Source organism: Bauldia sp. (assembly GCF_020442045.1).
In the GTDB taxonomy this organism is placed as follows: Bacteria; Pseudomonadota; Alphaproteobacteria; order Rhizobiales; family Kaistiaceae; genus Bauldia.
Map to the genome: position 1 here is coordinate 1 of NZ_JAGRLA010000034.1, position 56,128 is coordinate 56,128.

Sequence of the window (56,128 nt, forward strand, 5' to 3'; positions counted from 1 at the left end):
ACGACGACGTTCTCTACGGCTACAAGGGGCAGGACAAGATCAACGGCAATGACGGCGACGACGTCATCAACGGCGGCAAGGGCGCCGACAAGGTCAAGGGCGGCGTCGGCAACGACTCGATCCTCGGTTCCGGCGGCTCGGACGCCATCAAGGGTAACAACGGCGACGACACCATCGGCGGCGGCGGCGGCAGCGACACCATCAATGGTGGTGCCGGGAACGACACGCTGACCGGCAACAAGGGGTTCAATACCTTCGTCTTCGACTCCGCGCTCGACGAGGCGACCAACGTCGACACGATCACCGACTTCAAGCCGGGTGGCGATGCCATCGACCTGGCGCTCAAGGTCTTTTCCGGGCTTTCCAAGAAGGGCGTCCTGAAGGCGAAGGAATTCGCGATCGGCACCCACGCGACCGACGCCGACCAGCGGATCATCTACGACGACACGACCGGCGCCACCTACTACGACGCGGACGGAAACGGGGGCGACGCGCAGGTGCAGTTCGCGACGCTGAGCACCGGTCTCGCCATGTCGAATACCGACTTCTTCGTCGTCTGAACCGGGCTGGCATTCTCGCAGGCCGGGCCGAAGAGCCTCGCCGCCGGCGAGTCCGTCACGCGAGCGTCAGAGCCGGAAATCTGATTTTATGTCTGTCATGCCCTCGACTCGGGGACTGTCTCGGGGTTTTATCTCGGTAATCTTCGGTTAACGATTCAAAGGGAGTGAGTGATGGTCAAGTTTGTCGCCAAGGGCAAAATCAAGGCCGGTTCGTTCGACCAGCTCGACGCGATCCTGAACGGGGATATCTCAAATACCGGTCCGGGCGGCTTCAACGCCGAGAGCGGCAAATACGAAGTCAAGGTCGGTGGAACCGGCTTCACCTACCTGGCTGGTTTTCCGCTCACCGGCACCATCGAGCAGGTCAAGGTCTACTTCAAGAACGAACTGCTCTATAAAATCAATGGGATGAGCCTGACAATGACCCAGGCGCAGTCCTTCAAGTCGATCGACGATGCGCTCAAGGATATCTTCAAGGGCGACGACGTGCTCAAGGGATCGAAGGAAAACGACTACCTTCGGGGATTTGACGGCGACGACACCATCAAGGGACGCGCTGGCAAGGACAAGCTTCAGGGCGACAAGGGCGAGGACACCCTCAACGGCGGCAAGCACAAGGACACGTATCTCTTCAAGGACGGCCCCGGCAACGGCATGGACACGATCACCAACCTGCAGTCGGGCGAGAAGATGAAGTTCGACCATGACATGTATGCCGGGATCGGCTCCAAGGGGCACCTCGATGCGAGCCTCTACGTCGAGGACGGCAATTTCACCAACGGCCTGCAGCGGTTCAGCTACGATACGAGCACCAAGATCCTCTCCTACGATTCGGACGGCAACGGTGCCGGTGCCGCCCAGGCGGTCGCCTATATCGCCAAGGGCGATTTCGACGAAGGCCATCTCTTCGTGACCTGAAGCCGGGCCGTGCAGGAAAAAGCGTTACGTGCAGCAAGCGGCGCCATTCCGGCGCCGCTTTTTTGAGGGATCGCCAGTAGACGGACGGGTGACACCGTGGCTCCTGCCCGCCAGGGCGGCCGGCCGAGGGGATCGCTTTCATGTCAAGTCCGACCAGTCACAGTATCGGGGTCAAGTCTGTCGGCACCGCCGGCATCGACCAGTCGACCGCGGCGCTCATCGCCGGAACGAAATGGGACGACGGCGGTGGTCCGGCGGTAGCCCTGACCTACAGCTTCCCGTCCGGTACCGCCTATTTCAAGAACGGCTACGGCGACTATGCCTTTACCAGCAAGGACGGATTCAGCGGCGACGGCGAGTTCCATTCCTTCTATGCATTGACGACGACGGAGAAGGCCGGGATCGCAGCCGCGCTCGGCGCATGGGCCGCCGTGGCCAACGTGACATTCACGGAAGTCGCCGAGAGTTCCACCGTCGTCGGCGAGCTCCGCTTCGCCGTCACCGACGTTGCCAGCAAGAACGAAAGCGCGCACGCCTATTTCCCGTCATACGACCCGGTCGGCGGCGACGTGTGGTTCAAGAACGGCGAATGGCACACCTCACCGGGCAGTAATCTCAGGAAGGGAAGCTACGACTATCTGACGGCGATCCACGAGATCGGCCATGCACTCGGGCTGAAGCACCCGCACCAGGGGAGTCCGAAGCTGTCGGCTGCCAAGGACAATTATTCCTATACGGTGATGTCCTACAAGGCGCACAAGGGCGGCGACAACTACGCGGATTACTATCCGACGACGCCGATGTGGTTCGACATCCTTGCCATGCAGAAGCTCTATGGCAAGGCTTCGCACAATCCCGGGGACACCACCTATACCTACCACAGCAATCAGCAATACTGGGAAACGATCTGCGACACGGGTGGCAATGACACGATCGTCTCGGTCGGCAAGGCCGACGTTTCGATAAACCTTGCGATCGGCCATTGGAACAAGCTCGGCCGGAAGATCGATTTCGGCGACGGCTCAACCCGGGCCAAGGCGGTAATGATCGGTCCCGACACCGATATCGAGAACGCCACCGGCGGCAAGGGCGATGATCTGATCAAAGGCAACGGTCTGGGCAATACGCTGAAGGGAAGCGACGGTCGTGACGTCCTGAAAGGGAAGAACGGCAATGACAAGCTGTTCGGGGGAGACGACAGCGACAAGCTCAACGGCGGCAAGGGCCAGGACCAGTATGTCTTCAAGGAGAAGCCCGGCAACGGAGTCGACACGATCACGAAATTCCAGTCCGGCGAGACGATCGCCCTGGACAAGAACGCGTTCAGCGGGATTGGCGACGAGGGACCGCTGGCCTCCAAGTACTTCACCATGGGGGCCAAGGCGAAAGACGCCGATGACCACATCATCTACAAGAGAGGAAGCGGCGATATCTTTCACGACGCCGACGGCAGCGGGAAAGCGGGCAAGGAGCTCTTCGCGCATGTCAAGCCAGGCACCAGCCTCCATGCTGACGATTTCATGGTGATTTGAGCGCGTAACGGCGCGCCGCCGCGAACCGGCGGTGGTAAGGTTTCCTTTCCGGTTGGTTGCGAGAATCACTCGCGCCCGCCACACTCGCACGTCGCCGAACCCCGAGAAGCCATGATCGCCTCCGCGCTTGAATCCGGCCTCGATTGGGGAACGAAGCTCAACAACAATGACAGCTTCGTCTTCTACCATTTCTATGGATACGGCGAGACGACGCCGTTCGGCGAGGTGTCGTCCGGTTTTTCCGACTATGAGAAGACCCAGTTCGAAAAAGCCCTCGCCGTCTACAGCTCATACATAGACCTTCATTTTCACGAGGTCTCACAATCGGCACAGGCCGACTACAACCTGCTGACCTTCGCCGAATTCAGCTCGACGCTCGGCATGATGTACCCGCCCGGAGAGACCGAACGGGCGGGCTTCGGCTATTTCAACTATGCCGGGTCGGGGTGGGACTGGACGAATCCGGGCAACGGCGGCCTGGAGCAGGGCGGCTTCGGCTTCGTCACCATCATCCACGAGCTCGGCCATGGCTTCGGTCTCGCCCATCCGCACGACAAGGGCGGCGACTCGACCGTGTTTCCCGGAGTGTCGTCGGCATTCGACGATTACGGCGACTACGACCTTAACCAGGGCATCTACACGACGATGTCCTACAATGCCGGATGGCAGACCAACCCGGATGGGCTGCCACCCTCGCTGAGCTACGGCTACCAGGGCACGCCGATGGCTCTCGACATCGCCGTGCTGCAGGAGAAATACGGCGCGAACAACGCCTACAACACCGGCGACGATACCTATTATCTGCCGACTTCGAACGGGGTGGGGACGTTCTATTCCTGCATCTGGGATGCCGGCGGCACGGATGCGATCGTCTACGGCGGCGCCGCCCCGGCGCTGATCGACCTGCGGGCCGCGACGCTCAAGGTGGAGCCCGGCGGTGGCGGGTTCCTGTCCCATGCCGACGGTATCCACGGCGGGGTCACCATCGCCAATGGCGCCACGATCGAGAACGCGACCGGCGGCACCGGCGACGACTTCCTGCAGGGCAACGACGTCGGCAATGTCATCAAGGGGCATGGCGGCGATGACATCATCAATGGCGCCGATGGCCGGGACAAGCTGATCGGCCACGGCGGCGACGACGAGATCTCCGGCGGGCAGGGGCGTGACGGGCTGATCGGCGGACGGGGCGCGGACTCGCTGATCGGGGATTCGGGGCGCGATACGCTGAACGGCCGGAACGGCGCCGACGACCTGACCGGTGGCGGCGGACGCGACCGGTTCGAGTTCTCGTCGAAGCTGAGATCGGGCAACGTCGATACCGTCAACGACTTCGCGCCGGGCAAGGACACGTTCCTGCTCTCGAAACACGCCTTCAAGGGGATTGGTGGCAAGGGCAAGCTCGACAAGGATGCTTTCGTTACCGGCAGCAAGGCAAAGGACGGTGCCGACCGCATTATCTACGACAAGGACACCGGAGCGGTCGGCTTCGACAAGGATGGAGAGGGCGGCAACGGCATCAAGACATTCGCCGTCGTCGAAGCCGGTCTGGACCTGAAACACGACGATTTCGTCGTCGTCGCCTGAAGCAAAGCCGACACGCAAACACCGAACCAAATTCGCGGGCCTGCCAGCCGACGTGAGGCTTGACGGCTGCCATGTGAAAGGCCATACCCTCGCCCGGCGTTTTACTGGCCGTGGGGGACGGTCAGGCCGATTCCCATGTAAACCGAGAGTCGCTGCCCGTCTTCCGAGGGAAGGCGTCTTACCGACGAAGAGGAACACTCGTGCTCTACATCATCATTCTCTGCGGTCTCCTCGCTATTGCCTACGCGATATGGGCGATCCAGTCGGTGCTTGCTGCCGATGCCGGCTCCGCCCGGATGCAGGAGATCGCATCGGCGATCCAGGAGGGCGCGACCGCCTATCTCCGGCGCCAGTACACGACCATCGCCATCGTCGGCGTTGTGGTGTTCATCATCGTCGCCTGGCTGCTTTCGATTCCGGTGGCGATCGGCTTCCTGGTCGGCGCGGTGCTTTCCGGCACGGCCGGCTTCATCGGTATGATGGTGTCGGTACGCGCCAACGTCCGCACGGCGCAGGCGGCGAGCCAGAGCCTCGGCGCCGGCCTCGGCATCGCCTTCCGTTCCGGTGCGATCACCGGGCTTCTCGTCGCGGGCCTGGCTCTCCTCGGCGTCTCCGTCTACTACGTCGTGCTTACCGAATTCATCGGCCTCCAGCCCGGCGACCGGGTTGTGATTGATGCACTTGTGGCGCTTGGCTTCGGTGCGTCGCTGATCTCGATCTTCGCCCGTCTCGGCGGCGGCATCTTCACCAAGGGCGCCGATGTCGGCGGCGACCTGGTCGGCAAGGTCGAGGCTGGCATTCCCGAGGACGATCCGCGTAATCCCGCGACGATTGCCGACAATGTCGGCGACAATGTCGGCGACTGCGCCGGCATGGCGGCCGACCTGTTCGAGACCTATGCGGTCACCGTGGTCGCGACCATGGTGCTTGCATCGATCTTCTTCGTCGGAACGGACGCCGCAACCTCGGCGATGATGTATCCGCTGGCGATCGGCGCGGCCTGCGTGGTCACCTCGATCATCGGCACCTTCTTCGTCCGGCTCGGCGCCAACAACTCGATCATGGGGGCGCTCTACAAGGGCTTCATCGCCACGGCGATCCTCTCGCTGATCGTGCTTTATCCGGTGACGATGGTCGTCTTCGGCGACATGTCGGCTCCGATCGGAGGGCAGGCCTTCACGCCGCTCGACCTCTATCTCTGCGGCATCGCCGGCCTCGTGGTCACGGGCCTGATCATCTGGATCACCGAGTATTATACGGGCACCAACTTCCGCCCGGTGCAGTCGATCGCACGGGCTTCGGTGACCGGTCATGGCACCAACGTCATCCAGGGCCTGGCGGTGTCGCTCGAATCCACGGCGCTGCCGGCGATCGTGATCATCGCGGGCATCCTGGTGACCTATTCGCTGGCGGGCCTGTTCGGCATCGCCATCGCGGTCACCACCATGCTGGCGCTGGCCGGCGTGGTCGTCGCGCTCGACGCCTTCGGCCCGGTCACCGACAATGCCGGGGGCATCGCCGAAATGGCCGGCCTTCCGGACGAGGTGCGCAAGTCGACGGACGCGCTCGACGCGGTCGGCAACACGACCAAGGCCGTCACCAAGGGCTACGCGATCGGCTCGGCCGGCCTCGGCGCGCTGGTGCTGTTCGCCGCCTATACCTCCGACCTCCGGCATTTCGCCGAGGACCCGACGTCCTTCCCCTATTTCGCGGGTGTCGACGTCAACTTCTCCCTGGCCAATCCGTATGTCGTGGTCGGCCTCCTGTTCGGCGGTCTCCTGCCGTACCTGTTCGGTGGCATGGGGATGACCGCCGTCGGTCGCGCCGGTGGCGCGATCGTCGAGGAGGTCCGCCGTCAGTTCAAGGCCAAACCCGGCATCATGCAGGGGACCGAGAAGCCGGATTACGGGGCGGCGGTCGACCTGCTGACCAAGGCGGCGATCAAGGAGATGATCATCCCGTCGCTGCTGCCGGTGCTCTCGCCGATCGTGATCTTCTTCGTGATCAACTGGATCGGCGGGACCTCGGCGGCGTTCTCGGCGCTCGGCGCGATGCTGCTCGGCGTAATCGTCACCGGCCTCTTCGTCGCCATCTCGATGACGGCGGGCGGCGGCGCCTGGGACAACGCCAAGAAGTATATCGAGGACGGCAACTACGGCGGCAAGGGCTCGGAAGCCCACAAGGCCGCCGTCACTGGTGACACCGTCGGCGATCCCTACAAGGACACCGCCGGACCCGCGGTCAACCCGATGATCAAGATCACCAATATCGTGGCGCTCCTGCTCCTCGCTGTGCTCGCCCACTAGGGACCCGCGCGGGAACGACAACGGTGAATCAAGGAAGGGTCCGCCGGCATCGGCGGGCCCTTCCGCGCGTTCAGCGCAGGGAAACGCGCATCGGCATTCCGTCGCGCGGGACGAGAACGATCCGCGAAACGGGTACCGCATCCTCTTCGCCCACGTACTGGAAATCCGCCGCGCGGATCAGGGTGGCGAGAACCACCGTCGCCTCGATCGTGGCGAATGCGGCGCCGATGCAGACCCTCGGACCAGCTCCGAAGGGCATGAACTGGCAGCGCGGGTAGGCATGTCCCGGAGCGAAGCGGGACGGGTCGAACGTGTCGGGCTCGTCCCACAACAGCCGGTGACGATGGATCACATATACCGGAATGACGATCAGCGTTCGGGCGGCGACCGGCAAGCCGGCGAGTTCGGTATCCTCGGCGGCAATGCGGGTGATCGTCGGCACCGGCGGGAAGAGCCGCATGGCCTCGTCGACGAACTGGCGGGTGAGTGCGAGGCGCGCGACGTCCTCCGCCGCGATCGGGCGATCGCCGGCGACTTCCGCGACCTCGGCGCGGAGCCGCTCCGCCCAATCCGGGGCACGGGTCACCAGATAGAGCGCCCAGGTCAGGGCCCGCGACGTGGTGTCGTGGCCTGCGAGAAGGAAGGTCAGCAGGTTGTCGACGAGCTGTTCGTCGCTCAACCCGCGCCCGGTCTCCGGATCCGTCGCAGCGAGGAGGCGGCTGAACAGGTCGTCCTGCGGCGACGCCGATTGGCGTCGCGCGTCGATCATGCCCGCGACCAGGCTCCTGAGCTCGGCAGTCTGACGGCGCAGCGCCCGCTTGCCGGGATGAGGCATCCAGCGGGGCAGGTTCAATGCGCCGCTGGCGATCGCCCATGGCATTCCCGCGCCGAAGGCCGCGGCGCCCTGCTCGATGGTGGCGGTGACCTCGGCGTGGTCGCTCGGGAGGATCGTATGGGCGATGACGTGGTAGGTGGCGCTCACCATGTCCCGGTCGACGGCATGGATCTCATCCGGCGGTGCATCGCGCCAGCGGGCGAGGGCGGACTCGGCGCCGGCAACCATCGCCGGAACGAAGTGAAGGATGTCGGAATGGCGGAAGAGGCCGGCCACAGTCCGCCGCTGCCATCGCCAGTCCTCGCCGCCGGCGGTGAGGATGCCGTTGCCGGTGAGCGGCGACAGGATGCGCTTCTGGAGTGGGTCCTTGGGGAAACGGTGGTGCCGATCGAGCAGCACCTCGCCGGCAAGGTCCGGAGCGCAGACATAGACGACACCTCTGGGCCGGGTCGGGACGACGATGGGCTCCTCGTAGGCCGCGGCGGGGATCGAGAGCAGGGGATTCTTCGCGAGAAGGAAGAACTGGCGGACGCGGCCGACCGGCGCTCCGAGCGGCGGGACCCGGGTCAGGCGAAGCGTTACGGAAACGGATTCCTGGACTGCTGCCCGCATCTCGACATTGTCCCGGAGCGACCCTCCCGCGGAGGTGGAAAACGTCAGCTACAGGTCACGAACCGGAGCGACCGCCGATGACGCCGCCGAGCACCTGACTGACGAAGCTCTCGTCCTTGCTCGCCGTCGGCGTCGTGCGGGAGACGAAGTCGAAAACCTTGCCGTCCTTCAGGCCGTAGTCGGCAATCCGGGTCACTTCGTCCTTGTTGTTGAAATAGACGGCGAGGACCCGCTGATCGACCACCCTCTCGGGCATGAAGGCGACGCTCTGGCGACGCGTCTGACTGATGTAGTAGTAGGTCTCGCCACCGAAATTCGCCGTTGTCGATGGTGAACCGAGCGCGATCAGGACCTGGTCCTTGCTCGACCCCACCGGGACCTGTTCGAGCGCAATATCGGAGGCGACATAGCCATGCTGCGTCGTGCTGCTGATTCCGCCGACGCATCCCGTCACCCCGGCAGCCGCGCAAAGGCCGAGCACCAGGGTCACGCGCTGGCGCAGCTTCCGAGTCATGATATGCAAACCGTTGCTCATTCCGGCATTTTCCCTAGCCTACGCGCCCGCGGCTTGCAACAGAATCGCACCGCCCGTTGCCCGAGGAGACCATGACATGATCGGCCGATTTTTCAGGCGCGGAGGCGGTGACCCGGCCATACCAGCCGCGCTTTACGGCGCGATCGTGGCGCAGGCCCGCAATCCGGTGCTGTTCAGCGACATCGGGATCGCCGACACGGTCGACGGACGTTTCGAGTCGGTTGTCCTGCATTGCGTGCTGCTGCTGCGGCGGTTCGGCCGGGGCGACGAGGAGATGCGGTCGACGGGACAAGCGGTTTTCGACCTGTTCTGCACCGAAATGGACCGTTCCCTGCGTGAAATGGGGGTTGGCGATCTTGCTGTGCCGAAGCGGATGCGGAAGATCGGGGAGGTCTTCTACGGACGGTCGGCGGCATTCGATTCGGCCCTTGCGAACGAAGACGCGGACGCACTCGCGGCCTCCCTTGAACGGAACATCCCTGCCGCCGAGGGGCGGCAACTGGCGGTCGCGGCGCTTGCCTCCTATATGCTAGCGTCGGACGCGGCACTGGCGTCGGCATCCAAGCGGGAGCTGATGAAGGGCGAGGCGCCGTTTGCCGATCCCGCCGCCTTTCTTCAGGACGGAAAAGATGAAGGAAAACAAGCTGCCGGCGAAGGCGATTGACGTCGATTCGATCCCCGCTGCCGGGCATTTCGTCAGGATCGAGGCCGACGCCGGTGCGCGGGCGGCGATCGCGGCCGAATACGGGCTGGTCGGCGTGAATTCGTTCGTAGCCGACCTGGAGGTCCGTCGCCAGGCGAATGGCATCGTCGTGGTGGAGGGGCAGGTTCGCGCCGAAATCGTGCAGAATTGCGTGGTCAGCCTGGAGCCTGTCGCGCAAATGATCGACGAGCCGATCCTCATCCGCTACGTGTCCGCCGACGATGCCGCGGCGCCGAAGCCGGCGCGGCCGGGCGCGGAGATACAGGTCGATCCTGACGCCGATCCGCCGGATGTCCTGAGCGGCCGGATGATCGACCTCGCCTCGGTTGCACTGGAGCATATGGCGCTCGCCATCGACCCTTACCCGCGGGCGCCCGGGGCCGAACTCCCGCCCGGATCCGAAGAATCGCAGGAGGAAGGCCGGGAATCGCCGTTTTCGGTGCTGGCCAAGCTGGCGCGGACAAATTAGACGGACAACGGAAATTATCGTGAGAAGGCAAGGCCAAGCCTTTGTCTCGTAGCTGCAAGCAGGTATGTTTGCCGTCCCGCCGTGAGCTGCCCGTCCGGCGAGGCGCGCTTGGCGCGGGGGCATTTTCGGACGTTGGTTGAATGGCGGCAGAGGTAATCGTTTCGCTTGACGCCATGGGCGGAGACGCGGGCGCGAATCTGGTCATCCCCGGTGCGGCGGAGGCGTTGACCCGTCGCCCCGACATCCGGTTCCGCCTGTACGGAGACCAGGACGTCGTCCTGCCGATCCTCGACCGCTATCCCAAGGTTCGCGACGCCTCTGAATTCGAGCATTGCGACGTCGCGGTGCGCATGGACGACAAACCGAGCCAGGCGCTGCGACAGGGCCGGCGTCGATCGAGCATGTGGCGAGCGATCGAGGCGGTGAAGAAGGGCGAGGCGGATTTCGCGGTATCGGCCGGCAATACCGGTGCCCTGACCGCGATGGCCAAATTCTGCCTGAAGACGGCCGCGGATATCGACCGTCCCGCGATCGCCGCCCTATGGCCGACGCTGCGCGGTGAAAGCGTCGTCCTCGACGTCGGCGGGACGATCGGGGCGGATGCCCCGCAGCTTTTCGGCTTCGCGGTAATGGGCGGTGCGATGGCACGGGCGCTCTTCGACCTGCGGCGGCCGACGGTCGGTCTCCTCAACATCGGTGTCGAGGAAGTGAAGGGGCTCGAGCAGATTCGCGAGGCAGGGCAGTTGCTGCGCGAAGCCGACCTTCCGAATATCGCATATGCGGGCTTCGTCGAGGGCGATGATATCGGCAAGGGGACCGTCGACGTGGTGGTCACCGAGGGCTTTGCGGGCAATATCGCCCTGAAGACCGCCGAGGGAACGGCCAAGCAGATCGCCAATTACCTGCGCTCGGCCATGAGCCGCACGCTGGTCGCGCGGATCGGCTATGTCTTCGCGCGCCATGCCTTCGACCGGCTGAAGGACAAGATGGACCCGAGGCGCGGCAACGGCGGGGTGTTTCTCGGCCTGAACGGCATCGTCATCAAGAGCCACGGGGGAACGGACCCGCAAGGCTTTGCAACGGCCGTCGAACTTGGCTACAGCATGGTTCGCAATCGGCTCCTCGAAAAAATCAACAGCGATCTCAGCGTGTATCACCAGTCCCATGATCCAGCCCCTGCCGGCGAGGTCGCGGAAGCGGGTGCCGCGTGAGCGCGATCCGCTCGATCATACTGGGCTGCGGCGGTTATCTGCCCGAGCGGGTGATGACCAACGCGGAGTTGTCGCAAATGGTCGACACCTCCGACGAATGGATCACGCAGCGGACCGGGATCCGGCAGCGCCACATCGCAGCGGATGGCGAACTGACCTCGGATATGGGCACGCGCGCCGCAAGGGCGGCGCTTGAAGCGGCGCACCTGACGCCGGCCGATATCGACCTGATCGTCATGGCGACGGCAACGCCGGACAACACCTTTCCCGCGTCCGCGGTGACGGTCCAGAAAGCGCTCGGGATGCATCACGGGGCGGCTTTCGACGTTCAGGCGGTCTGCTCCGGTTTCCTGTATGCCCTGACGACGACCGATGCGCTGATCCGTTCCGGCCAGGCGCGACGGGCGCTGGTGATCGGGGCCGAGACCTTTTCCCGAATCCTCGACTGGACCGATCGCAGCACCTGCGTGCTGTTCGGAGACGGTGCCGGGGCGGTCGTGCTTGGCGGCGAGCCGCAGCCGGGCTGGCGTACCGATCGGGGCGTGCTCAGCGCGCATCTGCGGTCGGACGGGCGATTCAAGGAGAAGCTCTTCGTCGACGGCGGGCCGTCGTCGACGCAGACGGTCGGCCACCTGCGGATGGAGGGCCGCGACGTCTTCAAGCACGCGGTCACGATGATCTCGGACGTGATCTACGACGCGTTCGAGGCAACGGGATTCAGCGCCGCGGACATCGACTGGTTCGTGCCGCATCAGGCGAACATCCGGATCATCGATGCAACCGCGAAGAAACTCGGCCTTCCGATCGAAAAGGTGATCCGCACCGTCGATCGCCACGGCAACACCTCCGCGGCCTCGATCCCGCTGGCGCTTTGGGAGGCGAGCCTCGACGGGCGGATCAAGAGGGGCGATCTCCTTCTCCTGGAATCGATGGGCGGCGGCTTCACCTGGGGTGCGGTTCTGCTGAGATGGTGAAGCCGCGCCGGTCGATCTTGTTGCAAGATCAGTTGATTCCGGCGTGGCGAGGCAATACGGTGAATGGTGATTTCCAGCGACCGAGAAATTTCTTCTCGAAGCGGCACCTTCCAAACGGGGCGTGGAGGCCATGGGCGGCAAAACGGTGACGCGTGCCGACCTTTGCGAGGCGGTATATCGGAAAGTGGGCCTTTCGCGAACCGAGTCGGCGCAACTCGTTGAGGTTGTGCTTGACGAGATCAGCGATTGCATCATCCGTGGCGAACCGGTGAAGCTCTCCTCCTTTGGTTCTTTCATCGTCCGGAGCAAGAGCGAGCGCGTTGGCCGCAATCCGAAGACCGGTGAGGAAGTGCCGATCTCGCCGCGGCGGGTGATGGTGTTCAAGCCGAGCAATGTCCTGAAGGACAAGATCAACAGCGCCCTCATCGACGGAGGGCAGGGGACCAACCCGGGCGACGACTAGCAGGCCCCGAAAGCGCGAGGATGACGGGTGGCGAAGAGTCCCGACGCATTCCGCACGATCAGCGAAGTCGCTGACGATCTCGACCTGCCGCAGCATGTGCTTCGGTTCTGGGAGACGCGGTTTTCCCAGATCAAGCCGATGAAGCGCGGTGGCGGCCGGCGCTATTACCGTCCGGACGATATCGACCTGCTGCGCGGAATCCGCTTTCTCCTCTACGGCGAGGGCTACACGATCCGTGGCGTGCAGCGCATCCTCAAGGAGCAGGGCGCGCGCTTCGTGATTGCCGCCGGTCGCGGCGAATTCGAGGGCGAGGGCCTTGCGGATACGGCGGCTGCCGCCGTCGCGCAGCGCGAGGAGCAGCCCCGCCGCGGCGGGCGAAGCGAGCCGGAGCGGGTCGAGCCGACCTTTGCGGGATCGGCGCGACCCCCGGCGCAGCGTGAACATCCCCGCGCGGCCGAGCGGCCGGTCGAGCCGGAACCGGCGCCCCAGCCGCGACAGCGCGCCCCGGCGGAGACCGCGGCTACCGGACTCTCGCCGCAGGACGTAAAAATGCTCGAAGCGACGCTCGCCGAGCTCCTCGAATGCAAGCGGCTGCTCGATCAGGCCGGATAAACCGGTCCCGAAGCGGAAAAAGCGTCTTCAATCCTGCGAAAGATCATCTATAGTCCGGCCCGGCCGGAGCGTGGCGCAGTCTGGTAGCGCACTTGACTGGGGGTCAAGGGGTCGTAGGTTCAAATCCTATCGCTCCGACCATTTGCCGCTGCGGTATCCCGACAAAAAATTGCGTGCCTGAGCATCGCCCGAGTCCAGGTGGCGAGGAAGAGGTCGTCGATGAGGTCATTTCCGAGAGCAGTCGCAGTCCTCGTGGGACTAGCAGCCATGGCTTCTTTCACCGTCCCTGGCACGGCGAATCCACAGAGGGTTGTCGATGACTCCGGGGCCCGCAGGTTTCTGTTCACGATGACCGCGGGCTCGGGTTCATTCGCGGAAGGCAGGCTTTCGCTCGCCGGGGTCCCGCTTGTCGTTTACTTCACCGACAGACCCTACAGGCAAGCGGGGCACATGAGCCTCCAGGATTTCATGAGTCTGTGGCAAGGGGATGCCGAAGACCTCGGCAATGATCCGCCTAACGCCGAGCTTGCCATCTACGATGCCGGTAGTGACGCTCAGTCGGTGTTGATTATCGATGAGCCGGAGATGAGCGAGGGATCCATATCGTTCCGGGTCAAGCTCCTGGACGAGACGATTCCCGCAACCTTCGGTCAGGCGACCCTGTTCATTGATGCATTTCCCTGCGCGGTGAACGGTTGTTGACATCGCGAGGGCGCCCGCCTTTCGCGATACCGTCCGGGGTTCGGCCGAGGCGCGAGAGATAGCGGCGGCTTGCCGCCCGATTTCGGGTAGTTTCGCGCCGGGGCGCGAGACCTTTCCCGGACCTCAGACTTTCGTCGTGATCCAGATGGTCGGGGCGCCGACCACGCCGGCTGCCTCCGTCGCCTGTTTCAAATCAGGGCTGCTCGCAAGCGCCTTCGCTGCCTCGACGGTCGCGAAGTCGTGCGTCACGGTCACGTCGTTCGGATCATCGGCCGACTGGCAGACGGCCTCGGCGGTGACGCCACCGGCGGCTTGCGTCGGGCCGGTATTGTCGTAGCTCCCTTTCCATTTCGCGAAGTCGGAGACCGTGTGCCTAACCAACAGGGTGGCCCTTGCAGTTCCTGCCGGTCGTTGTTTTTCGGCTATCGTGCCGGAGGAAGCCGCCTAACGTTTCGATCCGGTCGACGTGCGCAGTTTGTTAATCCGGAACTGGAAGGATCGGCGTCCAGTGATCGAGACGGGCTTGGATGAAGGTTCACCGGGAGGTGATGGTACGATGGAGAAGGTGGTTCGAACCTGTGCCAGAATGGCCAAGGACGAGGCCGGCTCGACTGCCATCGAATATGCCCTGATCGGCACGCTGGTCAGCGTCGCGATCATCGTCGGCGCCATTGCGCTCGGCGACCAGTTGGGCGTGATGTACTCGGACCTTGCCAGCAAGTTCAAGTGATACGCTCGGAACGCTCCATCAGTTTCGCCTGCCGGCTTGCTCCGCCGGCCGGAGCGGATGCTTGTGGCCGGAGCGCCAGCGGCCATTGCCGACTTCCGTATCGCGGGAGGCACTGGATGACCATGCTCGCCGGCACTTCTAGCCCGCCGTCTTCAGCCGGCGCCTGAGCGCTTCGGCAATTTCGTCGAGGACGGCCGGATCGTCGATCGTCGCCGGCATGCGATAGGATTCGCCGTCGGCGATCTTGTTCATCGTCCCTCGCAGGATCTTTCCCGATCGGGTCTTCGGCAAACGGGCGACGACGACGACGGTCTTCAGCGCCGCGACCGGACCGATCTGCTCGCGGACAAGCCCGACGACCTCTCTCTCGATTGTCGCGGGGTCGCCGTCGGTACCGGCCTTGAGCACCAGGAAGCCGAGCGGCACCTGTCCCTTGAGGCTGTCGGCGACGCCGATCACCGCGCATTCGGCGACATCGGGGTGGCTGGCGACGACCTCCTCCATGCCGCCGGTCGACAGGCGATGGCCGGCGACGTTGATGATGTCGTCGGTGCGGCCCATGATGAAGAGATAGCGGTCAGAGTCGATGTAGCCGGCATCGGCGGTCTGGTAGTAGCCCGGGAATTCGGCGAGGTAATTCGACTGGAAGCGCTCGTCGTTGTTCCACAACGTCGGGAAGGCGCCGGGCGGCAACGGGAGCTTGACGACGATGTTGCCGAGCTGGCCGCCCTCGACCGGATGGCCGGCATCGTCGAGGACCCGGATGTCATAGCCGGGCATCGCCACCGTCGGCGAACCGCGCTTCACCGGCAGCGTCTCCAGGCCGACGGGATTCGCACCGATCGCCCAGCCGGTCTCGGTCTGCCACCAGTGATCGATGACCGGGATGCCGAACTGCTCCTCGGCCCAGCGGATGGTCTCGGGGTCGGCCCGCTCGCCGGCGAGGAAGAGGGTGCGCATGCCGGAGAGGTCGTATTTGCGGATGAACCCGCCGTCCGGGTCTTCCTTCTTGATGGCGCGCAGGGCGGTCGGCGCGGTGAAGAGGGCGGCGACGTCGTGCTCCTCGACGACCCGCCAGAAGGCGCCGGCGTCCGGCGTCCCGACCGGCTTGCCTTCATAGAGGACGGTGGTGCAGCCGTGGAGCAGGGGGCCGTAGACGATGTAGGAGTGGCCGACGACCCAGCCGATATCCGACGCCGCCCAGAAGACCTCGCCAGGCTCGATCCCGTAGACATTGGTCATCGACCAGTCGAGGGCGACCATGTGCCCGCCGTTGTCGCGGACGATACCCTTGGGTTGTCCGGTGGTGCCCGACGTGTAGAGGATGTAGAGCGGATCGGTGGCATCGACCGGCACGCAATCGTGCGAATGACCGGCGTCGCGCGCCGCCGACATCAGCTCCGCATAGTCGAGGTCGCGGCCGGGCTCGAGGTCGGCGAGATGTTGCTCGCGCTGGACCACGATGATGCGATCAGGCTTGTGCTCCGCCTGGTCGATGGCGGCGGAGGCGAGCGGCAGGTAGGCGACGGTACGGCTCGGCTCGATACCGCAGGAGGCGGTGACGATGAGCCTCGGCGTGGCATCGTCGATGCGGCTGGCGAGTTCGTGAGCCGCGAAGCCGCCGAAGACCACCGAATGGATCGCGCCGAGCCGCGCGGTGGCGAGCATCGCGACCAGCGCCTCCGGTATCATCGGCATATAGATGATGACGCGATCGCCCTTGCCGACGCCCTGGTCGGACAGCACCGCGGCGAAGGTCGAGACCTCGTCGAGAAGCTCGAGATAGCTGATCCGGCGCTTCGTCCCGGTGACGGGGCTGTCGTAAATGATCGCCGCCTGATCGCCGCGTCCGGCGGCGACGTGCCTGTCGACCGCGTTGTAGCAGGTGTTGCAGAGCGCTCCGGGAAACCAGCGGCCGTAAACTCCCTTGTCGGGATTGAAGGCGGCGCGCCATGGCACGTCCCACTCGATTGCCGTCGCGGCTTCGGCCCAGAAGCCAATCGGATCCTCCTGCCACCGGGCATAGGCTTCAGCATATTTGCCCATAGCCGGACCTCCCTCCTGTTTCCGTCGTCGCGTATCGCGTCATCGATCTAGTCAAGATTCCGCCGCCCGGTCATTGATCCTGCTCAGAGATCTCGTGCATCGGTCTACTCGGCCGCCGCCTCCTGAAGCCGCGGGGCCCTCCGCGGCGCGTGACCGATCGAATCGAGATGGACGGAGAAACGGGCGCCGCGGGACGGCGGCGTGTCCGTCCAGATGCGTCCGCCGTGGTGTTCGACGATGTGGCGGGAGATGGTGAGGCCGAGACCGCTGCCGGAGGGGCGCCCGGTGTTGCGGTCCCGTGCCTTGGCGAATTTCTCGAAGATCAGCTCGCGATCCTGCGGGCCGACGCCTTCGCCGTTGTCCATGACCTCGACGCGGTAGCCACCGTCGTCGGGGCGACCGACGACCTCGACCCGGCCGTCCTCGGGCTCGGCGAATTTCGCGGCATTGGACAGGAGATTGATGAAGACCTGCATGAGCCGGTCGCGGTCGGCCAGCACGGGCGCCGCGGAGGGCAGGACAGCGACCTTGAGGTCGCATTGCCTTTCGCGAAAGAGCCCGCCGGTCGCGGCGACCGCATCCTCGAGGACGGCCGAGGGGTCGACTTCGGCCATGCGCCATTCGGCCTGGCCCTGTTCGAGGCGGGTGAGATCGAGGATCGTGTCGAGCAACCGGGTGAGGCGCTGGGTCTCGCTGGAAATGATGTCGAGGAAGCGGTCGGCCTGTTCCTCCGAAACGTCGTGATCGCTGAGGATCTCCGAATAGGTGCGGATCGAGGTCAGCGGAGTGCGCAGCTCGTGGCTGACCGTGGACAGGAAATCGTCCTTCAGGCGGTCGAGCTCCTTGAGCTGGGCATTGGCGCGGGTGAGTTCGAGGGCGGTTGCCTCGAGCTCGCGGGATTTCTGCTCCAGTTCGCGGCTGTGGGCGAGGACCTGATGGGTTTCCTCGAGGATAGCCACGACCTCGTCGAAGCCGAGAAGCTCGCCCTTGGCGATGGAGGCGACCATGCCACGCGCCGAAGCCGCCCCGACGCTGCCGGCGAGCAGGCGCTCGACGAAGGCGATCAGATCGGCATCCGCCTCGGGCATGTCGCCGATCCTTTGGTTGTGGGCGGCGGCATAGTCACGAAAGGCGCGATCGGCCCGCTCCGTGCCGATGAAGCGCTGGAGAAGGGCGTGGAGCTCTTCGACGGCGGCCGACCGGCGCCACACCTGGGCCTCGGCCGGCGGCCGGCGGAAGACATCGACGAAGATCGCCGCCTGGATCCGCTCGAGGGTATCCTGCTTCGAGAAGAGCGACACCAGGACGTAGGCCGCGATATTGATCGTCAGGCTCCAGAAGAGCGCATGGGTGAGGGGTTCCCACCCGTCGAGCCCGAACAGGGCTTCCGGGCGAAGCGCGCCGATTCCCCACGGGCCGGCATCGAGGATCGCGTTGCTGAACAGGCCGCTTCGGGCAAGCAACGGCACCAGCATGGTGTAGGCCCAGGTCAGGAAGCCGAGGACCAGGCCGGCCTGCGCGCCGGCGCGGGTGCCGTTTTTCCAGAACAGGGCGCCGATGATGGCGGGAAAGAACTGCGCGGCAACGGCGAAGGAGACGAGGCCGATCTGGGCGAGGGGACCGGATTCGCCGGTCAGCCGGTAATAGGCATAGCCGAGCAGCAGAACGACGAAGATGGCGACGCGGCGAATATAGAGAAGCGGGGTCGCGAGGTTGCCGCGATCCTCCAGCCGCAGCCACTTGATCCTGAGGAGGACCGGCATGACGAGGTCGTTGCAGATCATGGTCGAGAGGGCAATCGCCGCGACCACGACCATTGCCGTCGCCGACGAAAGACCGCCGATGAAGGCAAGCAGCGCGAGACCATCATGGCCCTGTGCCATCGGGACGGTCAGCACGTAGAAATCCGGGTTGGCGCCGGTCGGCAGCAACGTGACCCCGGCCGCCGCGATCGGCAGCACGAAGAGGCTCATCAGGAAGAGGTAGGTCGGAAACAGCCATGAAGCCGTCGACAGGTGCCGCTCGTCCACATTCTCGACGATGGTGATGTGAAACTGGCGCGGCAGGCAGACGATCGCGGCCATCGACAGGAAGGTCATGGTCAGAAAACGCGATGCACCATTCTCGGGAAACCGGGTCAGGCTCTCCCAGCCGGCGGAAGCGGCTGCCTGTCCGGCGCCTGGGAGGACGCTGCTGCCGAAGGCGAAAACCGCGAAGAAGCCGACTGCGAGGAAAGCCAGAAGCTTGACACAGGACTCGAAGGCGATGGCCGCGACCATGCCTTCGTGATGTTCGTTGGCGTCGATGTGACGCGTGCCGAAGAGGATGGCGAAAATCGCCATGCCGACGGCGGTGAGGAATGCCGCGTCGGTCAGCGTCACCGCCGGCGAGTCGGTCAGGGCGATGGCAAGGTCGGGCGAGGATTCGTAGCTGACGAGCACGGCGAAGCTGGTCGACACCGCCTTAAGCTGGAGCGCGATATACGGCATCGTGCCGAGCATGGCGATGACGGTGACGATCATGCCGAGGCTGGCGCTCTTGCCGTATCGGGAGGCGATGAAGTCGGCGATCGAGGTGATCCGTTGCGACTTGCTGATCCGTGCGATCTTGCGGAGGAGGAACCACCAGCCGAGAAAGATGATGGTCGGGCCGGTATAGATCGTCAGGAACTCGATGCCGCGCCGGGCGGCCGTGCCGACCGCGCCGTAGAAGGTCCACGACGTGCAATAGACCGCGAGCGAGAAGGTGTAGACGACCGGTGAGCGGATCAGGCTGCGACCGGCATCAGCGCGGCGATCGCCGTACCAGGCGATCGCGAATAGCAGGCCCAGATAGGCGAGGGCGACCGCGACGATGGTGGCGGTGTTCAGCATCCTTCAGGCGCCATTGCCGGGGGCAGCTTCATCGGTGCGGTCCCTCCCGCGCCCGGCCATATGCCTCGACAACAACCCTCCGGCGATGATCGCCGCGAGCCAGAGGCCGAAGCAGTAGATATGCAGCAGCGGGATGCCGAAGACGAAGACCGGCACGTCGAAGATGGTAACGATCGGAGGCGTCAGCAGGATCAGTGTCAGCGCCGGCAGGACGAAGGCCCGGTCGGTCAGCCTGGCCTCGGGTGGTGAGGCGGGGGTCACTCGACCGCTCCCCTGGCGATGAGCGCCTGGACGCGTTCGACGACGTCGCGATTGGAGAACGGCTTGGTCACATAATCGTCGACCCCGAGCTCCAGCGCCTTGCGCTTGTCCTTCTCGTGGCCCCTGGCGGTGAGCATGATGATGCGGGGAAGCGGATCGGTCCCGAGATTCTTCAACGCGGCAACGACTTCGAAGCCGTCGAAGCCGGGGAGCATGATGTCGAGGACGATGACATCCGGCTTGATCCGCCGCGCCGTCTCGACGGTCGAGGGGCCGTCGCGGGCGACAGTGACGTCCAGCCCGGCGCGCTGCATCAGAAATGTCAGCGCCTCGGCCAGATTGCGCTCGTCCTCGGCCACGAGAACAGAACCAGCTGCCACGGCTTCCCCACTTTCGGCGGCGTTTCACGCCGCCTTGTCATTTTATGCAGGGCGGATGGTAGCCTTGAAAACGCATCATGTCATGGGAGCCGCGCCCGGCACGGGGAGATGCTCGAAGGCCCGCTGCTCGCAGTCGTCCCGCGGGCACTGGCGGCAGGTGACGCCGACCGGGACGGCGTGGTCGAGGTTTTCGCGGTCGAGGCCGTCGGCGTAGACGAAGCGATCCGCGTTCGCGGCCGCGGCGCCGATCATGACGGCGTGGTGGCTGCCGAACAGCCCCGATCCCGGCGGCGGCGTGCAGGTCGAGGCGATGAACAGATAGACTTCATCGTCGGGCAGCCGGACGAATTGACTGACGATGCGACCGGGCGCGACAAAGGCGTGATGGACGATCCAGCGGGGACAGGCGCCGCCATATCGCGGCAGGCGAAGCCCCGAGGCGCTGAACCGCTTGGAGATATTGCCGGCGATGTCGGCGCGGAGAAAGTGAAGCGGCACGCCTTCCGCGCCCTGCCGCCGAAGCGTTGCGAGGCGATGGCAGACCTGCTCGAAGCCGGCATTGTAGCGGGCTCCGAGGCGCTGGATATCGTGGCGTGTCTCGGATGCCGCGGCAGCGAAGGGCGCATAGGGCATGAGAAGAGCGGCGGCGAAATAGTTGGCGAGCGCCCGCTTGAGGCGCTTCTCCGTCTCCGCTGACGAAACGTTCGCGCTGCCTGTCACCGCGTCAAGCTCGTCGGCGAATTCGAGCTCGCCGATCAGACGGGCAAGCCTGAAGCGGGCGCTGCCTTGACCAAGCGTGTCGGCGAGGAAGAAGCGCTTCCCCACAGTCTCGAACCGTTCGCCGGACGTCCCCTGGGTCGGGCCGCGCAGGACCGACACCCCGTGCCGATCCTTCAGATAGGCGGACAGGGAGGCCGCGTCGTCCGCGGGCACCACACCGCGTAGCCGCTCGGCCGCGGCCTCCAGGCGGGGAAAGTGGTTGGCGCGGTCCGATACAAAGTCCTCGATCTCCTCGCGCGGCGAGGGGCGCGGACGGCGGGCGCCGCGACCGCCAAGGAAGTCAAACAGATCGCCGGCCTGTGCAGCGAGGCGCTCGCTTTCGTCAACCAGCGTGTGGACGAAACGCCGACGTTCGTCGTCGCTGAGATCACCGTGATCCTTCAGGATTTCGGAATAGGACCGGATCGTCGTGATCAGCGCCAGGATCTGCTGGCTCGCCTCGGCCAAGAAGGATTCCTCTCCGAGCCGTTCGCCGATCAGGTCGGAGCGCATGCGCGCCTCGGAATAGGCGCGGAACAGGGCAAGGATGGCGCGGGCCGACTTCGGGCTCGAGGCGACGATGTCGCTGACCTCGCGCTGATCGAGGTCGATACCGTCGAGCGCCGAATCGGCTGCCACCTCGCCGAGCTCCGCGATCAGCCGCGCTTCCTCCGTTCCCGCCAATGCGCGACTGTCGAGATCGAGCTCCGCTGCGATGCGGTTGAGCAGGGTTCCGCCGATCGCCCGCTTGTTGTGTTCGATCAGGTTCAGGTAGCTCGGCGAGATTTCGACGCGCGCGGCAAGCGCCACCTGGGACAGCGCAACTTCCTGGCGACGCTTGCGAATCCTCTGGCCGATCGGTGCGCGCATGGCTGGTCGCGATCCCTGAAAATGTCACAATTTTACAGAGTTAGCAGTCACAATGCAATATTTTTACAAAATTCCTTAGAATAATCAATAGGTTGTTGACTGTTTGACACCATCCGTCGAGCATTGGGGCAATTGGGGAAAGAACAACAAGACGACGGGACGCCCCCACGCCCCAAGCTCATTGGAAACGCCGGAGGACCATATGACCGACCGCAAGTCGCGGCTCCATACGCCGCTATCCCGCCGCTCGATCCTCAAGGGATCGCTCGCCTCGACCACCGCGCTTGGCGCATTCGCGCTGACCGGCGGTGGGCCGCTCCACTTCGTTCGCAATGCCTGGGCGGAAGAACAGCCCATCGGCAACTTCCCGGCCAAGACCTCCGGGTCCAGCATCACGCTGGGTTTCAACGTCCCGCAAACCGGCGCCTATGCCGACGAGGGCGCGGACGAGCTGCGCGCCTATCAGCTCGCCGTGAAGCACCTCAACGGCGAGGGCGATGGCGGCATGCTCAACACCATGGCGCCGAAAGCGCTCAAGGGTAACGGCATTCTCGGCAAGAAGGTCGAGTTCGTCACCGGCGACACCCAGACCAAGTCGGACGCCGCGCGCGCATCGGCCAAGCGGATGATCGAGAAGGACGGCGCCATCATGGTGACCGGCGGATCGTCGTCCGGCGTCGCGGTCGCCGTGCAGTCGCTCTGCCAGGAGATGGGCATCATCTTCATGTGCGGCCTGACCCACTCCAACGACACCACCGGCAAGGATCGCCGGCGCTACGGCTTCCGCCACTTCTTCGATGCCTATATGTCCGGCGAGGCACTCGCGCCGGTGCTCGCCGAGCAATATGGCAAGGACCGCGTCGCCTATCACCTGACCGCCGACTATACCTGGGGCTGGACCCAGGAGGAGTCGATCAAGAACGCGACCGAAGCCCTCGGCTGGAAGACGGCGGCTGCCGTCCGGACTCCGCTCGGCGCTGGCGACTTCTCGCAGTATATCACGCCGGTGCTCAATTCCGGCGCCGACGTGCTGATCCTGAACCACTACGGCAAGGACATGGTCAACTCGCTGACCCAGGCCGTGCAGTTCGGGCTTCGCGACAAGCAGGCCAACGGCAAGAATTTCGAGGTCGTCGTACCGCTGTTCTCACGCCTGATGGCGCAGGGCGCGGGCGACGCGATCAAGGGCATTCTCGGTACCACCAACTGGCACTGGTCGCTGACCGACGATGGCAGCAAGGCCTTCGTCAAGTCGTTCGGCCAGGAATATGGCAATCCGCCGTCGCAGGCCGCACAGACCTGCTACGTGCAGACGCTGCTCTATGCCAACGCCGTCGAGACCGCCGGCACCTTCTATCCGCCGGAAGTCATCAAGACGCTTGAGGGATTCGAGTTCGACGGCATGGGCAACGGCCCGACCCTCTACCGCGCCGAGGACCACCAGTGCTTCAAGGACGTGCTGGTGGTGCGCGGGAAGGAGAACCCGTCCAACCAGTTCGACCTTCTCGAAATCGTGAAGATCGTGCCGCGGGCGGATGTCACCTACGATCCCAATATCCCGGCGTTCAATCCGGACGGCAACGCCGAACTCGGCCCGTATATCCCGGGCTGATCGAAGGGAAACCGATGTCGGCCGCGCACCGACGCGGCCGGCATCGCACCTGGCAATGCCGATCCGGTGGCGCGGACTTCCGCGGATCGGCGATCGCGTGAGTGAAAGACTTGGACGCGCTTGTTCTTCAGCTCCTGAACGGTCTCGACAAGGGCGGCGCCTACGCGCTGATCGCCCTCGGGCTGACGCTGGTCTTCGGCACGCTGGGGGTCGTCAACTTCGCGCATGGCGCGCTCTTCATGCTGGGGGCCTTCTGCGCGGTGGCCGTCCAGCAACTGCTGACGCTCTCGGCCCAGGTGAAGGACCCGTCGGTCACTTTTTTCGAAGCCTTCAAGGAAGTGCCGTATCTGGAGATATGGTTCGGCGATGCGGGGACGGCGATCATCGCCTGGTCGCTGCCGTTGTCGATCCTGATCGCCATACCGGTGATGCTGCTCATCGGCTGGGCGATGGAACGAGGCCTGATCCGGTTCTTCTACAAGCGCTCCCATGCCGAACAGATCCTCGTGACCTTCGGTCTGGCCATCGTCCTTCAGGAGATCATCCGCATCTGGTTCGGCGCCAATCCGATCCCGGTCGCGGCGCCGCCGATCGTCTCGGGCAGCGCCGATATCGGCGACTGGCTCGGTCTCGGTCCGGGCGTCGTCTATCCCTGGTGGCGGCTGATCTACTTCCTCTTCTCGGCGATCATCCTGGCCGCCGTCTTCGGTTTCCTGCAGTTCACCACCTACGGCATGGTGGTGCGCGCCGGAATGCGTGACCGCGATACCGTCGGGCTCCTCGGCATCAACATCCAGCGCCGCTTCACGGCGGTGTTCGGCATCGCCGCGGTCGTCGCCGGCCTCGCCGGGCTGATGTATACGCCGATCGTGCCGCCCAACTATTCGATTGGGATGGACTTCCTCGTGCTGTCCTTCGTCGTCGTGGTGGTCGGCGGGATGGGATCGCTCGGCGGCGCGGTGGTTGCCGGCTTCCTGCTCGGTATCCTCCAGTCATTCGCCTCGATGAACGAGGTCAAGGCGATCTTCCCCGGCATCGACCAGATCATCATCTACCTGGTCGCGGTCATCATCCTTCTGGTCCGTCCGCGCGGCCTCATGGGACGTGCCGGCGTCATGGAGTCGTGACGATGGAACGGACATCCGCCAGCCGCGACCTCATACTCATGGTGGTGTTCACCGCGGCCGTCCTGTCGATGCCGATCTGGCTGGCGCCGATCGGCGCCGGCTATCCGGATCTTCTCCAGAAGTTCGCGATCTTCGGGATCTTCGCGATCGGCTTCAACATCCTGTTCGGACTGACCGGCTATCTGTCCTTCGGACATGCCGCGTTTCTCGGCGTCGGCTCCTACACGGCGGTGTGGACGTTCAAGCTGGTGTCCATGAACATCCTGCCGGCGATCATCTTCTCGATCATACTCGCCGGTCTGTTCGCGCTCGCCATCGGCTATGTGAGCCTGAGGCGCACCGGCATTTATTTCTCGATCCTGACGCTGGCTTTCGCCCAGATGGCCTACAATCTCGCCTATTCGGTGCTGACGCCGATCACCAACGGCGAGACCGGCTTGCGGGTGCTGCGCGACGATCCGCGCATCCTCGACCGGGTGCTCGGCATCGAGCCTGGCGACGTGCTGCCGACGCCGGAGCTCTTCGGTCTCCGGACCATCGGCTACGAGGGCTTCTACATTTGCGCGGTGTTCCTGATCATCGCCTTCTTCATCGCCCTGAAGATCACGCGATCGCCCTTCGGACTGGCGCTGCGGGGGATCAAGTCGAACCAGTCGCGAATGAACTATGCCGGCTTCAACACGCGCCCCTATACGCTTGCGGCTTTCGTCATCTCCGGCATGTTCGCCGGGCTGGCCGGGGCGCTGATGGCGGTAACCGATCCGCTGGCCGGCGCGGAGCGGATGCAATGGACGGCGTCCGGTGAGATCGTGCTGATGACGATCCTCGGCGGCGCCGGCACGCTGATCGGGCCGATCCTCGGCGCCGGCATCATCAAATATTCCGAGAACATATTCTCGGCCTTCAACGAGCAGAACCTTCACCAGGCTTTCAGCTTCCTTCCCGACCCCGTCCAGGACGCCGCCGTCTCGATCGCTTCCATGTTCGTCGGCGAGGGCTGGCACCTGACGCTCGGCATCATCTTCATGCTGATCGTCATCTTCCTGCCGGGCGGGGTGATGGAGGGCTTCGGACGAATCGTCAAATGGACGCGGAAGCCGCCCGCGCCGCGGGCGACGCAAGAAGTGCGGACGGCGGGGTAGGGGGATGGACAACGTAGTCCTCCACGTCGACGACGTGTTCAAGAGCTTCGGCGGCCTGCACGCGCTGAGCGACATCGACCTGCAGGTGACCGAAGGCAGGACGCATGCGATCATCGGCCCGAACGGCGCCGGCAAGTCGACCCTGCTCAACGTCTGCGTCGGCCGTCTGAGACCTGATTCGGGCGCGGTGGTCTTCGATGGACAGATCCTGACCGGGCGGCCGCCGCACGAGATCAACCAGCTCGGGGTGGTGCGCGTCTTCCAGACACCGGAGATCTTTCCGGACCTCAGTGTCCTCGACAACGTGGTGATCCCGGCGATCGCCAAGCGTGACGGCGCCTTCGCCATCGACCTGCGGCAATCGATGTATTCCGAGCGTTCGCTGACGGAAAAGGCGATGGTCGCCATCGAGGATGTCGGGTTGCAGGATCATGCCCATCAGGAGGCGGCCAGCCTTTCGCGCGGCGACAAGCGCCGGCTCGAGCTCGCCATGGGGCTCGTGCAGGACCCTCGGCTGCTGCTGCTCGACGAGCCGACCGCGGGGATGTCGCGGCTCGACACCAACCGGACGATCGACCTTCTGCAGAAGTTCAAGGAAAGGGGGATGACCAAGGTCATCATCGAACACGACATGCACGTGGTCTTCAGCCTTGCCGACAAGGTGACGGTGCTGGCGCAAGGGCGTATCATCGCGGAAGGGACGCCCGACGAGGTGCGCGGCGACCCGGCCGTGCAGGAAGCCTATCTGGGAGGGGTACACGAGTGACGATGACGGCCGATATCGCTGCGCCGCTCGGGATGGCCGAGCAGGCGGCTTCCGAAGCAGCCGCTCCCGCGGCCGTGGCGGGCGAGACCGTTGATGCGTTCTTCTCGTGCCGGAATATCGAGTCCTATTACGGTGAGAGCTACATCGTCCAGGGCGTCTCATTCGACATCAAGGAAGGCGAGATCCTCGCACTGCTCGGACGCAACGGCGCCGGCAAGTCCTCGACGCTGAGGACCATCGCCCGGATGGATAGTCCGTCGCTGAAGAGCGGGGAGATCCATCTCGGCGGCAAGGCGATCCACCCGCTGAAATCCTACGAGGCGGCCCAGGCCGGCATCCAGCTGGTGCCGGAGGACCGGCGGATCATCGGCGGGCTCTCGGTCGAGGAGAACCTCGTGCTGTCGCAGGTCGCGCCGCCGCTCGGCTGGTCGATCGAGCGCATCTACGAGCATTTTCCGCGTCTCGCGGAACGGCGGAAGCAGGAAGCGACGACGCTCTCCGGCGGGGAGCAGCAGATGCTCGCCGTCGCCCGGGCGCTGGCGCGCGACATCAAGCTCCTGCTGCTCGACGAGCCGTATGAGGGCCTTGCGCCGGTCATCGTCCAGGAGATCGAGCGGATCGTCGCCGGCATCAAGGAGGAGGGGATCACGACGGTGATCGTCGAACAGAACGCCATCGCGGCCCTGCAGCTCGCCGATCGCGCGGTGATCCTCGACATGGGCGAGGTGGTGTTCTCGGGTGACGCCGATCATGTGCTCGACAATGCCGAGCTGAGGGCGAATTACCTGGCGGTTTGAGTCTCGCTTCGATCGCTCGTCACCTGGCTTCTCATGGACATCGCGTCCTTCGAGGCTCCCCCGGCCTGAGGCCGGGGGAGCACCTCAGGATGGCGGGGGAGGGAGATCGGTGATTCTGTCCGGGGACGGGCGCCTTTCTCTGCCATCCTGAGGTGTGAGCGAAGCGAGCCTCGAAGGACGCAGGAATCCAAGACGTCTGCGCGGATTTGTTGGCGCTCGGGTCCTGAGTGGCGCGCCTTGCCGGGAAACGCTTTCTGTCATGCCGCGGAGGCGGGCATCCAGTAACCGATGTCCGGGCTCGTTCTGCGCTGGCGGTGTCGACTGGATCCCCTTCCCTCGGCCCTTCGGGCCTCGCCGGGGATGACAGGCGGGAGACGGGCCTCGCCGGGGATGACAGGGTGGGACGGGGCGGTTCGTGCGTCCTTCGAGGCCCGGCTTTGCCGGGCGCCTCAGGATGGCGGGGTGGGTGCAGCGGAGTCAGCCGGCCAGGCCTTCCAGGGAGGGGAGCACAAGGGCCGGGGCGAGGTCGGGGTATTCGTCCGGCTGGCCGCTGCGATTGATCCACGCGGCGCGAAAGCCGTAGGCGACGGCCCCCGCGATATCCCAGCGGTTGGACGACTGGAAGGAGACCTCCTCCGGGCCGACGCCAAGGCGCTCGCCGACCAGATCGTAGACGGCCGGCGCGGTCTTGAAGACGCCGATATCATCCACCGAGATCACGGCGTCGAGAAGGTCGCCGATGCCGGCCGACGCGACGGCGGCGTCAAGCATATCAGGCGAGCCGTTGGACAGGATCGCGAGGCTCGCGCCGTCTTTCAGTCGGGTCAGCACGCCGCGGACCTCCGGGTAAGCGTCGAGTTCCCGGTAGGCATCGAGAAGTTGCGCCCGCAGTGGCGCCGCGCCCGGCGCCGCGGCGGCGATCGCATGGTCGAGAGCTTCCTCGGTCAGCGACCAGAAATCCCGGTACCGTCCCATCAGCGAGCGGACCCAGGTATATTCGAGCTGCTTGGTGCGCCAGATGTCGGAAAGGCGCTGGCTCTCCGGGCCGATCGCGGCCGCGTGGCGACGCACCGCCGCGTGGACGTCGAAAAGCGTGCCGTAGGCGTCGAAGACATAGGCGCGGATCGCCATGCGCTTTCAGCCCTCTCCCCGCAGGCGGCCGATCAGTCCTCCGCCGGCTTGTATGCCGCCGGATTGTGCCGTGGTCCGCTGCGCAGGGCAACGTAGATTGCCGGAATGACGAGGATGGTCAGCGCCGTCGACGACGCGAGGCCGAAGAGCAGGGAGATCGCCAGGCCCTGGAAGATCGGGTCCGCCAGGATCACCGCCGCGCCGATCATCGCCGCGAGGGCGGTGAGCAGGATCGGCTTGAAGCGGATGGCACCGGCCTCGAGCAGGACGTCTTTCAGGAGGCGATCCGGAGAGCGCGAGTGACGGATGAAGTCGACAAGCAGGATCGAGTTGCGGACGATGATGCCGGCAAGCGCGATGAAGCCGATCATCGAGGTCGCGGTGAACGGAGCCGCGAACAGCCAGTGGCCGATCAGGATACCGATGAAGGTCAGCGGGATGGGCGTCAGGATGACCAGCGGCACCTTGAAGGAACCGAACTGGGCGACGACGAGGATGTAGATGCCGAGGATGGCGACCATGAAGGCGGCCCCCATGTCGCGGAAGGTAACCCAGGTGACCTCCCATTCGCCGTCCCACAACAGGGTCGGGGCGGCTTCGTCATCGGGCTGGCCATGCAGCGAGATCGCCGGCTTCGGCAGGTCGCCCCAATCGGCTTCGTCGATGGCGCGGGCGACCGCGATCATGCCGTAGACAGGCGCCTCGAAGGCACCCGCGAGCTCGCCGGTGACCATCTCCGCGGTCCGGCCGTTGTGGCGGAAGATCGGGTAGGAGGCCTTGCCGCGGGCGACGTGAACCACGTCGCCGAGCTCGACGATGCCGCGGTCTCCGGGCAGCGCGTTGGCCGGGACCGGCGTCGACAGCGCCTTCTCGTCGAGCACCCGGTTACCCTTCGACAGTCCGATCGTGATCGGAATCGGCTGACGCTCGCCGCCGCGATGGGAATAGCCGACCGTCTGGTCGCCGTAGAAGGACTGGATCGTCTGGTAAACGTCGCCCTGTTCGACCCGGTAGTATTCGAGATTGTCCTGGTCGATGACGATCCCCAGCCGCTCGGCCGGCGTGCCATAGGAATCGTCGACGTCGACGACGAAGGGGACGCTCTCGAAGGCTTCGCGGATCTTGGCGGCGACCGCCCGACGGGTCTCGGCGTCGGGCCCATAGACCTCGGCCAGCAGCGTCGACAGGACCGGCGGACCGGGAGGCGGTTCGACGACCTTCACCGACGTGCCCTCCGGCATGTCGAGCGCGGCGAGACGTTCGCGCATGTCGAGGGCGACCTCGTGGCTGGTGCGGTCGCGTTCTCCCTTCGGCAGGAGGTTGACCTGAACGTCGCCCTGCCACGGCATCGTGCGCACGTAATAGTGCCGGACGAGGCCGTTGAAATTGAAAGGAGCAGCGGTCCCCGCATAGGTCTGGAAAGAGACGACCTCGGGAACGCCGGCGAGCAATGTGGTGGCATCCCGAAGCACGCGGTCGGTGTCTTCGACGGAGGACCCTTCCGGGAGATCGACGACCACCTGGAGATCGGTCTTGTTGTCGAAGGGGAGCAGCTTGACCGTGACGTCCTGGGTGTAGAACAGCGCCAGGGAGCCCACCGTCAGAATCCCGACGATGCCGAGGAAGAGCCACGACCGGAAGCGGTTCTTGAGGATCGGCCTGGCGACCGCGGTGTAGAAGCGGCCGAGGAGACCGCCCTTTTCGTGATGACCGTGGGCACCGTGGCGGCCGAAACGAACCATCAGCCAGGGTGTCAGCATGACCGCGACGAAGAAGGAGAACAGCATCGCGGCGGAAGCGATCGCCGGAATCGGGCTCATGTAGGGACCCATGAGGCCGGATACGAACAGCATCGGCAGGAGAGCGGCGACCACGGTCAGGGTCGCGACGATTGTCGGATTGCCGACCTCGGCGACCGCGTCGATCGCGGCGTGCATGCGCGAGCGGTCGTCGTCCATGGCCCAGTGGCGCGCGATATTCTCGATGACGACGATCGCGTCGTCGACGAGGATGCCGATCGAGAAGATCAGGGCGAAGAGGCTGACGCGGTTCAGCGTATAGCCCATGATGCGAGCGGCGAAGAGGGTGAGGAGGATGGTCGTCGGGATGACCACCGCGACGACGATGGCCTCGCGCCAGCCGATCGCGAAAGCCACGAGGATGACGATCGAGACCGTGGCGAGGCCGAGGTGGAAGAGCAGCTCGTTCGCCTTCTCGTTGGCGGTCTCGCCATAGTTCCGGGTGACGGTCATCTCGACGTCTTCCGGGAAAATCTGGCCGCTGACCGCCTCCAGGCGATCGACGATCTCCTCGGCGATCACGACAGCGTTGGTTCCGGGCCGCTTGGCGATGGCGAGCGAGACAGCGGGAATCCGCTCCAAGCCGCTGTCGCCCCGGCGCACTTCGGAGACCCGGATTTCCCTGGTATCCGTGACGAGGGTGACGTCCGCGACATCCCGCACATAGACGGGCCGGCCGTCACGGGCGGTCAGCAGCAGGTTGCCGATCTCGGGCATGGTCTGGAGCGTCTCGCCGGCGACCAGGTCGAGCTGTTCGCCGCCATCGCGAATCCTGCCGGCGGGGAACGACCGGTTGGCGCCCTCAACCTTGGCCGTCAACTGCTGCAGCGTGATGCCGTAGAGAGAGAGTCGCTCCGGGTCCGGTTCGAGCCGGATTTCCTCGGGTTGCGAGCCGACGATGTAGGTCAGGCCGATGTCGGGGAGCTTGGCCACCTCGACCTGAAGCTCGCGAGCGAGGCGGGTGAGGCCGTTGGCGTCCCACCGTTCGGCGGCCTCGGGCCTGGGCGTCAGCGTGACGACAACGATCGCCACGTCGTCGATGCCGCGCCCGACGATCAGCGGCTCGGGAACGCCGACGGGAATCCTGTCGATATTCGCCCGAACCTTGTCATGGACACGCAGGATCGCTGCATCGGAGCTGGTGCCGACCAGGAACCGCGCCGTGACCATGACCTGGTCGTCGTTGGTCTGGGAATAGACGTGCTCGACGCCGTCGATGCTCTTGACGATCGTTTCCAGGGGCTCGGTGACCAGCTTGACCGCATCCTCCGCCCGCAACCCGTCGGCGCGGACGTGAATGTCCACCATCGGCACCGAAATCTGCGGCTCCTCCTCGCGCGGCAGCGTCACCAGCGCGACGAGGCCCAGGGCCAGGGAAGCGAGGAGGAGAAGCGGCGTCAGCGGCGAATTGATGAAGGACGCCGTCAGCCGGCCGGCGATTCCGAGATTCATGGAACGACGACCCGATCGCCTGATTTCAACCCGGTCAGGACCTCGATCCGATCTTCACCGTCGTCCCTGAACGATTCGCCGAGGATGACCGCGACCTCCATCTCACCGTCTTTGCCGATGATGCGGACATAGTCGACGCCGTGGCGTGTGACGATCGCCTCCGGCGGGACGGAAAGCACGGTGCGCTTGCCGACGGGGATCCAGACAAGCGTGCGTTCGCCGACGAAGAAATCGCCAAGTCCATCGACCTCGACATCGGCATCCACCCGGCCTTCCTCGATCTGGGGATAGACCTTGACGAGCTCGCCGGTTTCGGCGGTCTCGATGGTTCCGGGGCCATTGGCCGCGCTCGGACGGTCGCCGACCAGAACCGGTGACCCGACGACGATCTCGGCGGCATGGCGTTCGGGAAGCGCGAGGCGAAGGAAGTAGCCGCCGCCGGCGACCAGCGCGATTTCCTCACCCGGCAGGACGACGGAACCCTGGGTGACCGGGACGCGAAGCACGCGGCCGGACGCCGGGGCGGCGACACTGCCCTCGGCGGCCTGGGCGGCAATGACCGCGCGATCGGCTTCCGCGGCCGCCAGCTGGTTGGTCAGGACCTCGACCTGGGTCCGGGCCTGGTCGACCCGTGCCTGGGTCGTCGAGCCGCTGGTGAGCAGCTTTTCGGCGCGGTCAAGGTCGGTCCTGGCATTCTTGAGCTGCGACTCGAGGGCGAGGATCTTGGCGTCCGCTGCCTGTTCCTGGAGCGCGATCTTGTCGTCGACGATGACCGCGATGACATCGCCCTTGGCGACCTCGCTGCCTTCATCGACCCGGATTTCCCGGACGGTGCCACCGAGGCGCGCCCGGGCGGGCACCGAGTCGCGACTCTCCACCTTGCCGAACACCGCCTTGGTTTCGTTGACGACGGCCGGCGAGACAACGAACTCGGCCGATGACGCCGTTGCCGGCAGGCCGGTAGTGACCAACAGGGCGACGATCGCCGCTCTTGTCCCTGACATTCCAATTGCTCCCAGGTCGCTGTGGCGGGCTGCCTTGGTCAGTTGAATGCCGGGCCGGGATCCAGACCGGCCTTGCGGAAGACAATCGCCGCCGGACAAAAGCCGGTAAAGGCAGACTGGATCAGATTCGCGCCGACGAAAACGGTGAGCGCAAACCAATAGGCGGACGTGAAATAACCGAGGGCCACCGACACCAGGATCGTGAATCCGGCGAAAGCAAATACGGCGCGATCAATATTCATGCTGTGATTTCCTTCACATTCAATCTGCCCGCGGCCGGCTACCCGGCGGGCTCGATGTGGATTTCCTTGAGCTTCTTGATGCCGAGCACATCGAGGACGAGGTTCTCGTAGACGGTGTCGGCCTTGCCCTGGCGGACCTTGCGCAGGAAGTATTTCTCGAAGCCCACCTTGGCGGCATGGACCCACTTGCCCGACGACGACCAGTTGACGTTGCGGGGCGGGATTTGCGGCTGGGCGACGAAGGCTATGCCCTCGTCCCCGAAATCGGCGAGACAGACCGCGTTCCAGGTCGCCACCGCGCCCGGCTGTTCGCCACGAAGAAGCGCGGCGATGTTGGCAGCCGTCGCGGTGACCATCGACTCGATCATGAAGCCGGTCTTCGGGACACCGACGGGAAGCGGCGTCTGGCCGACCGGCGGGATGGCGACACCGACGCCGATGCCGAAGACGTTGGGGAACCTGGCGTTGCGCTGGTACTTGTCGATGGTAACGAAGCCACGGGGGTTGGTGAGACCCTCGATGCCCGCCACGGCGGGGACGCCGCGGAAAGCCGGCAGCATCATCGAATAGGCGAAGGGCAGCTCGTGCTCCGCCCTGGTCGCGCCGCTTTCGTCGACCTCCTCGACGAACATCTTGCCCGGCTCGACCCTGGTCACCCTGGCGTTGGTGATCCACTTGATGTGGCGCTCGCGCATGGCACTCTCGAGCAATCCCTTGGTGTCGCCGACGCCGTCGAGACCGAGGTGGCCGATATAGGGTTCGGGGGTGACGAAGGTCATCGGAACCTGGTCGCGCTTGCGGGCGCGGCGGAGCGCTGTCTCGACGATGAAGGCGAATTCGTAGGCCGGACCGAAGCAGGACGCTCCCTGGACTGCGCCGATGACGACCGGGCCGGGCGCCCTGACCAGTTGCTCGAAGGCGTCTTTCGCCTTCTCGGCGTGGTCGATATGGCAGACCGACTGCGTGTTGGCGTCGGGCCCGAGCCCCTCGATTTCGTCGAAGGCGAGCTCGGGACCGGTGGCGAGGATCAGATAGTCGTAGTCGATCGACGAGCCGTCATTCAGCTCGATGCGGTTTTCTTCCGGAACCACGCGCCGGGCGCCTTCGGGGCGCAATTCAATGCCGCGCTTGTCGAAGATCGCGGTAAGATCGACACTGATGTCCTTGCGGTCACGCCAGCCGACGGCGACCCATGGATTGGACGGGACGAAGGAATAGGTGTTGCCGAGATTGACGACGGTGACCTCGTCATTCGGGCCCGCCTTCTCCTTCATTTCGTAGGCCATAATGACGCCTCCAAGACCGGCGCCCAGAACAACGATGCGCGACATGGCGATCTCCCTTTCCGTTAATTCGAAGGCGCTCCCCGGGTCCGGGTGTTGCGCGACCTCGAAAAAGACCCGTTCCAAGTTCGAGTGTCTTGCACATAACATTCAAATATTATAATTTCAAGAATATGAATGTAGAAGACATGATCCCGGCGGCCGAAGATGCCGCCGACCTGATGCGGAGCCTGTCGCACCCGCAGCGGCTTCTTGCGCTCTGCGCCCTGGGCTCGGGCGAGAAGACGGTTGCGGAACTGCGTTGCGAGCTTGGTGGCATCGACCAGGTGCCGATGTCGCAGCAGCTCATGCGACTGAGGGCAGATGGTCTGGTCGAGTCGCGACGCGAAGGAACAAGCGTCTATTATCGGATCGCCAGACCTGAGGTGCTGCTGATGATCGATGCGCTGCAGACGGCCTTTTGCGGCCCCGGCAGCCTGCGGCAGCAGCGCCCGCAGAAAACGTCCGACCGGTCGACCTAGGCGGGACGCGACATTTCCGGCAACCGGCCGTGCGCTGCCGGGACGAGGGTGGTGGCCCGGAGTCGTTCGCTCCGCACCGCGAGCTTCTCGGCGGCGATGCCTCCCCACAACATGCCGTATATCAGAAAGACATGCCGCCAGTGGTCGTTGTCGATCACGTTGTGGATCAGGAGGTGACCGACGAAGACAACGTAGGTGCACTGGATGATCGCCTGCCACGGACGTGGCTTGAAGATCAGCGGGGTCGCCGCGACCAGTGTCCAGATCGCAAGGGCGATATAGGCAAAGCCGCCGATCCAGCCGTAAGTCGTGAAGCCCTTGATCCACATGTTGTGCTCGTCGCCGCCGAGCAGGTAGGCGAACGAGAAGGGCCCGAGCCCGAGGGGATGCTGCACGATCAGGTATAGGCCCTGGAGGTGGCGCCCGAAACGACCGTAGGGCCCGGCGTCGTAATCCTCGAGGAGCGTGGTGCCGCGATCGACGAAGAGCTGGTTGATGTCGGGTACGGTGAGCGCGACCATGACCATCAGCGCCACCACGAAGACGCCGGCCGCGAAGAGCGAGACGATGCGCAGCCGCGGCGTGCCCCGGCTGCTGGTGATGTAGCTCACCACCGTGATCATCAGGCCGGCAAAGACCGTCATTCCCCATGCCGCGCGGGAGAAGGCGAGAAAGATCCCAAGCAGCAGCAGGAGCAGGATGGCCGCCTTCCACCAGGAGCGGTGGAGCGGCTCGGTCAGTATGTCGCGGTAGAGCAGGACGATCGGCAGCACCAGATACGGCGCGAAAACGTTCGGATCCTGGAAGGGGCCTTTGGCGCGATCGTAGAGCAGGAAGGCGTCGCTGCCGGGAATCAGGTGGAAATAGCCGAGGACGGCAAGCAGCGCGGCGACAAAGGCCGAGGCGATATAGGCGCGGCGGATGATCCGGAGGCGGCGCTCCGGCGCTTCCGAGATGATTGCGGCGAAGAAGATCGCGGAGAGCGCCAGAAAGAAGGTGACGACGACATAGAGGAGCTGGGAGACCGGTTCAGCCTTCTGGGTCAGGGCGAGGAACCCGCCGGCAATATAGATGGCCAAGAGGACGATCAGCGGCAGCAGGTAGCGGTTGAGCCTGAATCCGAAGACAGCCCAGATGACAAGCACCGGCGACAGGAAGAGCTCATAGGGGGCGGGCTCGGCAATGACGAAGGCGCCGAGAAACACGACCAGGGCAAGCGTCCAGTCGCCGACCTTGCGTCCGAACGCCCAGTTCCAGTCGCCATGGGCAAGGCTGCCGTCCGCCGCGCCAATGCTCAATACGCATTCTCCGAGCTCAGCATGCGGAAGGGCGTCATCAGCACGATGTAAAAATCGAACAGGACCGACCAGTTTTCGATGTAGTAAAGGTCGTGCTCGACGCGATGCCGGAGCTTCTCCTCGGTATCGGTTTCGCCCCGCCAGCCGTTGATCTGCGCCCAGCCGGTAATGCCCGGCTTGACCCGATGGCGCGCGAAATAGCCGTCGACGACATCGCCGTAGAGGCGCTCGGACGCCTTGGCCTGGACCGCATGCGGGCGGGGGCCGACAAGCGACAGGTCGCCCTTGAAGACGACATTGAAGAGCTGGGGCAATTCGTCGAGGCTCGTGCGACGGATGAAGCGACCGACCCGGGTCACCCTCGGGTCGTCACGGGTCACCAGCTTGTTGGCGGTGGCGTCCGTCGCTTCCGTGTACATCGAACGGAATTTGTAGACCTCGATCAGTTCGTTGTTGAAACCGTAACGGCGCTGCTTGAAGAGGATGGGACCGCGGCTGTCGAGCCGAACCGCAAGGGCAACCAGCAGCATGAAAGGTGCGGCGAGGAGGAGGATCAGTCCGCCGACAAGGTGGTCGAACAGCCATTTGGCCACGACATCCCAGTCGGCGATCGGCTTGTCGGCGACATCGAGAAACGGAATCCTGCCGACGAAGGAATAGGTCCGGGGACGAAAGCGCAGCCCGTTGGTGTGCGCCGCCAGGCGGATGTCCACCGGAAGGACCCACAGCTTCTTGAGAAGCTGCAGAACCCGGCTTTCCGCGGTGATCGGCAGGGTGACGATCAGCAAGTCGATCTTGGCCTTCCGGCCGAAGGCGACGAGCTCGCTGATCGTTCCGAGCTTGCGGTAGCCGGCGACCGACTGGGGTGAACGGTCGTCACCACGATCGTCAAAGATACCGCAGATGTGAATGTCGTCATCGCCCTGGGCCTCGAGCGCGCGGATCAGCGCCTCCGCCCTTTCGCCACCGCCGACGATCACCGCGCGCCTTTCGAGGAGTCCCTCTCCGGCCCAGCGGTTGACGAAGGATGCAAGCGCCATCCTGAAGACGAGGAGCGCGATCAGGCCGACGACGAACCATGCCGCGAACCAGACGCGGGAGAATTCCTCGCCGAGCTTCGCGAGAAAGACCACCGAGGTCATCAGTCCGAAGACCAGCAGCCAGCAGGCGAGGAGCCGACCTGTCTGGAATCCGACCCGGCGCATCGCGGGAATGGAGTAGGCGCCGGCCAGCTGCATCGTCGTGATGAAGACGAGGGCGGTGCCGGGAATGGCGGCGACGTACCACCATGCAAGCGTCGCCGCGGATTCCACGTAAAGCAGGTGGATCGCCAGGCCGGTGACCAGGACCAGGGCGAGATCGATCAGGCGGACCGTCCCCGCGACGACGACGCGCGAGATGGAATGACCGGCGAGCGCTTCGGCCGCCATCTCCGCCTCAAGGCTGAGACTCGGTTCGGTGGATTGGGCCTGGAAGGCAGGCGGGGGCGAGGTGACGACCGTTTCGGCTGTAATCTTCTTTTCGGGAACTTGCTGGTTCATGATCGCTTCGTTGACGCAATTCCGGCGCGCGGGAATACGCACGCCCAGCGACACGAGCTTGCATTGAAGTTTGCCAATTTGGGGTAACCGCACCGCCGCGGCGTGGCTTATTCTTTTGGTATGGTTACCGCCTGATATACCTCGGCGACGGCGGCCGCCATGGCGCTGACCGAGAAGCGTGCGCGGACGGAATCGCGAAGCCGTTCGCTGTCCGCCTTGACGGTCGCGGGATCGTCGCGCAGCCGGGCCATCGCGGCGGCCAGCGCCGGGGCGTCGCCGGGCGGCACCAACCTTTCCGCCTCCGGCCCGAAAATCTCGGGGATTCCGCCGACGCGTGTCGCTACGAGCGGCATGCCCGCCGCGATCGTTTCGAGGACGATGTAGGGCATGGACTCGGCCCGCGACGGTACTATCACGCCCCGCGCATGGCGGAAGGCCCGGCGGGCGGGCATCGGTTCGCGAAAGGCGACTGCTTCGGAGAGGCCGAGGTCACCCACCATCTGACGGTACCGTGGCTCGTCGGGGCCGTCGCCGACGATCAAGGCGGTGGGCGTGGCCTTGCCGGTTCGTTCTATTTCGGCCAGCGCCTCGATGAAGACATCCGGCCCCTTCAGGTCGCGCAATGCCCCTATGAAGAGGAAGTCCGCGGCGTCCGGCGCGGGATCGACCGGATCGAATTCCTCCGCGCGCAGGCCGTTGGGGACGACGACTGCAAGCCTGCCCGGTGATCCGACCTTGCTCGTGTAGGTGTCGGCCTCGAACCGGCTGACGAAGACAAAGGCGTCCGTCATGCGCCGGAGAACGCTTTCGGCCGCGAGATAGGCGCGGCCTCCAAGCGAATTCCGGTCAAAGTGGAGGCTGCCTCCGTGGGGAGAGTAAATGCGGGCTACGCGAAAACCAGATGCCCGCAAGAGCGTGCCGATCGTCCGCGCATACACGCCGCCCTTGGCGCCGTGACCATGCAGGATATCGGGATTCAGTCTGCGTACCTCGCGCAATGCGCGCCAGGTCGCGGCAATGTCCGACGGCCTGATCTGCCGCGGCATCGGGATGCGCGTGAGGCCGAGCGACAGATGGGGAGCGATGGCGTCGAGCGCATGCTCCTCCATGGTGCTGCCAATCGTCGCATCGCAGATGACGCCGACGGCGTGACCCGCGTCCTGTTGCGCTTCGGCAAGATCCCGGACGTGGCGAAAAAGGCCGCCGACCGGCGCGCGAAAGAAATGGACAATCCGCCAGGGTCCGCCGCTCATCGAAATCGCTCTCGTCCTGACCCCGGGAATTGCGGCGCGGCCGTTTCAGGTCGATCAAAGAGAGCACTCGCGCGGGGGGAGGGCGGCAACGCACGGGACCGGGTGGCTGGTGAGCGCCGGATCAGCGGGCAAACGCGTCGAAAGCCATCCACGATGGTGAAAACCTGCGGGTTTCTGGCTGGAACTGCTTCTGGAATGCATCTGCGGGACGGCTCTCGGGGTCGATCAATGAAGCGATCATCCGGCCGGTATGGTTAATGTGGCGTAAAGACCTGCCGTTTTTCCAGGCAAGTATCTCACGGCCAACTTTAAATATTAACCGATCTTAACCTTAAGAGTAGTGGGAGTGGCTTTGTATCGTTAACGATGTCATTACGATGAGCAAGATAAATGAAGGACCAATGAGAAGCGTGAGTTCCCCGACATGACCGGCTCCAGCATGCCCGCTGCAACCGACGTCGAAATCGACGTCCGCGCATTGTTCATGTCGCTGGTCAGGGCGCTGCCTTTCATCCTGCTCTTCCTGCTGCTTGCCGGTGGCGGAACGTTTGTCCTGCTTTCGTCGATGACGCCGGTCTACAAGAGCGAGACGACCGTCCTGATCGAGGCCGGCGGATCCGACCTGACCCGTTCGGCGTCGACGCCGGAGACGACCACTGTGCTCGACCGGGAGGCGGTGGCGAGCCAGGTGCAGCTGATCCGGTCCGGCGATCTGGCGAAGATCGTCGCATCCAAGCTCGATCTCGAAGCGCTGCCGGAATACCAGAAGGCGATCAAGGACGAGTCCTTCGTCAACGCGATGCTCGTCGATCTCGGCCTTGCCAAGAGCCCATCGGATTCGTCGGTCGAGGAGCGGGTGCTGGGCGAGTATTACAAGAACCTGCAGGTCCAGGCGATCGCCGACTCCCGGGTCATCACCATCAGTTTCTCGTCGACCGATCCGCAAATCGCGGCGCGGGGCGCCAATATGATCGCTGCCGAGTATCTCGCGTTGCAGAAGGCGGCGAAGCGCGACACCAACGAGGATGCGACGCAGTGGCTGCAATCCCAAATCGGCGACCTTCGGCAGAAGGTCGCTGCGTCGGAAGCGGCGGTCAGCGATTTTCGGTCCCAGAATGACCTCTTCACGACAAGCGCCGGCGAGGCGCCGACCACGCTCAACCAGCAGACACTCGCTGACCTCAATTCCGAACGGGTGCGGATCAGCGCGGCGAAGGCGGACGCCGAGACGAAGGCGGCCCAGATCAGGGCTAGCCTGAAAAGCGGGACGGTGCCGAATATCACTGAAGTGCTCAACTCCCAGCTTATCCAGCGCCTGGTCGAGCAGCAGGTGAATCTGCGCGCCCAGATCGCCGAGCTTTCGGCGACGCTGCTTCCCGGTCATCCGCGGATGCGCGAGCTCAATGCGCAGCTCGCGGACCTCAATTCCCAGGTTGCCTCGGAAGCGAGCAAGATCGTCGACGCGCTCGAGGCGGAGGTCGCGATGTCGACCGCTCGATTGGCGGAGATCGACCAACGACTGACCGCGCTGAAGACGACGGTGGCAAATGCCGGCGATGCCGAGGTCGAACTCAGGGCGCTGGAGCGGGAAGCCACCGCCCAGCGCGCGTTGCTTGACACATACCTGTTGCGGTATCGCGAGGCGGTGGGGCGCCAGAACGGGGACTATCTGCCCGCGGATGCGCGGATTGTCTCGAGCGCGATTGTTGCGGGCGAGCCGGATTTCCCGAAGACCGTTCCGATGACGGCGGCGGTGACGGTCGCGGCGCTGCTGCTGGCGATCGCCTTCGTGTTGATCCGCGAATTGTCGAGCGGGCGGCCGATGCGCAGGGTGATGATCGCGGAACCCCTGCCGGCCATGCCGGATGCTACGCCTCTGGTCCCGGCGCGATACGTCGACGATCACGTCATTGGCAGGACGGCGCCGGCCGAGCCCGTCCTTGCCCCGCCGGAAACGGAACCCTCGCTGTCCCGGATTTCCGGGGAGATCACCATGGGCCGGCGGCATCGGATATTGGTGACGCTGGCAGAGGAATCGGACGCCAGCGGGCGTCCGCTCGCGGCGGCGGCTCTCGTCCGGGCATTGGCGCGGGCCGACCGCCGGGCAGTTTTGATCGATTTTCGCGGCGACGGCGCGAACGGTGCCGCGATGTGCGGGGGGGCGGACGCTCCCGGCTTCACCGATCTCTTCGCCGGCGACGTATCCTTTGGCCAGTCAGTCCTCCGGGATCGCCGCTCGCGCGCCCATTTCATCCCGCATGGCCATCGACCGCTGACACCGGAGGCGCTCGACAGCGAACGGCTGGCGACGGTGCTCGGCGCATTGGAGGAGACGTATGACCACATTGTCATGGACGCGACCGACGACCTGATCGATGTCCTCGGGCCGACCGCCGATGCGGCGGTTGTGGTCAGCGAATACGGACCGGGCGACTCGCGGACGACCCGCGCATTCGACCGGATCACGGCGGCCTCGTCGGCGGCGATCATGCTGTTGATCGTCGATCCGGTCGAGGAGCGGGAGGAGCCGGCTGCCGGCGCGGAAGACGAGAAGGCCGGCGACGAGGAAGATCGCGTGGAAGAGAAGCAGGGCGAGGCGGCCTAACGCGGGCTTTCGGGGCGCTCCATCCACCAGATGATGGCGCCCGCCGGGACCAGCCAGATCAGGCCGGCGATCACGAAGAAGACCGTCTGCCCGAGGACCGATGCGTCGGCGAGCCGCGCGCTCGCGACCGACATCGCCACCAAGGCATAAAACGGCACGAAGAGCATCAGCGTCACGGTTCCGATCAGTTTTCTGGTTCGCCGCCGCATTCCACTGGTCCGTATTGCCGCGACCCCGTGTCACCGGTTGCCGCATTCGCCCGAGGCCTATATCGAAGGCTCCGGGAGCACAAGCATGGCAAGCATATCGGCCGCGGCAAATATTCCGCCGACGCGCAGTCTGGCGCCGGTGCGGTGGTGGCTGTTCGCGATCGCGGGGCTGATCGTCCTGATGGTCCTCGTCGGCGGAGCGACCCGGCTGACGGATTCAGGCCTGTCGATCACCGAATGGCAGCCGATCCACGGCGTGATCCCGCCGCTGAACGAAGCTCAGTGGCAGGAGGAATTCGCCAAGTACCAGCAAATCCCCGAATACCAGTTGATCAACAAGGGGATGAGCCTCTCGGACTTCAAGTCGATCTTCTGGTGGGAATGGGCGCATCGTTTCCTCGGGCGGTTCATCGGCATCGTCTTCATCGTGCCGCTGGTGTGGTTCTGGGCGACCGGGCGGATCGGATGGAAGCTCGCGCCGCGCCTGGCGGGCATCTTCGTGCTGGGCGGACTGCAAGGCGCCGTCGGCTGGTGGATGGTGTCGAGCGGGCTGGTCGAGCGAACCGATGTCAGCCAGTACCGGCTTGCCGCCCATCTGACGCTTGCCTGCGCGATCTTCGCCTATGTGCTGTGGGTCGCGGTCGGTCTGCGTTTCCGGCGTGACACCGCACCGCCGGCGGTCAGGACGATGGGCGTCGTGTTGCTCGCTCTCGTCTTCCTGCAGATATTCCTTGGCGGGCTCGTTGCGGGGCTCGACGCCGGGCTCGCATCCGATACGTGGCCGCTGATGCGGGGTGCTTTCATTCCGGACGGTCTCCTGTTCCAGGAACCGTGGTGGCGAAACCTGTTCGAGAACGCGCTGACGGTGCAATTCGATCATCGCATCGTCGGCTACGTCGTCTTTGCTGCCGCGCTGGCGCATGCCTGGCAGACCCGGGGCACCGCCTATTCGCGGCGGGCGATGACATTGGCGATCCTGGTGACGATCCAGGCGGCCCTCGGGATCGCCAACCTCCTCGCCGCCGTTCCGATCTGGCTGGCGCTGGTCCACCAGTTCGGTGCGATCGTGGTCCTCGCCCATGCCGTCACCAACCTGCGGGCGATGCTGCCGGCAGGCGAGGGGACGGCGGCGCGAGTCCCGGTGGAGGCGTAGAGCGATGAATCGTATCGCGGCTGCCGCCGGGGTGATCTCCGCGGCGCGAACGGCGCGCCAGCCGCTCGCGCTGCTGGAGGAGGCGATCCGGCCGCAGGACGAGGCGGAAGCCTACGCGATCCAGGATGCGGTGCATGACAGGCTGAGGACGACGCCGATCGGTCGACGGGTCGGCCGGAAGATCGGATGTACGACGCCGGTGATGCAGAATTATCTCGGCATTCCCAATCCGTGCGCCGGCGGTGTCTTCGAGGGGGGTGTCCACCGCAGCGGCGTCGCGCTCGACGCCGGGGACTATCTCCGCGTCGGCATCGAATGCGAGATAGCGGTGTGGCTTGCGCGGGACCTGCTGCCCGCGGCGATGCCGTTTTCCGCAGAGAGCCTCAGCGATGCGGTCGAGGCGTTCATTCCGGCGATCGAGATCGTCGACGATCGCTATGCCGACTGGCGCAGGACCGACACGCCAACCCTCATCGCGGACGACTTCTTCGCGGCGGGCTGTGTGCTGGGAGAGCCGTCCGCCTCAATCGGCGAAGCGGCCGGCATCGTCGGCGTGACGACGATCAACGGAACCGAAGTCGGCCGGGGGCGCGGCAGCGACGTGATGGGTCACCCGCTGAATGCGCTGGCGTGGCTCGCGAACAGCTCGGCGGCGCGCGGCAAGCCGCTCAGTCGGGGCGAAATCGTGCTGACCGGCAGCCTCGTCGAAACCAGGTGGCTCGACCGCGGGGACCGGGTCACGGCATCGATCTCCGGTCTCGGCGCGGTCGAGATGTCGGTTTCCTGAAGCCTGACAAATCGATTCCGGAGGCGACTCCAACCGGCTGAAATCCAATCGGTTTCGCCTCGCCGGTAGCGTTGCGGCCGCTGCCTCGATCAGGGGAACAGCGCCTGCTGCATCAGGCCGGTGGTCTCCTCGATGCCGTACATCAGGTTGAAATTCTGGACAGCCTGGCCGGCCGATCCCTTCACCAGGTTGTCGATCACCGAGATGACGATGGCGCGGCCGGGTGCGCGATCGGCGACGACGCCGATCTGGCAGTGGTTCGAACCGCGGACGTTCTGGGTCTGCGGCAGGACCCCGGCCGGCGCGACATGCACGAAGGGCTCGTCGCGATAGGCATCGACGAAGGCGGCGCGAAGGTCGTCGGCGGTGGTCGAGCCGGTCATCCGGAGGTACGAAGTGCAAAGCTCGCCCCGGCTCATCGGGATGAGGTGCGGGGTGAAGGAGACGGTTACGTTCTCGCCCGCGACCCTGGAGACTTCCTGTTCGATCTCGGGGGCGTGCCGATGCTTGCCGACGGAATAGGGAGAGAGACCTTCGCCCGCCTCGCTGAACAGGATGTTCTGCTTCAGGCTGCGGCCGGCGCCGGTCACCCCGGACTTGGCGTCGACGACGATGTCGCTCGCATCGACAAGACCGGCCGCGACGAGGGGAATGAGCGACAGCAGCGTCGCGGTCGGATAGCAGCCGGGGCAGGCGACCAGCCGGGCATCCCGGATCGCCGTGCGATAGTGCTCAGTCAGGCCGTAGACGGCTTCGGCCTGCAGATCCATCGCCAGATGCTCATGGCCGTACCAGGTCCTGTAGACGTCCGGGTCGCGCAGCCGGAAGTCCGCGGACATGTCGATGAACTTGATGCCGGGATGCTCGGCCAGCACCGACTTGGCGATCTCCTGGGTGGTGCCGTGCGGAAGGCCGCAGAAGACGGCATCGACCATCGACCAGTCGGCCTCTTCGATGGTGGTGAGGCCGGGCAGATCGACGAAGCCGAATTGCGGGAAGACCTCGGCCATCGCCTTGCCGGCCTGGCTGTTGGCGGTCAAGGCCGCGATCTCCATCGCCGGATGCGCGAGAGCGAGCCGGACGAGGTCCGAGCCGGTGTAACCCGAGGCGCCGAGCACCCCAATCCTGATTCCCTTGGACATGAAAAATCTCCCTGGTTCCAAAGCTAGGCGAAAATCATCAGTGCCTAGCTTCGTCGCCGCTCCGCCAGCAGGCCGAGGTAGAACATGGCGACCGTCGCGCCGGCAATGGCTGTGATGTCGGCATGGTCATAGGGCGGCGCAACCTCGACGACGTCGGCCCCGACAAGATCAATGCCCGTCGTGCCCAGGCCCCGGAGGAGGGCAAGGGCCTCGCGGCTCGACAATCCTCCGGCGACCGGGGTGCCGGTTCCCGGCGCGAAGGCCGGATCGAGGCAGTCGATGTCGAAGGTGCAATAGACAGGGTGATCGCCGACGCGATTGCGGATACGATCGAGGACCCCGGCGACGCCGATGGCGTCAAGCGCTTCGGCGGAGACGAGTTCAATGCCGCAATCTTCCGGCGCGACCGTTCTGATGCCGACCTGGATCGAGTGCGACGGGTCGATCAGGCCCTCGCGCACCGCGCGGCCGACGAAGGTTCCATGGTCGATCCGGTCGCCGTCGTCGGGCCAGGTGTCCTGATGGGCATCGAACTGGATCAGCGCCATTTGGCCGTACCGCGCGGCGTGCGCCTTGAGCAGCGGATAGGTGGCGAAATGATCGCCGCCGAGCGACACGAGCTGAGCGCCGCTTGCGACGATCTCCGCCGCCTGGGCCTCGATCTGGCCGGGAATGTCGGCCGGCTTTCCATAGTCGAAAGCGCAATCGCCATAGTCGACGACCGCGAGCGTTTCGAAGGGATCGAAGCCGAAGGGGTGCTGCGGATCGCCGTCGAAGATCGCGGAAGCCCGCCGGATCGCCTGAGGCCCGAAGCGACACCCCGGCCGGTTGGATACGGCGGTGTCGAAGGGGATGCCCCAGACGACGGCGTCGATGCCGGCGAGATCGCGCGAATAGCGCCGCCGCATAAAGGACAGCGCGCCGCCGTAGGTCGGCTCGTGGCTGCCGCCCCTGAGATCGCCAAGGAAGGCATTGTCCGTTGGCCGCGGCCGGATCGGATCGTTCATATCCGCCTCGCCTTTTCGGGGTTCTCGCCTACTGCCGAAGCAGGCGGCTGCCGCCAGTCAGAACAATCCCAGCCGAGCTCACGCTCCACCGCGTCGATATCGGCGCTGAGATATTGGTAGGCCGCGTTCCAGTCCTCGAGGCCGATCGGGGGAACGACGCCGACGTTATCGTGGATCGGGGCGGGACGGGCAAATTCCGACAGCGGCGCGACGCCGAGGAAACGGCAAACCTGGTCCGTCACGCCGAGCTGGTCGGCGAAGAACTCCTCTGACTTGACGAAGAGGAGCTGCTCCGGGGGAAACAATGCCTTCACCCGGCGGATCTGCTCAGCATAGAGGCTGCGGCCGATATGCGAGCGCCGGACGTTCTGGTAGTCGGGATTGCGCCCCATCGCCTTCATTTCCCGCCGCAGCCGCTTCTGGAACGGCCCGATATGGAGGTTGCGGAACTTGGGCCGCCGGCTCTTGCGGACGTAGTGGCCCCATTGCGAATAAGCCCGCCGCACCGGGCTCCGCAAAAGCACGAAGATGCGGATGTCGGGATTGTAGGCCTGGATCCTTTCGACCGCGTGACGCCAGTAGATGTAGACCGGCGTGATCTCGCCGGTGATCTGCCGGTCGAAATAGAAATGGCGATGGAGGTCGTCATAGTCGCCGGACAGCGGCCGGTGGTCGGGACCGAACCGGTCGTCCTTCTCGAACCAGTGCAGCTCCTTCCGCCGATACATCTCGATCTGGGGATGGAGGGCAAGCAGCTGGTGGAGCGTGGTCGTCCCGGTCTTCTGCGCGCCGATGCCGATGAAGTCGAGCTTGCGCGCGGCGCGCCGGCTGGCCGCGCCGATACCGCGCAGACCGAGCAGTTCCCTGATTTTCGGCGTCATGTCCATGGCGGTCGAATGACCTGCGGCAATTCAAGACGACAATAGAAAAAGGGGCGCGCCGGTGGGCCCGCCCCTTGGTTCCGAAATCCGCGCCGGAAAGATCAGCGCTTGGAGAACTGGAACGAGCGGCGGGCCTTCGCCTTGCCGTATTTCTTTCGCTCGACGACGCGGGAGTCGCGGGTCAGGAAGCCGGCCTTCTTGAGCTGGCTGCGCAGCTCGGGCTCGTAGTAGGTCAGCGCCTTCGAGATGCCGTGACGAAGCGCGCCGGCCTGGCCGGACAATCCGCCGCCGGAGACGGTCGCCTTGATGTCGAACTGGCCGGCGCGGTCGGCATGGACGATCGGCTGCTGGACGATCATCTGAAGCACCGGGCGGGCGAAGAACTCGGTGAAGTCCTTGTTGTTGACGATGATGCGGCCGGCACCGGGGCTGAGCCAGACGCGGGCAACGGCGTCCTTGCGCTTGCCGGTGGCATAGGCGCGACCATAGCCGTCGAGCTTCTGGACATGGACCGGCGCGGCCGGCTCCTCCGCCGGGGCGAGGTCCTGGAGGGACTGCAGATCAGCTGCCATGGTCAGGCGGTCCTTACATTCTTGGCGCTCATCGCGCCGATATCGATCTTCTCCGGCTGCTGGGCCTCGTGCGGATGCTCGGAGCCCGCATAGACGCGGAGATTCTTGAGCTGGCGCCGGGCGAGGGGGCCTTCGGGCATCATCCGCTGGACCGCCTTCTCGACGACCCGCTCCGGGAACTTGCCCTCGAGGATCTGACGCGCGGTCCGCTGCTTGATGCCGCCGGGATGTCCGGTGTGCCAGTGGTAGAGCTTGTCCTCATGCTTGCGCCCGGTGAGAGCCACCCGGCCAGCATTGATGACGACGACATTGTCGCCGCAATCGACGTGAGGTGTGTAGGTCGGCAGATGCTTGCCGCGAAGCCGGCGGGCGACGAGCGCCGCGAGACGGCCGACAACGGCGTTCTCGGCGTCGATCAACACCCATTTCTTCTCGACTTCCGCGGGTTTGGCGGAATAAGTCTTCATGGATCATGTCCGTGCAAGATGGCAGCCGCGCCGGTGGCGCGATTTCGATGGAGCTTCTAGTCGTCGGACGAAGCTCCGTCAAGGCCTTTCAGTGGCGAAAAATGCAATTATTTCAGGCCGATATGGAAACGGTACAATGATACCGTAAGAAGTCGCGCCGCGCCGCCTATCAATGTGCCCGGTCCCTGCCTTCCCGAGGATCAGCCGTCCTCCCAACCTCCCCGGTCTCATGGAAACCGCGCCCGAACCGCTGACCTATTCCGACGATCTGATCCTGTCCATCCTGCGGTCGGTGAAGACGATTGCGATGGTTGGCGCGACACCGAATCCCGCCCGGCCCGCCTATCTGGTGCTGAAATACCTGCTGTTGCAGGGCTTCCACGTCATCCCGGTCAATCCCGGGCATGCCGGCAAGACGCTGCTGGGGCAGACGGTCTATGCCAAACTCGCTGATATTCCCGAACCGATCGACATGGTCGAGATCTTCCGGCGCTCGGAAGCGGCGGAGGGGATCGTCGACGAGGCGCTGAAGCTCTATCCCCTGCCGCGCGTGATCTGGATGCAGCTCAGTGTCCGCAATGACGCCGCTGCCGCCAAGGCCGAAGCGGCGGGGCTGACCGTTATCATGGATCGGTGCCCCAAGATCGAGTACGGCCGCTTGTGTGGCGAGATCGCATGGTTCGGCGTCAATTCGCGCCAGATCAGTTCGCGCCCCCGGCAAGCACCGGCCCAGTTCCAGCGGATGCGCATCCAGGCGAAGGATTGATTTCGCGCGCGCGGCTCGCTTGAGAACGAAATTTCGTCTCGCGTGGCGTCTGCGATCGTCTAAGAGTTTGGCTTCCCATCGGTTCCCCTTTACGGATATGCCCATTCGCAGGGGCCATCAGCGCCCGATCACGGAGAGAAACGACGATGAGTGAAGACCGCGAACCCGGCTTTGCCACCCTGGCCATCCACGCCGGCGCCCAGCCGGACCCGACCACGGGCGCCCGGGCGACCCCGATCTACCAGACGACGTCCTACGTCTTTAACGATGCGGATCACGCTGCTTCCCTGTTCGGGCTCCAGGCGTTCGGCAACATCTATACCCGCATCATGAGCCCGACCAGCGGCGTGATCGAGGAACGGATGGCGGCTCTCGAGGGCGGTACCGCGGGGCTCGCCGTCGCTTCCGGGCACGCGGCCCAACTCGTCACGCTGCATGCGCTGATGACGCCTGGCGACGAGTTCATCGCGGCGGGCCAGCTCTATGGCGGTTCGATCAACCAGTTCAATCATTCGTTCAAGAGCTTCGGCTGGAACGTGAAATGGGCCGACATCGACGATGTCGAGAGCTTCGAGCGGGCGGTATCGCCGAAGACCAAGGCAATCTTCGTCGAGTCGATCGCCAACCCGGGGGGCGCGGTCACGGACATCGAGGCGGTGGCGGCGGTTGCCAAGCGGGCAGGGGTGCCGCTGATCGTCGACAACACGCTCGCCACGCCGTATCTGTGCAAGCCATTCGACTTCGGCGCCGACATCGTCCTGCACTCGATGACGAAATTCATCGGCGGGCACGGCAATTCGATCGGTGGCATGATTGTCGACGGCGGCAAGTTCAACTGGATGGCGTCCGACCGCTATCCGATGCTCTCGCAGCCGCGCCCGGAATATAACGGCATGGTGCTCGGCGAGACCTTCGGCAACTTCGCCTTCGCGATCGCCTGCCGGGTGCTCGGCCTCCGCGATCTCGGACCGGCCATCTCACCGTTCAATTCCTTCCTGATCCTGACCGGTTCCGAAACGCTGCCGCTGCGGATGCAGAAGCACTCGGACAATGCCAAGGCGGTGGCCGAGCATCTGGCGGGCCATCCCAAGGTGACCTGGGTCAGCTATGCCGGCCTACCCGGCGATCGCTACCACACCCGGGCACAGAAATATTGCCCAAAGGGTGCCGGCGCCCTGCTGACCTTCGGGGTCGAAGGAGGCGCCGACGCGGGCGTGAAGCTGGTGTCGGCCGTCGACCTCTTCTCGCATCTCGCCAATATCGGCGACACGCGGAGCCTCATCATTCATCCCTGGTCGACGACGCATAGTCAGCTCACCGAGGATCAGCGCAAGGCGGCGGGAGCCGGCCCGGATGTCGTCCGCCTTTCGGTCGGCATCGAGGACGTCGCCGACATCATCGCCGATCTGGATCAGGCGCTGGCGAAGACGTAAGATAGCCGGCGCGCGGCGGCGGTTCCGTCGCGCGCCGCACCAGCCCTTACTCCCTAGACACTCCCTCATGGACGCTCTCGAACTTCTCAAGACCCGCCGGTCGATCACGGCGCCGTTTCTCGACCAGCCGGCCCCCGACGACGAACAGCTTCGGGAAATCCTGACGATCGCTTCCCGCGTGCCGGATCACGGCAAGCTCGCGCCGTGGCGGTTCATCGTCTTCCGGGGCGATGCGGGCGCGGAGGCCGGAAAGGCCCTGGCCACGCTTTTCGTGCAAAAGAAGCCGGATGCGGATGAGGAGCGGATCGCCGAGGAACGGAATCGCCTGGCGCGCGCGCCGCTCGTCGTCGGCGTCGTCAGTACCGCCGCTCCCCACGTGAAGATCCCGGAATTCGAGCAGCTCCTCTCGGCCGGGAATGCCGCCATGCTGACGGTGATGGCGGCGCATGCGCTGGGCTTCGCCGCCCATTGGGTGACCGAATGGATTTCCTACGACGAGGACGCCGGCCGGATTCTCGGCTTGCGTCCCGGCGAGCGCTTCGTCGGTTTCGTTCACATCGGCACACCGACGGTTCCGCCGGTGGACCGGCCGCGGCCGGCGCTCGATGACGTCGTAGAATTCTGGAAGCCCGCCGACTCGAACGCCTGACGGGCCCTCGACCGGACACATGTCCGGCCAGCGACTTTCAGTCGGCAAGGTTGGTTGATCCGTCGGTCCGTCATCGGGCGAGATGGCGGAAACCGGCGCAATTCATGGTGAACCGATCGTTAATCACTTTCGGGTCAGCATGGGTCCGATCGTTCCGAGAGGGTCCATGATCGTCCAGCAATTCCTCCATTTCATGGAGACCGCTCCTTCCGACCGGCGAGCCCTGGCGGTCCGCTCGCTGGCGCGGGCCTATCTCTATTCCGACATCGACGACACGACGCGGGCCGAGATGGAAGCGGCGATGACGGTCGTCATGGACGATTCCGCCGCCGAGGTTCGTCGCGCCCTTGCCGACACCCTGTCTCCGGCCCTCGAGGCACCGCGCCACATCATGCTGGCATTCATCGCGGACGTGACCGAGACCGCGGTGCTGGTGCTGTCGCGCTCGCCCGTCTTCCTGGATTCCGAACTCGTCGATATCGCCGCCGGCGCCGAAGACGCGCTTCAGATGGCGATCGCCTCGCGGCCGCGGCTGTCGAACGCCGTTTCCGCGGCGATCGCCGAGGTGGGGGAGCGGGACACATGCCTGCGCCTCCTGCAGAACAGGGGCGCCGCCGTGGCGCGTATCAGCCAGCGACGCATGGCGGAGCGGTTCGGCGACGATCCGGAAATCCGGGAGGCGCTGCTGCAGAAGCCGGATCTGGCATCCGATGTCCGGCAGATGCTCGTCCTGCGCCTCAGCGATGCGCTCGGCGAACTGGTCGTGCATAAATCCTGGGTGAGCGAGGATCGTGCGAGGAATCTCACCCGCGAGGCGCGCGAGCGCGCCACCGTTGCCATTGCCGCCGAGACCGAGACGGAAGAGCTGACCGCGTTGGTGGAGCATCTGCGGGTGACCGGGCAGTTGACCACGGCGCTCCTGCTGCGGGCAATCTGCGCCGGCAATGTCGCCATGTTCGAGACCGCGTTGTCGGTTCTCGCCCATGTCCCTGAGGAACGCGTCACGAGCCTGATCCGCTCAGGCCGCAAGCAGGCTTTCCGGGCGATTTACGACAAGGCCGATCTGCCCGCCATGGCCTTCGACGCGTTTGACGTGGCGCTCGACACCTGCCGCGAAATTGCCGAACGGGGCGGTCCCCGGGACCGTTACCGCTTCACCCTGCATCTGGTCGAGTCCGTCATCGCGCGCTACCGCGAGATCACCGACGGCGAAGTGAACGAGCTGACCGGCATGCTGAGACGCTTCGCCGCCGACCAGGCCCGCGAAGCCGCTCGTGACTATGCGCGGACGGCGATGGTCGCGTAGCCCGGCGCTACAAGGGAGGCGGACGGCCTCCGGGGACGCGACCCCGCGCTAGTAGCGGAACTGCTCCGAGAGGATCCGCTCGTCCCAGGAGTGGTCGGGGTCGAACATGATCAGGCTTTCGGCCTTGAGCTCCTGCTTGACGACGACCTGAATGACCGACTTGAACTCGACGTTGTCGGCGACCGCGTTGACCGGGCGCTTCTTCGATTCGAGCATCTCGATCGTGATCTCGACGCGATCCGGAACCAGGGCTCCACGCCAGGTGCGTGGCCGGAAGGCGCTGATCGGCGTGATCGCAAGGAGCGGCGCGTAGATCGGCAGGATAGGGCCGTGGGCGGAGAGGTTATAGGCGGTGCTGCCGGCGGGTGTCGCGACGAGGATGCCGTCGCAGATGAGCTCGGCCATCCGGATCTTGCCGTCGATCGCAATGCGCAGCTTGGCGGCCTGGTAGGACTGGCGCAGCAGCGAGACCTCGTTGATCGCATAGGCGGTGTGCTTCCTGCCGTTGCGATCTGTGGCGATCATCGCCAGCGGGTGAACCACGGTGGTGAGCGCGGCGTCGATACGGCCGCGCAGCCCGGTCGCCCTGAACTCGTTCATCAGGAAACCGACCGAACCACAATTCATGCCGTAGATCGGCTTGCCGCTGTCCATGAACTTGTGGAGGGTCTGGAGCATGAAGCCGTCGCCGCCGAGGGCGACGATGACATCGGCCTTGCCCGGCGTGACCCGCCCGTAGCGGGCGGCGAGCCGGTCGCGGGCGGCCCTTGCCTCCGCCGTTTCGGCGGCGATGAAGGCGATGGCCTTGCGCTTTCTTGCCTTCGACCTGGTCGCCATGATCTCCCCCAGAGCAGGCGGAGGAGGTAGCATGGCAATCGGCTATTTCCAATGTCATGTCGCAGGGTTGCGGCGGATCGACGCCAGCCGGAAGGTTTCTACTTTGCCGGTTGCGACCGGGGATCGCGGGGGCTAGTTGTCGGCTCCGCCCGAGACCAATCACCCAGAGGCGCGTGATACATGCCCGCAGAAGCCGCGCGGTTCGTGCTTACCCTGTCCTGTCAGGATCGGCGCGGCATCGTTGCCGCGGTCGCCAATTCCATCGCCTCGCAGGGCTGCAATATCGTCGAGAGCGCGCAATATGGCGATCCCGAGGCGGAACGCTTTTTCATGCGCGTCTCCTTCTCGGCGCCGGAGGCGGTTACGGTCGAGAGTTTCTCAAGTGGTTTCGAGCCGGTGGCCGCCGGCTATGGCTTCGACTGGCAGGTCCACGACCTCGCGGTGAAACCCCGAGTGCTCATCCTGGTCTCCAAGTTCGGCCACTGCCTCAACGATCTGCTCTATCGCAATTCGATCGGTCATCTGCCGATGGAGCTGGTCGCCGTGGCGTCGAACCACGAGACGATGCGCCGGCGGGTCGAGGCGGAAGGCGTTCCCTATCTCCATCTCCCGGTCACGGCTGCGACCAGGGCGAGCCAGGAGGCCGATCTGTCGGCGCTGATAGCCCGGGAAAATATCGAGCTCGTCGTGCTCGCCCGCTACATGCAAATCCTCTCCGAAGGTTTCGCCACAGAGCTCGCGGGCAGGGCGATCAACATCCACCACTCCTTCCTGCCGAGCTTCGTCGGGGCGAAGCCCTATCACCAGGCGCATGCGCGGGGCGTCAAGCTGATCGGCGCGACCGCCCATTACGTCACGCCGGTGCTCGACGCGGGACCGATCATCGAGCAGGACGTCGGCCGGGTCGACCATTCGATGTCGCCGGAAGAACTCCTGGCGATCGGCGGCGACATCGAGGCGACCGTGCTGGCGCGGGCGATCAAATTCCATCTCGAGCACAGGGTGCTGATCAATGGCGAAAGGACAGTCGTCTTCCGCTAGCGGCAATGCAGCGATCATCGACGGACGGGCGGTGGCCGCGCGGGTGACCGAACGGGTCGCCGAGGAGACAAGGCGGTTAAGGGCGGAAGCTGGCGTCGTGCCGGGACTTGCGGTGGTGCTGGTGGGCGATGACCCGGCGAGCCATGTCTATGTCGGCGCCAAGGGGCGAAAGGCCGATGAGCTCGGCTTTCACTCGGTCCAGCACACGATGGCGGCGACGACCAGCGAGGAAGAATTGCTGGCGCTGGTCGAGGCCCTCAACGGCAATCCCGAAATCCACGGAATCCTGATCCAGCTGCCGCTTCCCTCTCATATCGATACGGACCGCGTGATCGAGGCGATCCGGCCCGAGAAGGATGTCGACGGGCTGCATCCGGTCAATATCGGGCGGCTCGCGAGCGGCGCGGGAGAGGCCATGGTCCCGTGCACGCCGGCAGGCTGCATGATCCTGCTGCGCGGCGTTCTGGGAGATGGCCTCGACGGACTGGAGGCGGTCGTCGTCGGGCGATCGAACCTTGTGGGCAAGCCGATCGCCCAACTCCTGCTCGCCGCGAACTGCACGGTCACCGTCGCGCATTCCAGGACACGTGACCTCGCAGATGTGGTTCGCCGGGCGGATGTCGTGGTGGCGGCGGTGGGCCGGCAGGAAATGATCCGCGGCGACTGGATCAAGCCCGGCGCGACGGTGATCGACGTTGGTACGAGCCGCATTCCGGCGCCCGAAAGAGGCGAGGGGAAGATGCGGCTCGTCGGCGACGTCGCCTTCGATGAAGCCGTGGCGGTGGCCGGCGCCATCACACCGGTTCCCGGAGGCGTCGGGCCGATGACGATTGCCATGCTGATGGCCAATACCCTGATCGCCGCCTGCCGGAGTCTTGGGCAGCCGGTACCGAACCTTGGCTGAGGCCGTGAAAGGCCGACTTCAATCCGCCTCGGCCTGCCTCGCCAGGACAAAGTCGTGCCCGGCCACGTAGAACGGATTGGCGAGCCCGAGTTCCGATGCCCGTGCGCTGTCGTCCGTTTCGACGAACGGCTCGACGAGGCTGCTCTTCACTCCGAAGACCGCGTCTGAATCGAGATAGGGATCGCCGGCGACGAAGACGTGGGTGGTGACCGGTTCGAAGCCCGGCGCGCCGACGATGAAATGGATATGGGCCGGTCGCATCGGGTGACGCCCGAGCGCGGTCAGCATTCCACCGACCGGTCCATCGGTCGGAACGGGATAGGATGATGGCCTGACGGTCCTGAAGTAGTAGCGGCCGTCCTTGCCGGTGGTGAAAAGCCCGCGAAGGTTCATATCCGGCTGGTCGGGATCCTGGACGTCGTAGGCGCCTTCCGACGAGCTCTGCCAGACATCGAGGCAAGCGCCTTCGATCGGATTGCCGTCGAGATCGAGGACGCGCCCGGAGACCCAGGCCGGGTCACCCTTGCCGTCGAGCGAGATCGTATCGCCCATCGTCCTTGGCGGCGCGCCGGCAACATGGAACGGGCCGAGCACCGTCGATTCGGTTGCGCCGGACGGCTTCCGGTTGTTGATCGCATCCGCAAGCATCGAGACGCCGAGGGTGTCCGAAAGAAGGATGAATTCCTGGCGCTTGTCGTCGCATATCTTGCCGGTGTCGGTCAGGAATGCGATCGCCGCCAGCCATTCCTCCTGCGTCGGTTCGACCTCGCGGATGACGGCATGAAGATGAGTGACGACGGAGGTCATGATCTCCCTCAGGCGCGGGCTTTCGCAGCCGGCCATGCGGTCGATGACCGCCGCGGTCGCGGACATTTCGTTGAAGTCACGCATTCCTCTGTTCCTCCCGGGCTGTCAGGCGGTCGGCCGCCTCCCTTGCCAGGCATTCTCAAGCAGCAGCCTTATCGCATGGGGCTCAATCGGTGCAGGGTTCGGATATGGCGTCGTGACGGCCAGTTCGGCCGCACGGTCGAGGCCCGTCCCGGACATGCCGATCTCGCGAAGCGAGGTGGGTGCGCCGGCGTCTTTCGCCAGATCGAAGAGCGCGCCAGGCGCGTCGTCAGAGGCCAGGGCGCGGGCGACCCTGGCCATGGCGTCGCCGGCATGGGGCGCGTTGAAGGCCGCGACATGGGGCAGGATGACCGTGTGGGTCTCGGCATGGGCCAGGCCGAAGCTGCCGCCCAGTATGTGGCAGAGCTTGTGGTGCAGGCCCATCGACGTGTTGCCGAGGACCAGCCCGCACAGCCATGCGCCGTAAAGGGCGCTGGCGCGGGCTTCGGACTCGTCGCCCGCGGCGGCAATGCCGGGGATGGCGGCGCCGAGGGCGCGTATCCCTTCCTCGGCCATCATCGATACCACCGGATTCCCGTCCGGCGCGTAGAGCGCCTCGACCGCATGGGCGATCG

53 protein-coding genes and 1 tRNA gene (1 of these 54 cut by a window edge) are annotated in these 56,128 nt (G+C 65.0%); 29 read left to right on the forward strand and 25 right to left on the reverse strand.

Going from position 1 to position 56,128, the window contains the following annotated elements; genetic code table 11:
* From KDJ86_RS03900 to KDJ86_RS03920, 5 genes are all read left to right on the forward strand, one after another.
* The coding region (locus KDJ86_RS03900; protein WP_521085252.1) for a calcium-binding protein at positions 1-560 on the forward strand (560 nt) is incomplete at its 5' end.
* Positions 561-731: 171 nt separating this feature from the next.
* Complete coding sequence (locus KDJ86_RS03905; protein WP_291743189.1) at positions 732-1,478, forward strand: calcium-binding protein; 747 nt, start codon at positions 732-734, stop codon at positions 1,476-1,478.
* Between the two features lie 140 nt (positions 1,479-1,618).
* Positions 1,619-3,010, forward strand: coding sequence for a M10 family metallopeptidase (locus tag KDJ86_RS03910; protein WP_291743191.1), 1,392 nt, complete (start codon positions 1,619-1,621; stop codon positions 3,008-3,010).
* Positions 3,011-3,121: 111 nt separating this feature from the next.
* Positions 3,122-4,597: a M10 family metallopeptidase gene (locus KDJ86_RS03915; RefSeq protein ID WP_291743193.1), complete on the forward strand. Its 1,476-nt coding sequence runs from the start codon at positions 3,122-3,124 to the stop codon at positions 4,595-4,597.
* Positions 4,598-4,797: 200 nt separating this feature from the next.
* Positions 4,798-6,903, forward strand: a complete 2,106-nt coding sequence (locus tag KDJ86_RS03920; protein WP_291743195.1) for a sodium-translocating pyrophosphatase — start codon at positions 4,798-4,800, stop codon at positions 6,901-6,903.
* A 70-nt stretch (positions 6,904-6,973) separates the two neighbouring features.
* Here KDJ86_RS03920 and KDJ86_RS03925 read toward each other — a convergent pair whose 3' ends face one another.
* Positions 6,974-8,350: a cytochrome P450 gene (locus KDJ86_RS03925; RefSeq protein ID WP_291743197.1), complete on the reverse strand. Its 1,377-nt coding sequence runs from the start codon at positions 8,348-8,350 to the stop codon at positions 6,974-6,976.
* 55 nt (positions 8,351-8,405) lie between these two features.
* Positions 8,406-8,885 (reverse strand): outer membrane protein assembly factor BamE, encoded by a 480-nt coding sequence (locus tag KDJ86_RS03930; protein WP_291743199.1) that lies wholly within the window; start codon positions 8,883-8,885, stop codon positions 8,406-8,408.
* Between KDJ86_RS03930 and KDJ86_RS03935 the strand changes: the two genes are divergently transcribed.
* From KDJ86_RS03935 to KDJ86_RS03970, 8 genes are all read left to right on the forward strand, one after another.
* Positions 8,878-9,549 (forward strand): ubiquinol-cytochrome C chaperone family protein, encoded by a 672-nt coding sequence (locus tag KDJ86_RS03935; protein WP_291743201.1) that lies wholly within the window; start codon positions 8,878-8,880, stop codon positions 9,547-9,549. The genes KDJ86_RS03930 and KDJ86_RS03935 overlap by 8 nt on opposite strands.
* Entirely contained in the window at positions 9,515-10,057 is a 543-nt protein-coding gene (locus KDJ86_RS03940) for a YceD family protein (RefSeq protein ID WP_291743203.1), read from the forward strand. Before KDJ86_RS03935 ends, KDJ86_RS03940 begins: the two co-directional genes overlap by 35 nt.
* Before the next feature lie 140 nt (positions 10,058-10,197).
* Complete coding sequence (gene plsX / locus KDJ86_RS03945; RefSeq protein ID WP_291743204.1) at positions 10,198-11,268, forward strand: phosphate acyltransferase PlsX; 1,071 nt, start codon at positions 10,198-10,200, stop codon at positions 11,266-11,268.
* Entirely contained in the window at positions 11,265-12,242 is a 978-nt protein-coding gene (locus KDJ86_RS03950) for a beta-ketoacyl-ACP synthase III (RefSeq protein ID WP_291743206.1), read from the forward strand. The genes plsX and KDJ86_RS03950 overlap by 4 nt, the downstream gene beginning before the upstream one ends.
* A gap of 130 nt (positions 12,243-12,372) precedes the next feature.
* Complete coding sequence (locus KDJ86_RS03955; protein ID WP_291743208.1) at positions 12,373-12,705, forward strand: integration host factor subunit alpha; 333 nt, start codon at positions 12,373-12,375, stop codon at positions 12,703-12,705.
* A 27-nt stretch (positions 12,706-12,732) separates the two neighbouring features.
* Positions 12,733-13,317: a MerR family transcriptional regulator gene (locus KDJ86_RS03960; RefSeq protein WP_291743211.1), complete on the forward strand. Its 585-nt coding sequence runs from the start codon at positions 12,733-12,735 to the stop codon at positions 13,315-13,317.
* Positions 13,318-13,381: 64 nt separating this feature from the next.
* A tRNA-Pro gene (locus tag KDJ86_RS03965) sits at positions 13,382-13,458 on the forward strand.
* Positions 13,459-13,584: 126 nt separating this feature from the next.
* Positions 13,585-14,019, forward strand: coding sequence for a hypothetical protein (locus tag KDJ86_RS03970; protein ID WP_291743214.1), 435 nt, complete (start codon positions 13,585-13,587; stop codon positions 14,017-14,019).
* Positions 14,020-14,142: 123 nt separating this feature from the next.
* On the opposite strand, the gene KDJ86_RS03975 is transcribed toward KDJ86_RS03970, so the two are convergent.
* A complete protein-coding gene (locus tag KDJ86_RS03975) occupies positions 14,143-14,400 on the reverse strand; it encodes a cyclase (protein WP_291743216.1) in 258 nt (85 codons plus the stop codon).
* Between the two features lie 175 nt (positions 14,401-14,575).
* On the opposite strand from KDJ86_RS03975, the gene KDJ86_RS03980 reads away from it, so the two are divergent.
* Positions 14,576-14,749: a Flp family type IVb pilin gene (locus tag KDJ86_RS03980; protein WP_291743219.1), complete on the forward strand. Its 174-nt coding sequence runs from the start codon at positions 14,576-14,578 to the stop codon at positions 14,747-14,749.
* Positions 14,750-14,887: 138 nt separating this feature from the next.
* Here KDJ86_RS03980 and KDJ86_RS03985 read toward each other — a convergent pair whose 3' ends face one another.
* The 5 genes from KDJ86_RS03985 to KDJ86_RS04005 all read right to left on the reverse strand — a co-directional run bounded on the left by KDJ86_RS03985 (position 14,888) and on the right by KDJ86_RS04005 (position 21,938).
* Entirely contained in the window at positions 14,888-16,795 is a 1,908-nt protein-coding gene (locus tag KDJ86_RS03985; RefSeq protein ID WP_291743220.1) for a propionyl-CoA synthetase, read from the reverse strand.
* A 104-nt stretch (positions 16,796-16,899) separates the two neighbouring features.
* Positions 16,900-19,668: a sensor histidine kinase gene (locus tag KDJ86_RS03990; protein ID WP_291743223.1), complete on the reverse strand. Its 2,769-nt coding sequence runs from the start codon at positions 19,666-19,668 to the stop codon at positions 16,900-16,902.
* Between the two features lie 3 nt (positions 19,669-19,671).
* Positions 19,672-19,929, reverse strand: a complete 258-nt coding sequence (locus tag KDJ86_RS03995) for a hypothetical protein (protein ID WP_291743226.1) — start codon at positions 19,927-19,929, stop codon at positions 19,672-19,674.
* Positions 19,926-20,309, reverse strand: coding sequence for a response regulator transcription factor (locus KDJ86_RS04000; protein ID WP_291743229.1), 384 nt, complete (start codon positions 20,307-20,309; stop codon positions 19,926-19,928). The genes KDJ86_RS03995 and KDJ86_RS04000 overlap by 4 nt, the downstream gene beginning before the upstream one ends.
* Positions 20,310-20,384: 75 nt before the next feature.
* A complete protein-coding gene (locus tag KDJ86_RS04005) occupies positions 20,385-21,938 on the reverse strand; it encodes a helix-turn-helix domain-containing protein (RefSeq protein ID WP_291743231.1) in 1,554 nt (517 codons plus the stop codon).
* A 202-nt stretch (positions 21,939-22,140) separates the two neighbouring features.
* On the opposite strand from KDJ86_RS04005, the gene KDJ86_RS04010 reads away from it, so the two are divergent.
* From KDJ86_RS04010 to KDJ86_RS04030, 5 genes are all read left to right on the forward strand, one after another.
* Positions 22,141-23,550, forward strand: coding sequence for a substrate-binding protein (locus KDJ86_RS04010; RefSeq protein WP_291743233.1), 1,410 nt, complete (start codon positions 22,141-22,143; stop codon positions 23,548-23,550).
* 110 nt (positions 23,551-23,660) lie between these two features.
* Positions 23,661-24,677, forward strand: coding sequence for a branched-chain amino acid ABC transporter permease (locus tag KDJ86_RS04015; RefSeq protein WP_291743236.1), 1,017 nt, complete (start codon positions 23,661-23,663; stop codon positions 24,675-24,677).
* A 2-nt stretch (positions 24,678-24,679) separates the two neighbouring features.
* On the forward strand, positions 24,680-25,819 hold the full coding sequence (locus KDJ86_RS04020; RefSeq protein WP_291743239.1) for a branched-chain amino acid ABC transporter permease: 1,140 nt from the start codon (positions 24,680-24,682) through the stop codon (positions 25,817-25,819).
* A gap of 4 nt (positions 25,820-25,823) precedes the next feature.
* Entirely contained in the window at positions 25,824-26,585 is a 762-nt protein-coding gene (locus KDJ86_RS04025; protein WP_291743242.1) for an ABC transporter ATP-binding protein, read from the forward strand.
* Between the two features lie 32 nt (positions 26,586-26,617).
* Entirely contained in the window at positions 26,618-27,382 is a 765-nt protein-coding gene (locus KDJ86_RS04030; RefSeq protein WP_521085254.1) for an ABC transporter ATP-binding protein, read from the forward strand.
* Between the two features lie 477 nt (positions 27,383-27,859).
* Here the strand turns inward: KDJ86_RS04030 and KDJ86_RS04035 are convergent, their stop codons facing one another.
* From KDJ86_RS04035 to KDJ86_RS04055, 5 genes are read right to left on the reverse strand one after another with little or no spacing between them, the layout of a single operon-like run.
* Entirely contained in the window at positions 27,860-28,513 is a 654-nt protein-coding gene (locus KDJ86_RS04035) for a haloacid dehalogenase type II (protein ID WP_291743248.1), read from the reverse strand.
* A gap of 32 nt (positions 28,514-28,545) precedes the next feature.
* Positions 28,546-31,764 (reverse strand): efflux RND transporter permease subunit, encoded by a 3,219-nt coding sequence (locus tag KDJ86_RS04040; RefSeq protein WP_291743251.1) that lies wholly within the window; start codon positions 31,762-31,764, stop codon positions 28,546-28,548.
* Positions 31,761-32,768 (reverse strand): efflux RND transporter periplasmic adaptor subunit, encoded by a 1,008-nt coding sequence (locus KDJ86_RS04045; protein ID WP_291743252.1) that lies wholly within the window; start codon positions 32,766-32,768, stop codon positions 31,761-31,763. The genes KDJ86_RS04040 and KDJ86_RS04045 overlap by 4 nt, the downstream gene beginning before the upstream one ends.
* Positions 32,769-32,806: 38 nt before the next feature.
* On the reverse strand, positions 32,807-33,010 hold the full coding sequence (locus KDJ86_RS04050) for a YgaP family membrane protein (RefSeq protein WP_291743255.1): 204 nt from the start codon (positions 33,008-33,010) through the stop codon (positions 32,807-32,809).
* Positions 33,011-33,048: 38 nt separating this feature from the next.
* The gene (locus tag KDJ86_RS04055) at positions 33,049-34,341 is read right to left on the reverse strand and encodes an NAD(P)/FAD-dependent oxidoreductase (RefSeq protein ID WP_291743258.1); all 1,293 of its coding nucleotides are present in this window, start codon (positions 34,339-34,341) and stop codon (positions 33,049-33,051) included.
* Positions 34,342-34,481: 140 nt separating this feature from the next.
* Here KDJ86_RS04055 and KDJ86_RS04060 point away from each other — a divergent pair, with 140 nt between their 5' ends.
* On the forward strand, positions 34,482-34,814 hold the full coding sequence (locus KDJ86_RS04060) for an ArsR/SmtB family transcription factor (protein ID WP_291743261.1): 333 nt from the start codon (positions 34,482-34,484) through the stop codon (positions 34,812-34,814).
* Here the strand turns inward: KDJ86_RS04060 and KDJ86_RS04065 are convergent.
* The 3 genes from KDJ86_RS04065 to KDJ86_RS04075 form a co-directional block, all read right to left on the reverse strand.
* On the reverse strand, positions 34,811-36,112 hold the full coding sequence (locus KDJ86_RS04065; protein ID WP_291743264.1) for an O-antigen ligase family protein: 1,302 nt from the start codon (positions 36,110-36,112) through the stop codon (positions 34,811-34,813). The genes KDJ86_RS04060 and KDJ86_RS04065 overlap by 4 nt on opposite strands.
* Positions 36,109-37,653 carry an undecaprenyl-phosphate glucose phosphotransferase gene (locus tag KDJ86_RS04070; RefSeq protein WP_291743267.1) on the reverse strand — a complete coding sequence of 515 codons (1,545 nt, stop codon included), beginning with the start codon at positions 37,651-37,653 and terminating at the stop codon, positions 36,109-36,111. The genes KDJ86_RS04065 and KDJ86_RS04070 overlap by 4 nt, the downstream gene beginning before the upstream one ends.
* 107 nt (positions 37,654-37,760) lie before the next feature.
* Positions 37,761-38,906 (reverse strand): glycosyltransferase family 4 protein, encoded by a 1,146-nt coding sequence (locus KDJ86_RS04075; RefSeq protein WP_291743270.1) that lies wholly within the window; start codon positions 38,904-38,906, stop codon positions 37,761-37,763.
* Positions 38,907-39,330: 424 nt separating this feature from the next.
* On the opposite strand from KDJ86_RS04075, the gene KDJ86_RS04080 reads away from it, so the two are divergent.
* Positions 39,331-41,511 carry a GumC family protein gene (locus tag KDJ86_RS04080; RefSeq protein WP_291743272.1) on the forward strand — a complete coding sequence of 727 codons (2,181 nt, stop codon included), beginning with the start codon at positions 39,331-39,333 and terminating at the stop codon, positions 41,509-41,511.
* On the opposite strand, the gene KDJ86_RS04085 is transcribed toward KDJ86_RS04080, so the two are convergent.
* Entirely contained in the window at positions 41,508-41,720 is a 213-nt protein-coding gene (locus tag KDJ86_RS04085) for a DUF2842 domain-containing protein (RefSeq protein WP_291743273.1), read from the reverse strand. The two genes, KDJ86_RS04080 and KDJ86_RS04085, sit on opposite strands and share 4 nt — an antisense overlap.
* Positions 41,721-41,805: 85 nt before the next feature.
* Between KDJ86_RS04085 and KDJ86_RS04090 the strand changes: the two genes are divergently transcribed.
* Together KDJ86_RS04090 and KDJ86_RS04095 are read left to right on the forward strand one after the other, a co-directional pair.
* Positions 41,806-42,873 (forward strand): COX15/CtaA family protein, encoded by a 1,068-nt coding sequence (locus KDJ86_RS04090; RefSeq protein ID WP_291743276.1) that lies wholly within the window; start codon positions 41,806-41,808, stop codon positions 42,871-42,873.
* A 4-nt stretch (positions 42,874-42,877) separates the two neighbouring features.
* On the forward strand, positions 42,878-43,660 hold the full coding sequence (locus tag KDJ86_RS04095) for a 2-keto-4-pentenoate hydratase (RefSeq protein ID WP_291743278.1): 783 nt from the start codon (positions 42,878-42,880) through the stop codon (positions 43,658-43,660).
* A gap of 89 nt (positions 43,661-43,749) precedes the next feature.
* Here the strand turns inward: KDJ86_RS04095 and argC are convergent, their stop codons facing one another.
* The 5 genes from argC to rplM form a co-directional block, all read right to left on the reverse strand.
* Positions 43,750-44,802, reverse strand: a complete 1,053-nt coding sequence (gene argC / locus KDJ86_RS04100) for an N-acetyl-gamma-glutamyl-phosphate reductase (RefSeq protein WP_291743279.1) — start codon at positions 44,800-44,802, stop codon at positions 43,750-43,752.
* 44 nt (positions 44,803-44,846) lie between these two features.
* Positions 44,847-45,809, reverse strand: coding sequence for an agmatinase (gene speB / locus KDJ86_RS04105; RefSeq protein ID WP_291743285.1), 963 nt, complete (start codon positions 45,807-45,809; stop codon positions 44,847-44,849).
* Positions 45,806-46,690, reverse strand: coding sequence for a sulfotransferase family protein (locus KDJ86_RS04110; RefSeq protein WP_291743288.1), 885 nt, complete (start codon positions 46,688-46,690; stop codon positions 45,806-45,808). The genes speB and KDJ86_RS04110 overlap by 4 nt, the downstream gene beginning before the upstream one ends.
* 101 nt (positions 46,691-46,791) lie before the next feature.
* A complete protein-coding gene (rpsI, locus tag KDJ86_RS04115; RefSeq protein ID WP_291743290.1) occupies positions 46,792-47,262 on the reverse strand; it encodes a 30S ribosomal protein S9 in 471 nt (156 codons plus the stop codon).
* A gap of 2 nt (positions 47,263-47,264) precedes the next feature.
* The gene (rplM, locus tag KDJ86_RS04120; protein WP_291743293.1) at positions 47,265-47,729 is read right to left on the reverse strand and encodes a 50S ribosomal protein L13; all 465 of its coding nucleotides are present in this window, start codon (positions 47,727-47,729) and stop codon (positions 47,265-47,267) included.
* Between the two features lie 229 nt (positions 47,730-47,958).
* On the opposite strand from rplM, the gene KDJ86_RS04125 reads away from it, so the two are divergent.
* The 4 genes from KDJ86_RS04125 (at position 47,959) to KDJ86_RS04140 (ending at position 51,883) form a co-directional block, all read left to right on the forward strand.
* Positions 47,959-48,495, forward strand: a complete 537-nt coding sequence (locus KDJ86_RS04125) for a CoA-binding protein (protein WP_291743296.1) — start codon at positions 47,959-47,961, stop codon at positions 48,493-48,495.
* 146 nt (positions 48,496-48,641) lie between these two features.
* On the forward strand, positions 48,642-49,928 hold the full coding sequence (locus KDJ86_RS04130; RefSeq protein WP_291743298.1) for an O-acetylhomoserine aminocarboxypropyltransferase: 1,287 nt from the start codon (positions 48,642-48,644) through the stop codon (positions 49,926-49,928).
* Between the two features lie 67 nt (positions 49,929-49,995).
* Positions 49,996-50,577, forward strand: coding sequence for a nitroreductase family protein (locus KDJ86_RS04135; RefSeq protein WP_291743300.1), 582 nt, complete (start codon positions 49,996-49,998; stop codon positions 50,575-50,577).
* Between the two features lie 166 nt (positions 50,578-50,743).
* The gene (locus KDJ86_RS04140) at positions 50,744-51,883 is read left to right on the forward strand and encodes a DUF2336 domain-containing protein (protein ID WP_291743302.1); all 1,140 of its coding nucleotides are present in this window, start codon (positions 50,744-50,746) and stop codon (positions 51,881-51,883) included.
* 48 nt (positions 51,884-51,931) lie between these two features.
* On the opposite strand, the gene KDJ86_RS04145 is transcribed toward KDJ86_RS04140, so the two are convergent.
* Complete coding sequence (locus KDJ86_RS04145; RefSeq protein WP_291743304.1) at positions 51,932-52,720, reverse strand: NAD kinase; 789 nt, start codon at positions 52,718-52,720, stop codon at positions 51,932-51,934.
* A 180-nt stretch (positions 52,721-52,900) separates the two neighbouring features.
* On the opposite strand from KDJ86_RS04145, the gene purU reads away from it, so the two are divergent.
* Complete coding sequence (gene purU / locus KDJ86_RS04150; protein WP_291743307.1) at positions 52,901-53,761, forward strand: formyltetrahydrofolate deformylase; 861 nt, start codon at positions 52,901-52,903, stop codon at positions 53,759-53,761.
* Positions 53,733-54,665, forward strand: a complete 933-nt coding sequence (folD, locus tag KDJ86_RS04155; protein WP_291743310.1) for a bifunctional methylenetetrahydrofolate dehydrogenase/methenyltetrahydrofolate cyclohydrolase FolD — start codon at positions 53,733-53,735, stop codon at positions 54,663-54,665. Before purU ends, folD begins: the two co-directional genes overlap by 29 nt.
* An 18-nt stretch (positions 54,666-54,683) precedes the next feature.
* Here folD and KDJ86_RS04160 read toward each other — a convergent pair whose 3' ends face one another.
* Both KDJ86_RS04160 and KDJ86_RS04165 read right to left on the reverse strand, forming a co-directional pair.
* A complete protein-coding gene (locus KDJ86_RS04160) occupies positions 54,684-55,556 on the reverse strand; it encodes an intradiol ring-cleavage dioxygenase (protein WP_521085253.1) in 873 nt (290 codons plus the stop codon).
* A 21-nt stretch (positions 55,557-55,577) separates the two neighbouring features.
* A protein-coding gene (locus KDJ86_RS04165) for a maleylacetate reductase (protein ID WP_291743312.1) crosses the window boundary here: on the reverse strand, positions 55,578-56,128 show its 3' portion. 514 nt of this gene lie beyond the right edge of the window; only the last 551 of its 1,065 coding nucleotides appear in the window; its start codon lies beyond the right edge, outside the window; it ends in the stop codon at positions 55,578-55,580.

Bases quoted from the DNA above. Each gene is read 5' to 3' on its own strand.
- KDJ86_RS03905 (WP_291743189.1), top strand. From the start codon at position 732: ATGGTCAAGTTTGTCGCCAAGGGCAAAATCAAGGCCGGTTCGTTCGAC.
- KDJ86_RS03910 (WP_291743191.1), top strand. From the start codon at position 1,619: ATGTCAAGTCCGACCAGTCACAGTATCGGGGTCAAGTCTGTCGGCACC.
- KDJ86_RS03915 (WP_291743193.1), top strand. From the start codon at position 3,122: ATGATCGCCTCCGCGCTTGAATCCGGCCTCGATTGGGGAACGAAGCTC.
- KDJ86_RS03925 (WP_291743197.1), bottom strand. From the start codon at position 8,350: ATGCGGGCAGCAGTCCAGGAATCCGTTTCCGTAACGCTTCGCCTGACC.
- KDJ86_RS03930 (WP_291743199.1), bottom strand. From the start codon at position 8,885: ATGAGCAACGGTTTGCATATCATGACTCGGAAGCTGCGCCAGCGCGTG.
- KDJ86_RS03940 (WP_291743203.1), top strand. From the start codon at position 9,515: ATGAAGGAAAACAAGCTGCCGGCGAAGGCGATTGACGTCGATTCGATC.
- plsX (WP_291743204.1), top strand. From the start codon at position 10,198: ATGGCGGCAGAGGTAATCGTTTCGCTTGACGCCATGGGCGGAGACGCG.
- KDJ86_RS03955 (WP_291743208.1), top strand. From the start codon at position 12,373: ATGGGCGGCAAAACGGTGACGCGTGCCGACCTTTGCGAGGCGGTATAT.
- KDJ86_RS03970 (WP_291743214.1), top strand. From the start codon at position 13,585: ATGGCTTCTTTCACCGTCCCTGGCACGGCGAATCCACAGAGGGTTGTC.
- KDJ86_RS03980 (WP_291743219.1), top strand. From the start codon at position 14,576: ATGGAGAAGGTGGTTCGAACCTGTGCCAGAATGGCCAAGGACGAGGCC.
- KDJ86_RS03985 (WP_291743220.1), bottom strand. From the start codon at position 16,795: ATGGGCAAATATGCTGAAGCCTATGCCCGGTGGCAGGAGGATCCGATT.
- KDJ86_RS03990 (WP_291743223.1), bottom strand. From the start codon at position 19,668: ATGCTGAACACCGCCACCATCGTCGCGGTCGCCCTCGCCTATCTGGGC.
- KDJ86_RS04005 (WP_291743231.1), bottom strand. From the start codon at position 21,938: ATGCGCGCACCGATCGGCCAGAGGATTCGCAAGCGTCGCCAGGAAGTT.
- KDJ86_RS04010 (WP_291743233.1), top strand. From the start codon at position 22,141: ATGACCGACCGCAAGTCGCGGCTCCATACGCCGCTATCCCGCCGCTCG.
- KDJ86_RS04020 (WP_291743239.1), top strand. From the start codon at position 24,680: ATGGAACGGACATCCGCCAGCCGCGACCTCATACTCATGGTGGTGTTC.
- KDJ86_RS04025 (WP_291743242.1), top strand. From the start codon at position 25,824: ATGGACAACGTAGTCCTCCACGTCGACGACGTGTTCAAGAGCTTCGGC.
- KDJ86_RS04030 (WP_521085254.1), top strand. From the start codon at position 26,618: ATGGCCGAGCAGGCGGCTTCCGAAGCAGCCGCTCCCGCGGCCGTGGCG.
- KDJ86_RS04035 (WP_291743248.1), bottom strand. From the start codon at position 28,513: ATGGCGATCCGCGCCTATGTCTTCGACGCCTACGGCACGCTTTTCGAC.
- KDJ86_RS04040 (WP_291743251.1), bottom strand. From the start codon at position 31,764: ATGAATCTCGGAATCGCCGGCCGGCTGACGGCGTCCTTCATCAATTCG.
- KDJ86_RS04045 (WP_291743252.1), bottom strand. From the start codon at position 32,768: ATGTCAGGGACAAGAGCGGCGATCGTCGCCCTGTTGGTCACTACCGGC.
- KDJ86_RS04050 (WP_291743255.1), bottom strand. From the start codon at position 33,010: ATGAATATTGATCGCGCCGTATTTGCTTTCGCCGGATTCACGATCCTG.
- KDJ86_RS04055 (WP_291743258.1), bottom strand. From the start codon at position 34,341: ATGTCGCGCATCGTTGTTCTGGGCGCCGGTCTTGGAGGCGTCATTATG.
- KDJ86_RS04060 (WP_291743261.1), top strand. From the start codon at position 34,482: ATGATCCCGGCGGCCGAAGATGCCGCCGACCTGATGCGGAGCCTGTCG.
- KDJ86_RS04070 (WP_291743267.1), bottom strand. From the start codon at position 37,653: ATGAACCAGCAAGTTCCCGAAAAGAAGATTACAGCCGAAACGGTCGTC.
- KDJ86_RS04075 (WP_291743270.1), bottom strand. From the start codon at position 38,906: ATGAGCGGCGGACCCTGGCGGATTGTCCATTTCTTTCGCGCGCCGGTC.
- KDJ86_RS04080 (WP_291743272.1), top strand. From the start codon at position 39,331: ATGACCGGCTCCAGCATGCCCGCTGCAACCGACGTCGAAATCGACGTC.
- KDJ86_RS04085 (WP_291743273.1), bottom strand. From the start codon at position 41,720: ATGCGGCGGCGAACCAGAAAACTGATCGGAACCGTGACGCTGATGCTC.
- KDJ86_RS04090 (WP_291743276.1), top strand. From the start codon at position 41,806: ATGGCAAGCATATCGGCCGCGGCAAATATTCCGCCGACGCGCAGTCTG.
- KDJ86_RS04095 (WP_291743278.1), top strand. From the start codon at position 42,878: ATGAATCGTATCGCGGCTGCCGCCGGGGTGATCTCCGCGGCGCGAACG.
- argC (WP_291743279.1), bottom strand. From the start codon at position 44,802: ATGTCCAAGGGAATCAGGATTGGGGTGCTCGGCGCCTCGGGTTACACC.
- speB (WP_291743285.1), bottom strand. From the start codon at position 45,809: ATGAACGATCCGATCCGGCCGCGGCCAACGGACAATGCCTTCCTTGGC.
- KDJ86_RS04110 (WP_291743288.1), bottom strand. From the start codon at position 46,690: ATGACGCCGAAAATCAGGGAACTGCTCGGTCTGCGCGGTATCGGCGCG.
- rpsI (WP_291743290.1), bottom strand. From the start codon at position 47,262: ATGGCAGCTGATCTGCAGTCCCTCCAGGACCTCGCCCCGGCGGAGGAG.
- rplM (WP_291743293.1), bottom strand. From the start codon at position 47,729: ATGAAGACTTATTCCGCCAAACCCGCGGAAGTCGAGAAGAAATGGGTG.
- KDJ86_RS04125 (WP_291743296.1), top strand. From the start codon at position 47,959: ATGGAAACCGCGCCCGAACCGCTGACCTATTCCGACGATCTGATCCTG.
- KDJ86_RS04130 (WP_291743298.1), top strand. From the start codon at position 48,642: ATGAGTGAAGACCGCGAACCCGGCTTTGCCACCCTGGCCATCCACGCC.
- KDJ86_RS04135 (WP_291743300.1), top strand. From the start codon at position 49,996: ATGGACGCTCTCGAACTTCTCAAGACCCGCCGGTCGATCACGGCGCCG.
- KDJ86_RS04140 (WP_291743302.1), top strand. From the start codon at position 50,744: ATGATCGTCCAGCAATTCCTCCATTTCATGGAGACCGCTCCTTCCGAC.
- KDJ86_RS04145 (WP_291743304.1), bottom strand. From the start codon at position 52,720: ATGGCGACCAGGTCGAAGGCAAGAAAGCGCAAGGCCATCGCCTTCATC.
- purU (WP_291743307.1), top strand. From the start codon at position 52,901: ATGCCCGCAGAAGCCGCGCGGTTCGTGCTTACCCTGTCCTGTCAGGAT.
- folD (WP_291743310.1), top strand. From the start codon at position 53,733: ATGGCGAAAGGACAGTCGTCTTCCGCTAGCGGCAATGCAGCGATCATC.
- KDJ86_RS04160 (WP_521085253.1), bottom strand. From the start codon at position 55,556: ATGCGTGACTTCAACGAAATGTCCGCGACCGCGGCGGTCATCGACCGC.